The sequence below is a fragment of the Streptococcus atopicus genome (assembly GCF_049166725.1).
Taxonomy (GTDB): Bacteria; Bacillota; Bacilli; order Lactobacillales; family Streptococcaceae; genus Streptococcus; species Streptococcus hominis.
On record NZ_JBMHFC010000001.1, the window covers coordinates 230,443 to 284,112 of the forward strand.

Here is a 53,670-nt window from a genome sequence, read left to right on the forward strand (position 1 = left end):
ACGAGTTATAAATATGTTGTGCAAGGTTCAGGACAAATTAGGGAGTAAAAACATGAAAATTGGATTTATCGGCTTAGGAAATATGGGTGGCGGTTTAGCACGTGTAGTGGCTAGGCAAAAAAAACATCAAATCCTGCTCGCAAATCGAAGCTCAGAAAAAGCAAAGCAGATTGCGAATGAAGTGGGTGGCGAACCTGTCACGAACGAAGTCATCTTTGAGCAAGCAAATGTTATTTTCTTGGGTGTGAAACCCAATCAATTTGCGGATTTGTTACAAGAATACCAGGTTATTTTGGAAAAGCGCAGCTCTGTTTTACTCATTTCTATGGCTGCCGGCTTGACCTTGCAGCAGTTAGAAGCTCTCGTTCCTACACAACATCGGTTAATCCGGATAATGCCCAATACGCCTGTTGCAGTTGGTGCTGGTGTTATCAGCTATGCTTTATCAGATGAAGCAACAGAGCAGGATGAACACTTGTTGTGTGAACTATTGGATCTTGCCGGTTTGTTGGTTCATTTAAAGGAGCAGCAGTTAGATGCGGCAACTGCTGTGGCTGGATGTGGTCCTGCGTTTGTTTATCTCTTTTTGGAAGCACTGGCTGATGCAGGGGTACAAACTGGCTTACCACGAGATTTGGCTTTGCAATTAGCGAATCAAACCCTTTTAGGTTCAGCGGTATTAGTCAAAGAAAGTGGCCAACATCCTGCGGTTCTCAAAGATCAGGTTTGTAGCCCAGCAGGCTCAACGATTGCGGGAGTAGCGAGTCTTGAAGCAGATGCTTTCAGAGGAAACATTATCAAAGCCGTTGCTGCATCTTATAAACGCACTCAGAAACTAGGCAAATGACATAGATGGTTTCCAATGCTTGAAGTATTTTGTGACATTAGAAAAATCTATAAGAGAAAATCAAATGATTCTTTATCTTTGTAAAAATCTCTAACTGCAAAGTGTATGGTGCAATTAATCAACAACATAGCAGTTGATTGCTCAAGGTATTAGCAGATAGAAGTGAAGGACGTTAAATCTTGTAATTTTTATTAAGTATTAAGCCAAAAAGTCTTTTAAAAATTATTCATTTTATCTCATTTGTCAAATTTTTTATTTTATAGTAAAATGGAAAAGCATGATAAATTCTAGGTGTGATGTCTAGAGATTAGTGAAGGAGAAGTATGAATCAATTACCAAATTGTCCAAAATGCAACTCAGAATATGTTTACGAAGACGGTTTGCTGTTAGTTTGCCCTGAATGTGCATACGAATGGAATCCGGCAGAAGTCGTTGAAGAAGATGATCGTATCAGAGCAATTGATGTAAATGGGAATCAGCTTGCGGACGGAGATACCGTCACTCTCATCAAAGATTTAAAGGTCAAAGGTGCTCCAAAGGATTTGAAACAAGGGACGCGCGTGAAAAATATTCGGATTGTAGAAGGAGACCACAATATTGACTGCAAGATTGATGGTTTTGGTGCGATGAAGCTCAAATCAGAGTTTGTCAAGAAAATCTGAGGTTGATGATGAAGCGAAATGTGATTTTTTATAGCCGCATGATATTGTTTATGTTAGGGTTTATAGGAGTCTACCTTGAAATCACAAAGCATGGTGGCTTAGGAATGCTGATGTACTACACAGTTTTATCTAACATGATTGTCACAGTTTTTACGGCCTATTTGCTCTATCTAATGGCGCGTTCTGAACATCGTTGGCAAACGCAGTCGCTGTTTCGGCTAAAAGGCGGAGTGACCATGTGTATTATGATTACATGCGTCATTTATCATTTTATGTTGGCACCGCTCGCAACTGATTTTTATCGACTTGAAAATTTCCTTTGTCATTACATTGTGCCACTATGGTTTTTAGCAGATACCTTGTTGTTTGATAAACGCTCACAATATCGTTGGTTTGACCCGATTGCTTGGACGAGTGTGCCTTTGATTTATTTGGCTTTTGCTCTATTTAATGGCCTAATTATCAAATGGTCTATTCCAGGTGCAAAAGATAGTCCTTTTGCTTATTTTTTCTTAAATATTCCAAAATACGGTTGGCCGTATGTACTGCAATGGTCACTTAAAATTTTTATCGGCTATTTGTTAGCAGGTTTCTTATTTTATGGGGTTATGTCCCTATCCTCGCGTAGGAAATTGTCTTCTTAATACTTGAAAATAGATTCTGTTTGAAGAAAACCATTCTTTTTGAATAATTTTCTTCAGACTTTTTTCTTTCCGAAAAATAAATTGCTTGAAACTAAGCTAAAAATATGATATTTATAATAAATACAAGATTTTAGTAAATGAAAAGTTTCATAATTTTTAAATTTAAAAGCAAATATTTTGACATCATTAAATTTATAATGACAAGATAATTAGAAATAAAAACGTTTTCAAATAAGAAATAATTTTATTCTTTAGCTTCACCAGCTTTGTTTATTAAACTACAAAAGCTCAAGGAGTACAGAACAATGCCTTTAGAAATGATTACTAAAGAAATATTTAAACAACATTATCAAAAGGTAAAATGGAAATCCTTTATTCCATCCGTAGAAATGTCTATTCTATTGAAAAAAGAGGGTATAATGTTGAGTTCATTGGCTTCTTTACTAACAATCAATTACAAGTATCAGCCTTATTATTTAGTACAAAGATGGCGGGTGGTTTATACCTAGAAATCAACTCTGGACCTGTTGTTACTAATTATGAGTTCTTACCTAAATTTTATGAAGAATTAAAAATCTATGCAAGAAAGTTAAAGGCTATGGAGCTGGTTGTAAAACCTTATGATATTTATCAAGTCTTCAATAGTAAAGGTGAGCCTATTAGTACAGAAAAGAAGGAACTTGTATCTATGCTCACCAACCTGAATTACCAATTTGATGGCTTACAAAAGGACTATCCTGGAGGTGAAGGTGATTGGCATTTTGTAAAAGACCTAAATGACTTAACAGAAGAAACGTTGTTAAAATCTTTTACTAAACAAAGAAAATCATTAGTAAAAAAGCTAAAACATTTGGTATAGAACTGCATAAACTTAAACGTAATGAGCTTTATAAATTTAAGCAGATTACTTCATCAACTTCTGAACGTCGCAACTATAATGATAAGACTTTAGATTATTATGAAAAATTTTATGATAGCTTTGGAAACAATGCAGAATTTATCATAGCTAGCATAAATTTCAAAAATTATTTGGAGCGTCTGCAAAGTAATCAGGATGAATTATCCAAAAAGATTAAATTACTACAAGATTATCTTGAAGAAAACAACCATTCCTCTGAAAAAAACTGAATCAAATTCGAGAACTATCTAGTCAATTTGAAACGTTTGAAATACGAAAAAACGAAGCATACCAACTATTAAAAAAGCATGGAGACGAAAGTACAATATTAGCTAGCAGTCTTTTTATATACACTCCCCAAGAAACGGTCTATCTCTTTTCTGGATCCTATCCTGAATTTAACAAATTCTACGCACCTGCTCTTTTGCAAGATTATGTAATGCGAGAATCAATCAAGCGAGGTATTCCCTGTTACAACCTTTTGGGTATTACTGGTCATTTTGATGGTTCTGACAGTGTACTTCGTTTTAAACAAAATTTCAATGGTTATGTCCTAAGAAAAATGGGAACTTTTAGATATTATCCTTCCCCGTTTAAACATAAAACTATTCAAATAATTAAAAAAATTTTAAATAGGTAAAACCTGAGATATATTCTCATAATTCTATCATCATCACTCTCATAAAAATGCAAACTGAGAATATAATATATAGAAAGGTTCTCAAATTAAAAATCAGAAGTTCTACTAATGTGTACTTCTTTTTTTGGCTTTACATCAACTTTTTATTATATTTTAGTCAATTATTCATCATAAGAAACAATCTTGTGTCAAATTTGCCCCCACACTTTCCTATGAAGTTATAGCACTTGTAATCCCAATAGATCTTTATCTGTATAAAAACGACTCTCACATTAACTTTTCGTTTTAGAGCTGAAAGAATAGGCTTTATTTGAACTTTTCTCAATTTGAGTGTTATTTTTCTGCTAAAATTGAGAAAATTAGGACTTGAGATTCAAAACCTGACGATTACTAGCATATTGTGAAAAATTTTGTTAAGATAGAAAGCAATTAGGAGGAAATCATGGATTTAGTAGAAATTAGAAAAGAAATTGATCAAATAGATGCAGATTTGATTGCCTTACTAGAAAAAAGAATGGCTTTGGTGAGTCAAGTTGCTCTCTATAAACGTCAGACTGGAAAAGCTGTATTAGACACTCAGCGAGAACAAGTAATTTTAGAGAAAGTTGCAAATAGTGTACATGAAAAACAGTACGAAGAAAGCATTGTTCAGACTTTTTCTGATATTTTGAAACATTCGCGTGCTTATCAAGACCAACACATCAAATAACAAAGGAAATTCAAATGAAAAATGCACGTGACATAGAGCTGATCAATAGTGGAAAGCGAGTGGTAGCTATTACCATATTGTCCATTCTGATAGGATTAGTGATCGGAGTTACTGATACGATATTTGGACGAACTCTCATATTTTTAAGCGAAGTTCGGTCAATGCATCCTTTTTACTTGATTCCTTTTTTAGCTTTAGCAGGATTAGCGATTGTATTTCTTTATCAAAAATACGGCGGAAAAAGTAGTAAAGGGATGACCTTGATTTTTGATGTAGGACATGGTGTAGAGAATCATATCCCAAAGCGCCTGATCCCTTTGGTTATATTGACAACTTGGATGACGCACCTTTTTGGTGGCTCAGCTGGTCGAGAAGGAGTAGCAGTACAATTAGGAGCAACAGTTTCTCATTGGTTTGGCAAGAAATTTTCTATCCCCAACACTTCAAAAATCTTTTTAGTCACAGGGATGGCTGCTGGTTTTGCTGGACTGTTTCAAACACCGCTGGCGGCAATTTTGTTTGCAATGGAAGTCTTGGTTGTAGGAACCATGCAACTGACGGCTCTGTATCCTGCAATGATTGCTTCTTTCGTTGCTTCTTGGACATCGCATGCGTTAGGGCTTGAGAAGTTTGTACAGCCAATTTCTGTGCATCTGGTATTGTCACCGACGCTTCTTATCAAATTAGTGTTTCTTGGAGTTCTATTTGGACTTTGCGGCAATGTATTTGCTTATGCTCTCTCATGGAGCAAAAAGAAAGCAGCAATTACTTTTCCAAATCCCTACAAACGGATTGTCGTTATGGGAATATTTTTAAGTATCGTCTTTCTGCTGTTAGATAAAGGTCGCTACTCAGGGCTTGGAACAAATTTGATTGCAGCTAGTTTTGCTGGTCAGCCCGTCTATGTATATGATTGGCTCTTCAAGTTACTTCTAACAGTTTTGACTTTGGCAGCTGGCTTTCAAGGTGGAGAAGTGACACCGCTTTTTGCAATTGGTACAAGCTTAGGTGTGTTGCTAGCAGGTCTATTTGGACTTCCAGTTGGTTTGGTTGCTGCACTAGGTTATGCTGCTGTTTTTGGAAGTGCGACCTCTACTTTCTTAGGCCCGATTTTAATTGGCTGTGAAGTATTTGGCTTTACTAATTTCCCCTATTTTTTCATAGTGTGTGTGGTGGCATTTTCTCTACATCGTCAGCATTCGATTTATGGAGCTCAAAAAATTCGATATTGAAGCATGTTTTCTCCTGCGAGGTTTTAACTTGTAGGAGATTTTTATTTTGTGTTATACTAGAAAAAGCAATATTAGAAAAGGGAAATCATGACAAAAGCAGATACTATTTTTAAAGAAAATATTCGAAAAATTTTAGATGAAGGTGTTTTTTCTGAAAATGCACGCCCTCGTTATAAAAACGGGAAAGTGGCTAACTCTAAGTATATTACAGGTTCTTTTGCTGAATACGACTTGAGCAAGGGAGAATTTCCTATTACAACGCTTCGGCCGATTGCTATTAAGTCAGCTATCAAAGAGGTGCTCTGGATTTACCAAGACCAATCCAATAGCTTAGATATTTTAGAAGAAAAGTACAATGTTCATTATTGGAATGATTGGGAAGTAGGAGATACTCGAACGATTGGCTTGCGCTATGGCGCTGTTGTTAAGAAACATGATATTATCAATAAAATCTTGAAACAGCTAGAAATCAATCCTTGGAATCGACGAAATATTATCTCGCTTTGGGATTATGAAGCATTTGAAGAAACAGAAGGTCTACTACCGTGTGCTTTTCAGACCATGTTTGATGTACGCCGTGTAGACGGTGACATTTATCTGGATGCAACTCTGACACAACGCTCAAATGATATGCTAGTAGCTCATCACATCAATGCCATGCAGTATGTAGCATTGCAAATGATGATTGCTAAGCATTTTGACTGGAAAGTTGGTAAATTCTTTTATTTTGTCAATAATTTGCACATTTATGATAATCAATTTGAACAGGCTAAAGAATTACTTCGACGTGAACCAACTAACTGTACGCCACGCTTGGTTTTAAATGTTCCAGACGGAACCAACTTTTTTGATATTAAAGCAGACGATTTTGAATTGATCAATTATGACCCTGTTAAGCCGCAGTTGAAATTTGATTTAGCGATTTGAGAATGAAGTAATTTTCAGATTTTCAAAATCTAAAAAATAAAGGGCTGTATCTAACTATTTTCACTAGACATCATAAAAGAATGGATTTCTTGTGCGATATAAATTAGTGTTGATTTGATAGTTAAAGTCAGCCTTTTTTTGTGAAATTTGATAAAATAGAAATATCAATTCAAAGGATGAGGAAATGATAAAGAAAATTGTAGCTATTTGGGCGCAAGATGAGAATGGCTTGATTGGGCGAAACAACACATTGCCCTGGCATTTACCAGCTGATCTCAAGCATTTTAAAGAAATGACAACTGGGCAGGCTATTTTAATGGGGCGAGTGACTTTTGATGGGATGAACCGCAGGGTATTGCCCAATCGCACGACAATTATTTTGACGAGAGACAAATCCTATCAGGCAGAGAATGAGCGAGTTCTGGTGTTTCATGATGTTGACTCGGTTATGAAATGGTATGAGACTCAGGAAAAAACTCTTTATATTATCGGCGGTGGTCAGATTTTTTCTGCGTTCGAGCCCTTAATAGATGAATTAGTTATTACCCATATTCATGCTCGTTTACAAGGTGATACTTATTTTCCGAAAGATTTTGATATGACGAAATTTCAGGAGTTGTCTCATCAGTTTCATGCCAAAGATGAAAAGAATGAGTATGACTTTACTGTCACAACCTTTCAGAGAAAGGAGTCGTAATGGAACGTAGTATTTTCGGATTTTTTACGGCTCTTTTATGTATCGTTTGTGTTATGGCGGCAACGCAAGCTTTTCGTAAAAAACGGTATGGATTGTCAGTGCTCTTTTGGCTGAATGCTTTTACAAATTTAGTGAATAGTATTCATGCTTTTTATATGACCTTATTTAAATGAGAAAAAAGAATAAACAACGAATAGAATTGGAGTGAAAAATGCCTACAAATCGTACGAACGAAATGATGGTTTATTGTTCTTTTTGTGGTAAAAGCCAAGAAGAAGTGCAAAAGATCATCGCAGGAAATAATGCCTTTATTTGTAATGAATGTGTGGAATTAGCACAAGAAATCATCAGAGAGGAACTAGCAGAAGAAGTGCTAGCAGACTTGTCAGAAGTGCCAAAACCACAAGAACTACTCAATATTTTGAATCACTATGTGATTGGACAAGACCGTGCTAAGCGTGCTTTGGCTGTGGCTGTCTACAATCACTATAAACGCATCAATTTTCATGATAATCGTGAAGATGAGGAAGATGTCGAATTGCAGAAATCCAATATCCTTATGATTGGTCCAACTGGTTCTGGCAAGACCTTCCTCGCTCAAACTTTAGCAAAAAGTCTGAATGTTCCTTTTGCGATTGCAGATGCGACAGCTTTGACAGAAGCTGGGTATGTCGGAGAAGATGTTGAAAATATTCTCTTGAAACTCTTGCAAGCAGCAGATTTCAATATTGAGCGTGCTGAACGTGGTATCATCTATGTAGATGAGATTGATAAAATTGCGAAGAAAAGCGAAAATGTCTCTATTACTCGTGATGTGTCTGGTGAAGGTGTTCAGCAAGCGCTCCTCAAAATTATTGAAGGAACTGTAGCCAGCGTACCTCCGCAAGGCGGCCGCAAGCACCCTCAACAAGAGATGATTCAAGTAGATACGAAAAATATTCTCTTTATCGTTGGTGGTGCATTTGACGGTATTGAAGAAATTGTCAAACAACGTCTAGGCGAAAAAATTATCGGTTTTGGTCAAAACAACAAGGCCATTGATGAAACTGGTTCTTATATGCAAGAAATCATCTCTGAAGATATTCAAAAATTTGGCTTGATTCCTGAATTGATTGGTCGTTTACCTGTGTTTGCAGCGCTTGAGCCTTTAACAGTTGATGATTTGGTGCGAATCCTTCGCGAACCAAAGAATGCTTTAGTGAAGCAATATCAGACTCTTCTTTCTTATGATGATGTCAAATTGGAGTTTGATGATGATGCTCTCCAAGAGATTGCCAACAAAGCCATTGAACGTAAGACAGGTGCGCGCGGATTACGTTCAATCATCGAGGAAACTATGATAGATGTCATGTTTGAAGTTCCAAGTCAAGAAAATGTGAAGCTGGTAAGGATTACCAAGGAAGCAGTTGACGGAACGGATAAGCCGATTTTAGAAACAGCATAAAGAGGTGTGCAATGGAAATTAACACACACAATGCAGAAATTTTGCTAAGTGCAGCAAATAAATCTCATTATCCGCAAGACGAGATTCCTGATATTGCCCTTGCTGGACGATCAAATGTTGGTAAATCTTCCTTTATCAATACATTGTTAAATCGAAAAAATCTAGCTCGAACTTCTGGCAAGCCAGGAAAAACGCAATTACTGAATTTCTTCAATATTGATGACAAACTTCGTTTTGTGGATGTCCCAGGATATGGCTATGCTAAAGTTTCTAAGACAGAACGAGCGAAGTGGGGCAAGATGATCGAGGAATATCTGACGAGCAGGGAAAATCTCAGAGCAGTTGTCAGTCTAGTGGATTTTCGGCATGAGCCAAGTGCAGACGATGTACAAATGTACGAATTTCTCAAATATTATGAAATACCAGTCATTGTCGTAGCCACGAAAGCTGACAAAATTCCACGCGGTAAATGGAACAAGCATGAATCAATCATTAAGAAAAAGTTAGATTTTGATAAAAATGATGATTTTATTGTTTTTTCATCTGTCAATAAAGATGGTTTAGATGCAGCTTGGGATGCGATTTTGGAAAAAATTTAGAGTTGAAGAAAGACTGAGAATCATTTTCTCGGTTTTTTATAATGAATCTGTCACCAAATTGTAACTAAGAGCTGGGAATTTTATGTTATAATCAAAATATATTATACTGGAGAATAAGCTATGAGAAAGAAAAAATTGAAAAAAAGAATTTTAACAGTTCTAGCTTTGGCGGTCGCCGCTTTATTGGTTAGTGCAGTTTTGTCCAAGCAAGTTCACCCAGCTAGTGCCAATGATGAGACTTACCAACGTCCGTTAACTCAAACAGAGGTGTTCATTTCACAAATTGGTGAAACGGCTCGTCAATTAGGACAAGAGAATGATTTGTATGCTTCGGTTATGATTGCACAAGCAATTCTGGAAAGCAATTCTGGACGTTCTGCTTTATCAGCCGCTCCTCATCATAATTTGTTTGGCATCAAAGGACAGTATGCTGGTCAGTCAGCCACAATGCCTACACTAGAAGATGATGGACAAGGAAATAGTTATAATGTCAATGCAGAATTTAGATCCTATCCAAGTTATGTTGAATCTTTACAAGACTATGTGGCGATTTTAAAACATAGCCGCTACACTTATGCTTGGAAGAGTAATACGACTAGCTATATGAATGCGACTGCTGCTTTAACAGGTATCTATGCAACGGATACAAGCTATAATGTTAAGTTGAATAATTTGATTCAACAATATAATTTGACACAATACGATGTACCAAATGTGCAAGCAACCAATGTTGCAACAACTAACAAAGTCTACAATCCTTATCGCCAACAATACACAACACAGGAAGTGTTAGATTTGGATGTCGCTTGGGCAAATCGTCATCAATAATATTTTATTTGAAAGAAATTTAGTAGGAGAGAGCGACATCGTTCTTCTCCTTTTTATCTGGAATTCATCTAACAAAAATTCTCCTATAAAAATAATTGTATCCGCTAACAAATCACAGAGAAGGCTAGATTATGATAAAATAGAACTAGTTTTGTGTAGGAAAAGAGATTTCATGAAAGATTTATTGAAATATTTTAAAGGTTATATCAAGGAATCCTTGTTAGGACCGCTTTTTAAATTGTTAGAAGCTAGTTTTGAGCTATTGGTGCCAATTTTGATTGCAACAATTGTTGACCAAACAATCCCTAAAAAAGATAGTGCGCATCTTTATACCATGGTCTTTTTGTTGGTTGTCCTAGCATCATTTGGTGTTGTTGTGGCGGTTATTGCTCAATATTATTCTTCAAAAGCAGCGGTAGGATTTACACGTCAATTAACCAAAGATTTATATCAAAAGATTATGCGTTTGCCAAAAGCTAGTCGAGATAACTTGACGACATCTAGTCTGGTCACTCGTTTGACAAGTGATACTTATCAAATTCAGACTGGTATCAATCAATTTCTTCGTCTTTTTTTGCGCGCGCCGATTATTGTTTTTGGCTCAATAATCATGGCATTTTTGATTAGTCCAAGTATTACACTGTGGTTCTTACTCATGGTTGTCATCCTAACGGGCATTATCTATATCATGTCACGCTTGGTGAATCCGCTTTACGCTAAAATTCGGCAGATTACAGATAAAATTGTCAATATGACACGCCAGCAACTGCAAGGTATGCGTGTTATCCGTGCCTTTGGGCAAACAAATAAAGAAATTCATGAGTTTAGAGATACCAATGAAATTTATAAGACCTGGCAGATAAAAACAGGAGTTTGGTCTAGCTTGATTAGCCCGTTGACTTTTTTAGTGGTAAATAGTACGTTGGTCATGGTTATTTGGCATGGGAATCTAGCTATTGGACAGGATTTGCTGACGCAAGGGGAATTAGTCGCTTTAGTCAATTACCTTTTGCAAATTTTGATAGAACTGTTGAAATTAGCTATGCTCGTCACTTCTTTGAACCAAAGTTACATCAGCGCTGGACGAATCCAAGAGGTTTTTGAACAGGAAGAGGAAGATGTACTAGCAGAACTGTCAATACGGCATTCTGTTGGTGCTCAATCTATTTCTGCCGAAAATGTTACCTTTACCTATCCACAAGCTGCTAGTCCAGCTTTGGAAAATATTTCGTTTGACGTACTATCTGGTCAGACTTTGGGAGTGATTGGTGGAACAGGCTCAGGAAAATCAACCTTGGTGCAGCTCTTAGCGCATTTGTATACGATTGATACTGGTCAGTTGGCTATTTTCAAAAATGGTCGAAGCCCTCGAAATCTTAAAGAATGGCGCACTTGGATGAGTTTGGTGCCACAAAAAGCAGAATTGTTCCGCGGAACGATTCGCTCAAATTTATTGCTGGGTTTGGAAGACAAGGTGACGGATGAACAACTTTGGTGGGCTCTTGATATTGCGCAGGCTAGTGACTTTGTACAGGAAAAAGAAGGTCAGCTAGATGCAGTAGTAGAAGCTTTTGGTCGGAATTTTTCCGGTGGTCAACGCCAACGGTTGACGATTGCGCGCGCTATTTTACAAAAAGCACCTTTTCTGGTGCTGGATGATTCCACTTCGGCACTTGATTATTTAACAGAAGCTAAACTATTGCAAGCGATTAAAGAGCAGTTAAAGAACACAAGTTTGATTTTAATTTCACAGCGAACCAATAGCTTGCGTGCAGCTGATCAGATACTTGTCTTGGACAAGGGTCGGCAGGTCGCTCTTGGCAAACATGAAGATTTGCTTCAAACGAGCGCTATTTATCGAGAAATTCATCTCTCACAACATAGTAAGGAGGAAAAGCATGAAAACGAGGTATTCTAAAAGTGGTCTGAAACGCCTTGCAAGTGATTTGTTGCAACAGCGCTGGCTTTTCCTACTAGCTACAATTGGAACAATTGTTCAGGTTGCTTTGACCATTTATTTGCCAATTTTGATTGGGAATGCAGTTGATAGTGTTTTACTTCCTGATGCAAGTCAGCATTTGCTTCCAATTCTCTCGAAAATGGGTATGGTGATTGTTGCCAATACAGCGATTCAATGGCTCAATCCTTTAATCTATAATCAGTTGATTTATAGTTATAGTCAGAAACTTCGGGATGCAGTCATTCAAAAAATTCATCGACTTCCCTTGGCTTATCTTGATCGTCAAGGGAGTGGTGATTTAGTGAGTCGATTGACGACGGATGTGGAGCAGTTAAATAATGGTCTGCTCATGGTCTTCAATCAGTTTTTTGTAGGCGTGTTGACTATTTTTGTAACGATTGTGACAATGGCAAGGATTGACTTTTTCATGATGATATTAGTCTTGCTTTTAACTCCCTTATCTATGCTGATTGCGCGTTTTATTGCCCGTAAAAGTTACAAGCTGTTTCAAAAACAAACAACAGCTCGGGGGCTGCAGACGCAGCTCATTGAAGAAAGTTTGTCTCAAGAAAGTTTGATTCACAGTTTCAATGCCCAAGAGCAATTCATTACGGATTTTACAAAGGGCAATGAGAGCTATGCGGACTATTCTCAGGATGCTATTTTTTATTCCTCTACTGTCAATCCAGCGACTCGCTTCGTGAATGCTCTTATTTATGCCATTGTTGTTGGATTTGGTGCAGTTCGTATCATCAATGGCTCTAGTTTCACAGTTGGCCAATTAGTGACATTCTTAAATTATGTCAACCAATACACCAAGCCATTCAACGATATTTCGTCTGTTATGGCTGAATTACAAAGTGCCCTTGCTTGTGCAGAGCGCTTGTACATGATTTTAGATGAAAAAAAAGTTGTAGAAACTGGAAAAGAAGAACTCACGAGTGAAGCAGTACGGGGTGCGATTCATTTTGAGCACGTCCGTTTTGGTTATGAAAAAGATAAACCTTTGATTCACGATTTAAACATGACCGTTCCAGCAGGAAGCAAAGTTGCTATTGTCGGACCAACTGGTGCTGGGAAATCGACTTTAATCAATCTCCTCATGCGTTTTTATAATGTAGATGCGGGTAAGATTAAGTTAGACGACAGAGATATTACAGATTACACCAGAGTTTCATTTCGCCAGCAGTTTGGTATGGTTTTACAAGAAACATGGCTGAAGACGGGGACAATTCATGAAAATATTGCTTTTGGGCGACCAGAGGCTAGCCGAGAAGAAGTAATTGCAGCAGCTAAAGCTGCTAATGCTCATTTCTTTATTCAGCAATTGCCACATGGCTACGATACTTATCTAGCAGATGCAGGAGATTCTTTGTCACAAGGACAACGGCAGTTATTGACCATTGCGCGTGTTTTTCTAGCGATTCCTAAAATCCTGATTTTGGATGAGGCAACATCCTCTATTGATACGCGGACTGAAGTGCTCATTCAAGAGGCTTTAAATAAGCTCATGGTAGGAAGAACCAGTTTTATCATTGCTCATCGCTTGTCTACCATTCAGAATGCAGATATCATTTTAGTGTTGGTTGACGGAGATATTGTGGAACATGGCAGTCATCAAGAGCTGATGCAAGCACAAGGCGTTTATTACCAAATGCAGACAGCTCAAGGGAACTTGGCTGTTTAAGATCGACTAGGAGAACAAACTTATAGCTGTTCTTTGCGGACTGGCTCTAGTCCTGTTTCAGTCAAGCGATAGATTTTCTGACAAACTTTTTTGAGAAAGGTGCGGTCATGTGAAACGGTAATGATAGCGCCGTTATAGTCTGTAAAAAGTTTTCGTACTTGTGGCTGAGAAGTGGGAGAAAAGTTGCGTGTCGGCTCATCTAGCAACAAGACATTTGCTTGATCTAATACCATTTTTAGAAGCAGTAATTTAGCTTTTTGTCCACCAGATAGCTGGGAAATAGAATGTTGCACTTCATTGCGCGTGAATTGCAGACTGGCTAGGTGGGTGAGGATTTTTTCTCGCTCAATACCCTCTCTTGTGGATGTTAGAAAATCTATTGGAGAATCGACTTCGTTTAAACTATCAGGATAGATTTGAGGCATATACCCTAGCGTAATGCCTTTTTTCTTTTGCAATAGATTTCGTAGTTCTTTGAGAAAAGTAGATTTTCCGGCACCATTTTCACCAATAATCCCAATCTTTTTCTGCCCTAAGAGTTCAAAATTTATATTTTGGGCTAAAGTGCGTTCTCCTACCTTCAAACACATTTGCTCGAGAGTGACTACTCTTTTTGTAGATGGCAGAGGAGTGATAGCAGGAGATTTCAGATTGATAGCATCTGCCTGTGTTGGCAATTCTGTCAGTTCAGCCGCTTCTCTTTCAAATCGTTTGCCTTGTGAGAGGACATTTTTCATTTTTTTAGCCACTAATCTCCCAGCCGTGCTATCATGAGTGTTGCGCAGCACGTGCTCCACACTTTGTTTGACGCGGCGATGTTTTTCCATTGTTTTTTGATATTCTTCTCGTTCTTTTTTTGCATCTTTAGTTTGCTTTTCAAATGCGGTCTGTCTTTGCTGGCTGTAATTTTCATAATCAAGATTCCTCACAGTTGTTTTAGCTTCTTGCTTTTTCTTAACCAATTCCAAATGCACGATTTTTGTTGCTGCATGACTTAAAAGACTTTCATCATGTGAAACAAACATGACTGTTTGAGGTGTATTTTGCAAAAAGTTCTCCAGCCAAATCATAGTATCGATGTCTAAATCATTAGAAGGTTCATCTAAAAAGAGAATGTCCCAATTTGTAGAGAGGATTTTTAAAAGCTGCACTTTTAATGTTTCGCCACCGGATAAAGTGGCTATTGTTTGCTGACTAGTAAAACGTTCGCTATCAAAATGTAATTCTTGAGCAAAGCGGTAAAGTTTGCTGTAATCTAAGTCTACGTCCAAATCGCCAAAGAAGTAATCGTTGAGGGAGAGCCTTCTTTCATTTTTAGGTAAACTTTGCGGCAAATAAGCATAATGACTATAGCTTTTCTGAATCTTTCCCCTATAACTAACATAGTCTGAAACAAGTGTGTCATTCATAAGCAGCTTGAGAAGAGTAGATTTTCCATTCCCTTCTTCTCCGATAATGCCGACTTTATCGCCTGCATTGACAGTAAGCGATAAATCGCTAACTAAATCTTTCAAATCTTTTAAATGGGTAATAGTTAAATGTCGAATTTGTAGCATACAAGTCTCCTTTTGATGTTCATTGTCATTTTAGAGCTAAGAAAAACAGCCCTATTTATCTAGTAGAGCTGTTCTTGTTTTTGGATTGCCAACAAACATTGCAAAACGGAGTAGTTTGCAACGAATATATTTATCATTGAGAAGTTTGAAAAAATTTTCTTTTATGAAAAATAGGCAGGAGCATAACAAAAAATCTACTAGATAAAGTTTCCTTTAAGCAATAGATTTCTTGTACATAAGCTCCTTACCTCCGAATTTTATTGATTTTAATATAACAAAAAAGTGATTTAATGTCAAAAGAGACCTGAGTTAAGTTTTTAATCGGGAGTAAATTAAATACGAATATAAAAAATCCCGAAATAATTTTCGGGATGGAGTGTTATTACACATTCAAGACTTTGTCCAAGAAGTCTTTGAGGCGTGGGTGCTGTGGATTGTCAAAGATTTGGTCGGGTTTGCCGTCTTCTAAGAATTCTCCGTCAGCTGTAAAGATGACACGGTTGGCTACTTGACGAGCAAATCCCATTTCATGAGTCACGATAATCATGGTCATGCCTTGCTTGGCCAATTCTTTCATAACATTGAGAACATCTCCAACCATTTCGGGATCAAGAGCAGAAGTAGGTTCGTCAAAGAGCATAATATCAGGATTCATAGCAAGTCCACGTGCAATCGCCACACGTTGTTTTTGTCCACCTGAGAGACTGTCTGGCATGGCATCAGCTTTATCAGAGAGACCGACTTTTTCTAATAATTCCATACCAAGTTTATCTGCTTCAGCTTGTGTCATCCGTTTATGCTCGACAGGAGCAAAGGTGATATTTTCCAAAACTGTCATGTGAGGGAAGAGATTGAAGTGTTGGAAAACCATGCCGATATTTTCACGAACCAAGTCGACATCTGTTTTTTTGTCAGTTAGGTCGAAACCGTCCACGGTAATAGAGCCGCTTGTAACTTCTTCAAGCAGGTTTAGGCTACGTAGAAAAGTTGATTTTCCAGAGCCAGAGGGGCCGATGATGCAGACCACATCTCCTTCATAGAATTTTGTTGTGATTCCTTTTAGGACTTCATTTTCCCCATAGTATTTATGCAAATCATTGACATCAATTTTTAATTTAGCCATTATTTAATCCTCTTTTCTAAGCGTTTGGCAAGTCTCGTTAAAAGAGTGATGATAATCAAGTAAAAGACTGCTAGGATAGCATACATTTTGAAGCTTTGATAGTTACGAGCAATGATGATTTTACCTGTTTGGAAAAGTTCAACAAGACCGATAGCAGAGACGATTGTAGTATCTTTCAAAGCGATAACAAACTGATTGACGAAGTTTGGTAACATGATTTTTGTTGCTTGTGGCAGAATAATCTTTCTCATTGTCTTGGAATAAGAAATACCAAGACTGCGACTGGCTTCCATTTGTCCAGCTGGAACAGCTTGAATCCCACCACGGACAATTTCTGCAATATAAGCACCTGCATTGAGAGAAAGAGCAATTGTACCAGCTACAAAATCGTTAATCGGACTTTGATGCCCTGTCATTGATTCAATGAGATTTGGAATGCCCCAGAAGATAAAGGCTGCGAGAATCATAAGTGGGATTCCACGGATGACATCCACGAAGATTTCTGAGATGACGCGGAGGGCTTTGACGGGACTCACGCTAAACATTCCAAAGATGATGCCGATGACCATAGCAATAGCAAATGACAGAAGCGCAAGAGCAATGGTGATACCAAGTCCGCTTAACAATTGTTTATAGTTGTTTTGGAGAAGCCCCCAAATGGTTGTTTCATCAACTGTACTGTCTGAAGAGCTAGAAGCAGAGCTGGTCTTTTTCAAATATTTATCAAGAATTTTTTGATATTGACCGTTCTTTTTAATATTTGCCAAACCATTGTTAAACATTTGGATCAATTCAGGATTACTACCTTTTTTCACTGCAAAAGCAGTATCTCCGATAGGGGTTCCCTTGATTGGAGTTTTTAGTTTTTGACCTTGACTAATGGAATATTTGACAACAGGTTCATCGTCCATAACGGCGTCCACAGAGCCAGAGTTTAAACTGTCATACATAGAAGAAGCGTCAGCGAATGTCTTGATTTTATAGCCATACTTGTTTTGATTTTCTGTTAAGAAGGTTTGCGAAGCAGTACCATTTTTTACGCCGACTGTTTTGCCTTTCAAGTCTTTATATGAAGCAATTGTGCTAGATTCTTTAACAGCAAGGATTGCATTTGCAGTATAATATGGTTCTGAGAAATCAAAGGTCTCTTTACGAGCATCTGTCACAGACATTCCTGCAATCATTCCATCAGCTTGTCCAGATTGTACAGCATTTAAAGCGGCATCAAATCCGGGATTTGTAATTTCAATCTTGAAACCTTGATCTTTGGCAATGGCTTTTATCAAATCCATGTCAATCCCAGTATATTTATTGTTGCTGTCTTGGAAGACGAATGGTGCAAAGGAAGAGTCACTCGCAATGGTATATGTTGATTTTACAGGAGTAGCTTTTTGACCAGCGGGAGTAGTGGTTTCTGGAGTAGAACTAGTTGTTTTCGTAGTTGTAGAACTTGTCCATTTTGTGATGATTTTGTCAAGAGAACCATCTTTTTTCATTTGAGCAAGTGCTTCGTTAAATTCTGTTATCAGATATTCATACTTGCTTCCCTTTTTGACACCAAAAGCAAAACTACCAACAGCTTCTCCTTTTATAGAGATTTTTAAATTTTGACCTTGTTTAATAGCATACTCAATGACTGGTTGGTCGTCCATCATGGCATCAATCGAACCAGAATTCAAGCTGTTGTAAGTCAAATCAGTTGTGTCAAATGTTTTGATAGTAAATTTGTATTTGTTTTTGATTTTTTCTAGAAAGCGTTGAGAGGCAGTTCCGTTTTTAACCCCAACAGTTTTCCCTTTTAATTGGGAATAACTGCTGATTGTATTGGCTTTAGTCGTTGCAATGACAACTTTTGTATCATAATAAGTATCAGACATAGTGAAGACTTTTTCACGGTCTTTAGTTTTTGTCATTCCAGCCATGATAGCATCTGCCTGACCAGATTGAACAGCATTGACCGCTGCATCAAATCCAGGGAAAGTCATATTGATGTCCCAACCTTTTAGTTCAGCAACTTTATTGATGATATCTACATCAATACCTTTATAAGTTTGATCGGAATCTTTAAATTCAAAAGGTGCGTAAGCTGTATCAGATACCACTTTGATTGTATCGGCATGAATGGCTGTTACTGCAAAGAGTGGTAGTAAAGCTAACAAAAAAGTTATAATTTTTTTCTTCATGAGTCTCTCCTTTAAAGAATATTTTTAAATTATACCAAAAATATCTTTAAAATACAAATATTTTGTATTTTTATGTTAGATTTTATAACATATACGAAAATTTCTTTTTTGATTTGCATAAAATAAATATGATATAATAATCAAAAAAGGAAAGGAGATTTTATGTTTCAATTTCGTATGCTTGATAATGTGAAACAGTCCCGTTACATTCCACCTATTTGGTTGGCAGTTATTCTCTCGATTGTTTTTGTTTATGGAGGTGAAATTGTCGGCGGGCTTGCATTGGTTCCAATTTCGATACTGCTGGGTCTTGTGTTTGGCCTTGTTCATTCTGGGGCAGGCTTTGTAATGATACAAGAACTGATATCGCATTATATGATTTTCATTCAACTCTTCCTCTTTTTCTTTATTTCTTTGGCTCTCTTTCTTTGGGTGAAATGCGTTGAAAAAAGACCTTTTTCAAGTCTTGGTTTTTTTAAGGAAAATTGGTTTAAAGAATTAGGAAAAGGTTTTTTGATTGGAGCGGCACAGTTTTCTCTCATAGTTGTCTTACTTTTGATGACAGGTGTAGGTAGGTTAGAACTCAACCATCTTAGTTTGGAGCCATTTCTCTTTATCATCGCCCTGATTCCGTTTTGGATGTTACAAGGAGGAACAGAAGAACTGGTGACGCGTGGTTGGCTATTTCCGACAGTTACTGCTAAGTCAAATATTTTGGTCGGTATTTTAATCTCTGCTAGCCTATTTGGTGCTCTCCATTTACTAAATCCTGGTGTGACGCTTCTTTCGATTGTCAATATTATTCTCGATGGTGCTTTTGCTTGTTTTTACATGCTAAAAACTGACAATATGTGGGGGCTGGCTGGTATTCACGGTGCTTGGAATTTTGTTCAAGGTAACATTTATGGTATTCAGGTCAGTGGTCAGGGAGCAGAAACTTCCGTCTTTTCTTACAATACGAAATCCAACGTAGATTGGCTTTCGGGTGGGGCTTTTGGAGCAGAAGGATCTATTTTCACCAGTCTGGTGTTAATTCTCAGCATTTTCTATCTGTATTGGTCTCTTAAAAAAGAAGATAAATTACCAGCAGCATTACAATTTAGAAAATCAAATCTCACTTAGTTTTACTAGGTGGGCTTCTTATTATCCTAAGTCAGTGATATTTTTAGAAATATGATAAAATAAGAGAAGATTGTATAGAGGAAAAGAATAATGATAAATAGAATTACGGACAATAAATTTAAACTGGTTTCTAAGTATGAGCCCTCAGGAGATCAACCACAGGCGATTGAGCAATTAGTGGATAATATAGAGGGTGGTGAGAAAGCTCAGATTCTCATGGGAGCGACAGGAACTGGGAAGACCTATACTATGAGTCAGGTTATTCAAAAGGTTAATAAATCGACCTTAGTCATCGCTCATAATAAAACTCTGGCAGGTCAGCTTTATGGGGAATTTAAGGAATTTTTCCCTGACAATGCGGTCGAATACTTTGTGTCTTACTATGATTACTATCAACCGGAAGCCTATGTGCCTTCCAGTGATACCTATATTGAGAAGGACAGCTCTGTCAATGATGAGATTGACAAGCTTCGTCACTCAGCAACCTCGGCTCTCTTGGAACGCAACGATGTGATTGTAGTGGCGTCAGTCAGCTGCATTTATGGTCTGGGTTCACCTAAGGAATACTCCGATAGCGTGGTCAGTCTGCGACCTGGTTTGGAGATTTCACGGGATAAACTTCTCAATGATTTGGTGGATATCCAGTTTGAGCGTAATGATATTGATTTTCAGCGGGGAAAATTCCGTGTGCGTGGTGATGTAGTAGAAATTTTTCCGGCTTCTCGCGATGAACATGCCTTTCGGGTGGAATTTTTTGGAGATGAAATTGACCGTATTCGAGAAGTAGAAGCGTTGACGGGACAAGTTTTGGGTGAAGTGGATCATTTAGCCATTTTTCCTGCTACTCACTTTATGACAAATGACGAAAATATGGAGATTGCCATTGCCAAGATTCAAGCGGAATTAGAAGAACAACTAGCCTTTTTTGAAAAGGAAGGGAAACTTTTAGAAGCTCAGCGGCTGAAACAAAGAACTGACTATGATATTGAAATGCTGCGCGAAATGGGCTACACGAATGGCGTAGAGAATTATTCTCGCCATATGGACGGACGGAGCGAAGGTGAGCCACCTTACACTTTACTAGATTTCTTCCCTGATGATTTTTTAATCATGGTGGACGAAAGTCATATGACGATGGGGCAAATCAAGGGTATGTATAATGGTGACCGCTCACGGAAGGAAATGTTGGTTAATTATGGATTTCGCTTGCCTTCTGCCTTGGATAACCGCCCGCTGCGTCGGGAGGAGTTTGAAAGTCATGTTCATCAGATTGTCTATGTATCTGCGACACCGGGCGACTATGAGCGGGAGCAGACGGATACAGTGATTGAGCAGATTATTCGACCAACTGGTCTGCTGGATCCAGAAGTAGAAGTGCGTCCGACTATGGGACAAATAGATGATCTTTTAGGCGAAATCAATGCGCGTGCAGAGAAGAATGAGCGGACCTTTATCACGACGTTGACTAAAAAGATGGCAGAAGATCTGACGGATTACTTTAAAGAAATGGGTGTTAAGGTCAAATACATGCACTCAGATATCAAGACCTTAGAGCGGACAGAAATTATCCGCGACCTGCGGTTAGGTGTCTTTGATGTTTTAGTCGGAATTAACCTGTTGCGTGAGGGAATTGATGTGCCAGAGGTTAGTCTGGTTGCCATTCTTGATGCAGACAAGGAAGGTTTCTTACGTAATGAGCGTGGTTTGATCCAAACTATTGGTCGGGCTGCCCGCAACAGTGAGGGTCATGTCATCATGTATGCGGACACGGTGACTGACTCCATGCAGAAGGCTATGGACGAGACCGCTCGCCGTCGTCAAATTCAGATGGCTTATAATGAAGAACATGGTATTGTACCGCAAACAATCCAGAAAGAAATTCGTGACCTAATCAGTGTAACCAAATCTGTCCTGCCAGACAAAGAAGAAATTGTCGAAATCGAAAGCCTCAACAAGCAAGAGCGCAAGGATATGATCAAGAAACTAGAAGGTCAGATGCAAGAAGCTGCAGGACTTCTCGACTTCGAACTGGCTGCACAGATTCGCGATATGATTTTAGATATAAAGGCAGTGGATTAGAAAGACAAACAAAGCAAGAAGGGAAGAAGAATGCGTTATATTCTCTTACTTCGCGGCATCAATGTCGGTGGAAAAAAACAAGGTTATCATGTCTGATTTGAAGGCCGATTTGGCGGAGCTGGGCTTTGAGAACCCTATCTCCTACATCAACAGCGGCAATCTCTTTTTTGACAGTCAGGAGCACGAGAAAAAGATTAGGACGATTTTGACGGCTTATTTCAGTCAATCCTATGACTTTCCAATCCCTTTTGTCCTGCTCAGCTCTGCTATTCTCTAAGAAGAAGTGGCAAAACTGCCTGCTTGGTGGCAGGATGAGGCAGCTTATCGGCGCGATGTCCTCTTTTTCCTGCCAGAGGCTAATCGCGAGCAGATAGAGGTAGAAGCGGGGAGCTGGGCAAATGACAGGGTTCTGCTGCATTTCGGTCAGACAGCCTTCTTTTACAGAAATAGCGACCAGACTGACTATCTCAAGTCCAACTACCACAAGAAGCTACTCAAATCTAACTTTTACAAGTCTTTGACTATTCGTAATGGGAAAACCTTTCAGAAAATTTTGGAGTTGGCAGATACTAGTTAAAGAGGCATTATTTTGTTTTTTTGGAAAACTAATAATAAATTGTTAATGAATATATATGTTTGAATAAAGAGAAAGAATTTTTACTTTTATTTCTATCATGCTGAAAACATTCAATAGATAGGAGAATTTATGATTGAATTTAAGGATGTTACAAAAGTGTACGATGACAAGATAGCGTTGAATCATCTGAATTTAACGCTTCAGAGTGGAGAAATTGTAGGATTAATTGGACACAATGGTGCTGGAAAATCAACAACGATTAAATCATTGGTTAGTGTGATTAATCCAACGCATGGTCAGATTTTTGTGGATGGCAAGGAATTAGCAGCTAATCGGTTGGAAATCAAGAAGAAAATTGGTTATGTAGCTGATTCGCCAGATTTGTTTTTACGTCTGACAGCAAATGAATTCTGGGAATTGGTTGGAACTTCTTATGATATGAGTCCTTCAGATTATGAGAAACGTTTAACAGAGCTACTGGAATTATTTGATTTTACAGCTCATCGCTATGAAGTTATTGAATCGTTTTCACATGGAATGCGACAAAAAGTGTTTGTCATTGGTGCTCTTTTGTCTGATCCAGATATCTGGGTGTTGGATGAGCCTTTAACTGGTTTGGATCCGCAGGCGGCTTTTGACCTCAAACAAATGATGCGAGAGCATGCAGATAAAGGAAATACTGTTTTGTTCTCAACCCATGTTTTAGAAGTGGCAGAGCAATTGTGTGACCGTATTGCCATTCTCAAAAAGGGAGAATTGTTGTTTTATGGTACGATTGAGGAATTGAAAGGTCAACATCCTGAAAAATCCTTAGAAAGTATTTACCTCAGTTTGGCAGGTCGTAGAGAAGAGGTGAGTCCTGATGCGTCTTAAAGCGATTCGCTCCCTCATTCATGCAAATATCATTTATACGACACAATCAACTAGGCTTTCTAGTTATCGTAAAAAACAGCAAAAAAATCCAAATAAAAAAGGAAATGTTGCTAGAAATCTAGTGATGAACTATCTCTATGCTGGAATTTTGTATGCTTGTATATTTGGTGTACAAGGGGCTTTTTTACCACTTGCTCAGAATCCAGGGCTGTTTTCGAATTTTGTCAGCGTCTTTTATTTATTCATCTTTGCACAGGGATTTCTTTCCTTTTACAATGTTTTTTATGAAAGTAAAGACTTGCAAGCTTACCGACCTTATGCCTTTAGTGAGAGCGAAATTATGGTTGGGAAAGGATTTTCTGTTCTTTTAACTACTTTAATGGGAGTGTTTCCGATTGTTATTTACTTTATTAGTTTGCAAATGCAATCAGGTCAACCAATCTGGCTTGCAATCCCTATTCTGCTTATTTCGTTAGGAGTACTGTTTTCGACACTTATTTTCCTTCTTTTGGTTGGTGTTCATTTTATTACGAAAACAACTATTTTTAGGAAATATAAAAAGCTTGCCTCTAATATTTTACTGGCTCTTGCTACAATAATGGCTTTTGGTGCGATTTTATTGGTGAATTTGCAAAATAACTCTAACGTTAAAAACGCAATATTGCAAGATCAACCTGCTTATTTTCCGCCAATGACTATTTTTCATGCTTTCAGTATGCAACCTTTTGCTTTGAATTCGTTGCTTGGAATGGGAACATGGATAGTCGTAGCTGTTATATTATTTATAATTGTTAAGCGAAAGGTTTTACCAGAATTTTATGAAGCTGCAATGACCACAACAGCAACGGTCAATAGACAAAAACGAACGAAAATTTTCAAGATGAATGGACTTAGGAACTTTCCGCAGTTTGTGTTGCGCTATCAATTAGACCTAATCAGTGATGGCTCCGTCTTATTACAAACTCTTTTGATGCCTAGTGTGTTACCTTATTTTATTTTAATTCCGTTAATGGCTAGTTTTATGCAGTATCGTGAAATGATTTCTCCTTATTTGACAACAAGATTTGCTTTTCCATTGATGTTAATAGCAACATTTGTAGCAAGTTTAAATACAGGTGGAGCAAATTTAACAGGAATTGGCATTTCACTTGAACGTGAAAATTATGATTATTTGAAAGTATTACCTTTTGATATGGCACGTTATCTTAAACTTAAGTTTTGGAATTTATTTGTCATTCAATCCATTTTACCATTCATTTTATTGACAATTTTTTCCTTTGTTGTCGGCGTGCAACCAGTTGCTATTGTCTTGATGATTGTAGCTTGGACATTGACCTGTTTAGCATGGAGTGCATGGGGATATCATCGTGATAAACGCCTACAAGTGACCAATTGGTCAAATGTGACGGAATTATTTAATCGTGAAAATAATTCACTAAAGATGATTTTAGGAATTGTTGCTATGATTATTTACATAACCATTATTGCAATAAGCGCTTATTTCATTCTTGTATCACCAGATTTAGTGGGCTATTTGTTAGCAGGTACTTTTCTGATTGCTCTTGCAATGATGGCATTTTTACTGACAAATTATTATTTGAAAAAAGTTCAAACTGAAGTAGAAAATTAAGCTGAAAATTTTTGAATATTTACTATGTTTTTATTGCTTAGCAAGAATATATTGATAAGAGTCTATAAATTTTTATGTGTGCTTTGAAACATCTATATACTAAATTTATGCTATAATAAATACTATGTACACCAAACCAACTTCTGCCTATGTACACATTCCGTTTTGTACTCAAATTTGTTATTATTGTGACTTTTCTAAGGTCTTTATCAAAAATCAGCCAGTTGACGCCTATTTAGAGCACTTGCTTCAAGAATATACTTCTTATGATATAAAGCATTTACAGACGCTTTATATCGGTGGTGGGACACCGACAGCTCTTTCAGCGAAGCAGCTGGAGTTTTTATTGGCAGAGCTGACGAAAAAGCTGGATTTGTCATTGTTAGAGGAACTGACTGTTGAAGCCAATCCAGGAGATTTGGATCCGGATAAGATTGCTGTTTTAAAGGTTTCGCCTGTGAACAGGATATCTTTAGGTGTTCAGACTTTTGACGATCGCATGCTCAAGCAAATTGGGCGTAGCCATTTAGAGAAAGATATTTATGAAAATATCACTAATCTGAAGTTGGCTGGTTTTGATAATATCTCTATTGATTTGATCTATGCACTGCCCAAGCAGACCATGGACAACGTGCGGGAAAATGTGGCCAAGGCCATTGCAATAGACATCCCTCACATGAGTCTTTATAGCTTAATTCTAGAAAATCACACGGTTTTTATGAACCGGATGCGGCGTGGAAAGCTGCCTTTACCGAAGGAGGACTTGGAAGCAGAGATGTTTGAGTATATCATTGAGGAGTTGGAAAAAGCTGGGTTTGAACACTATGAGATTTCTAACTTTTCTAAACCAGGTTTTGAGAGTCAACACAATCTCATGTACTGGGATAATGCGGAATATTTTGGTATTGGGGCAGGGGCTTCTGGTTATGTCAATGGGGTTCGCTACAAGAATCATGGTCCGATTCGTCATTACTTAGAGGCAGTTGAAAAAGGCAATGCGCGTGTGAATGAAGAACATCTGAGTAAGCAAGAGATGATGGAAGAAGAAATGTTTCTGGGCTTGCGCAAAAAGTCAGGTGTTTCTAAAAAGCGTTTTGAAGAAAAATTTGGCATTTCTTTTGAGCAGCAGTACGGTCATGTAGTAACAGAACTGGTTGAGCAAGGACTCTTAGTACCTGACAAAGAAATCGTTCGTATGACTAAAAAGGGTCTATTTTTGGGTGATACGGTCGCAGAGAAATTTATATTGGAGTAAATTATGGGTTTAACTTATCAAATGAAAATGAAAATTCCGTTTGACATGGCGGATATGAATGGTCATATCAAGTTGCCTGATGTCATTTTGCTGTCCTTACAGGTATCAGGTTTGCAGTCCATTGATTTGGGGATTAGTGACAAGGATATGCTGGAGAAATACAATCTGGTCTGGATTATTACTGACTATGATATCGATGTGGTACGGCTGCCTAAATTTGGTGAAGAAATGACGATTGAAACAGAAGCGCTTTCCTATAATCGTCTCTTTTGTTATCGTCGTTTTACCGTTTTTGATGAAAATGATGTTGCCGTGATTGAAATGATGGCTACCTTTGTTCTTATGGACAGAGACAGTCGAAAAGTGCATGCTGTAGAGCCAAAGATTGTCGCACCTTATGAAGCAGAATTTTCTAAAAAGTTGATTCGTGGTCCAAAATATCCAGAACTGAAAGATTCGACCAGTAAAGATTATCATGTTCGGTTTTATGATTTAGACATGAATGGTCATGTCAACAACAGCAAGTATTTGGACTGGATTTTTGAAGTTATGGGAGCTGATTTTCTCATGAAACACGTTCCCAAAAAAGTTCACCTCAAGTATGTTAAGGAAGTCCGACCTGGCGGACAGATTACCTCTAGTTATGATTTGAATGGATTAGAGAGCAATCATCAGATTTCCAGCGATGGTGATACCAATGCACAAGCTATGGTAACTTGGCAAGAAATTTCATAAGAGAAACAATAGAAAGAGAAGTATGACCTACAAAGGATATTTAATTGATTTAGACGGAACGATTTATAAAGGAAAAGACCGTATTCCCACGGGTGAAGCTTTTGTCCATGAATTACAACGACGCAACATTCCATATTTATTTGTGACGAACAATACAACACGTACTCCTGAGACTGTTCAAACAATGCTAACGGAACAATTCAATGTTGAAACGCCGATTGAAACGATTTATACAGCGACTTTAGCAACGGTTGACTACTTAAATGATAAAAATCTAGGCAAGAAAGTCTATGTTATCGGTGATGTCGGACTTAAGCAAGCCATTGCAGAAGCTGGCTATGTCGAAGATACTGATAACCCAGATTATGTAGTTGTTGGATTGGACTGGGAAGTGGACTATGAAAAATTGTCAATTGCTACTTTAGCTATTCAAAAGGGAGCTCATTTCGTAGGAACCAATCCAGATCTTAATATTCCGACAGAGCGCGGTCTCATGCCTGGAGCAGGATCGATTATTACTCTCATTGAAGTAGCAACTCGTGTGAAACCTGTTTATATCGGGAAGCCAAATGCAATTATCATGGAAAAGGCTGTTGAGCATCTAGGACTACCACGCGAGGAAGTGATAATGGTTGGGGATAATTACCTGACGGACATTCGGGCTGGGATTGACAATGGTATCCCTACGCTTCTGGTGACAACTGGCTTTACGAAACCAGAAGAAGTGCCAGGCTTGCCAATCCAACCAGATTATGTACTTTCTAGCCTAGCGGAGTGGGATTTTGATGCGCACTAAACTGACCTTTTGGCTGAGTATGCTCTGCTTTTTAGCAACAGCTATTTTGTTGACCATTTATCTGACTTGGCTGTTTTATCCTTTGGAAATTTCTTGGTTGCATTTAGAAAATCAAGTTTACCTCAAATCTGCAACCATTCAGCACAATTTCAATATTTTGATGAATTACCTAACCAATCCATTTCAGCAAAAGCTCTCCATGCCTGATTTTCGCTCATCAGCAGCAGGTCTGCACCATTTTCAAGTCGTGAAATATCTTTTTCATCTGGCGCAAGTTGCTTTTCTAGCAACCTTACCAGTGGTTTGTTTGTTTGTAAAAAACATTATAAAAAAAAGATATCTGTTTGTCTTTTCAAAGGCGATTTTAGCTATTATCTGGTTGCCTATTGTAATTGCTGGTGTGGCGCTGGGAATTGGCTTTGATGCGTTTTTCACTCTCTTTCATCAGATTTTATTTGCTGGGGATAATACTTGGTTATTTGACCCTGCTAAAGATCCTGTTATTTGGATATTGCCAGAAGAATTTTTCCTCCACGCCTTTCTTTTGTTTTTTGTTCTTTATGAAGGTTTTGCTGTGGGGCTATACCTGTGGAGTCGAAAAAGCTATTTGAAGAAGGAGGGAAACTGATGCTAGTCAATCAGCAAGTACGAAAAGATGTTAGTTTATTTTCTGCTTTGTGTCTGCTTTATGTCTTCGTCATGACAATGATTAGCTTGATTTATCAAACGATTGTAACCTTGTTTCAAGCGATTCGTTATCCCGGAAACCTTGAGAAAATCCAAAAAGTAACGGAAAGCTTTATGTCACGCGATGGTAGTTATTATCTAATTGCTGTCTGTGCAGGAGTTTTTATCTTTTGGTTGTATCGGGATGGTAAATTATTTAAGTCTGATTTACGAACGCAGAAAAGAGTCATGACTCCAAAAACGTTCGGACTAGTCTTATCATTCTTACTTCTGGGTCAATTAGGTTTTGTACTCTTTAATCAAATATTTGAAGTAGTGTTGAATATCTTTGGATTTAGCTTATTTAAAGCTATTGAATCAGCTTCCGCAGGCTCAGATAGTGTAACGATGTTTTTGTATGCAGGTTTTTTCGGTCCTGTTTCAGAAGAGTTGATTTTTCGCGGGGCGGGCTTACGGACATTTGAAAAATATGGAAAAGTCTTTGCGATTCTGATGTCTTCCCTCATATTTGGTTTATTTCATGGGAATATCCCGCAGTTCTTTTTTGCAGCTTTTGTTGGAATTGTCTTCTCTTATGTGACCTTGGAATATTCAATTCTCTGGGCAATGGTTTTCCACGTTTTTAATAACTTGGTCATCGGAGATGGTTTAACTTATTTGTATTCGTTTTTGCCGGACGATATAGGTGGTCTCTTACACTTATTTATCCTGCTAGTCGGTGCAAGTGTCGCAGTAATTTTCCTGATTAAAAACAAAGCAGACATAAAAATGTATGTACAAGAAAATCGTTCATTTCCAGGGGCCTATAGGCAAGCTTTTCGTTCTGTTTGGTTCTGGATTTTTACAATCTTCATGTTTTTAACATCTTTGACCTTGATAAGTCATTTGTGAAAGAAGATTTTTGAAAGGACTTTCAACTTTCTTTCATTTATGATAAAATAAAGGTAACAAAAGAGGAGCGTGTCAATCATGGAACAAACATTTTTTATTATAAAACCAGACGGCGTAAAACGTGGCTTGGTTGGAGAAGTACTGAAGCGCGTAGAACAACGTGGTTACAAAATCGAACGTTTGGAAATGAGAACCAATGTTTCAAATGAGTTAATTGATCAGCATTATGAAGCCCTATTAACGAAAGATTTTTATCCTTCAATCCGTGATTATATGACAAGCGGGCCTGTGATTATCGGTGTTTTATCGGGAAGCCAAGTGATTTCAGGTTGGCGTCACATGATGGGCGCTACTCGTCCGGAAGAAGCTCTACCGGGAACTATTCGCGGAGATTTTGCACAAGCAGCTGAAGCTGGTGAAACGATTCGAAATGTTGTTCATGGTTCAGATTCTGAAGAGTCTGCCAAACGGGAAATTGCGCTTTGGTTTGGTAATCATTAAAACATAGTAGTATAAATTCGAGAGAGTACAGATAGCCATTGCTTTTGTTCTCTCTTTTTTACTATCCGAATTGTACTGGGTGTGTTATAATAAAAAGGAATTGGAAATGTTTTAATATACTGAAAATTAATTGTTTTATCAAGGAGGAGATATGTCAGACAAACAAATTCATTTGGTTATCGTGACGGGAATGAGTGGAGCGGGAAAGACCGTAGCCATCCAGTCTTTTGAAGATTTGGGCTATTTTACGATTGATAATATGCCCCCCACGCTGGTTCCTAAATTTTTGCAGTTAATCGAAACAACGCAAGACAACGACAAGATTGCTATGGTTGTAGATATGCGTAGTCGTTCCTTCTTTTCTGAGATTCAGAAAGTTCTAGATGAGATTGAAAGTAACGCTGGACTTGATTTTAAGATTTTGTTTTTAGATGCGGCAGATACAGAATTAGTTGCACGTTACAAGGAAACGCGGCGTAGCCACCCCTTAGCAGCAGACGGTCGTATTTTAGACGGTATCAAGCTAGAACGTGAGTTACTAGCACCGTTGAAAAATATGAGTCAAAACGTGGTAGATACGACCGAATTAACACCGCGTGGATTGCGTAAAACCATTTCTGAGCATTTTTCAGATCAGACAAAACTCCAATCGTTTCGCATTGAAGTGGTGAGTTTTGGCTTTAAATATGGTCTTCCGCTAGATGCCGACCTTGTCTTTGATGTGCGTTTTTTACCAAATCCATATTACCAACCAGAACTTCGCAATCAAACAGGACTTGATAAACCAGTTTATGATTATGTGATGAATCATACGGAGTCAGAAGAATTTTATCAGCACTTAGTGGCTCTTATCAAACCGATTTTACCGGGCTACAAAAAAGAGGGGAAATCTGTTTTAACAATTGCGGTTGGTTGTACAGGCGGTCAACACAGAAGCGTAGCTTTTGCACAACGTCTAGCAGATGATTTGGCGAGCGAATGGACCGTTCATTCATCACATCGAGACAAAGACCGCAGAAAGGAAACGGTGAATCGTTCATGAGGAGACCAAAGATAGCCATTATCGGTGGTGGTACAGGGATTTCAGTCATTTTGAACAGTTTGCGTAAGAAAGATGTAGACATTGCTGCTATTGTGACGGTCGCTGATGACGGTGGAAGTTCGGGGGAATTGCGAAAAAACATTCAACAATTGACACCGCCTGGTGATTTGCGAAATGTTTTGGTGGCTTTATCGGACATGCCGCGCTTTTATGAAAAAGTTTTTCAATATCGCTTTGCAGATGAAGACGGTGCTTTAGCTGGACATCCACTTGGGAACTTGATTATTGCAGGTATTTCAGAAATGCAAGGGTCGACTTACAACGCTATGCAGCTACTGACTAAGTTTTTCCACACAACTGGCAAAATTTATCCGTCTTGTGATATACCTTTAACGCTTCATGCTGTATTTACTGATGGAAGCGAAGTCGCTGGAGAAAGTCATCTCGCAGAACACCAAGGTATGATTGAACGAGTTTATGTCACCAATACCTATAATGACCAGAAGCCGGTGGCTAGTCGCAAAGTGGTAGAGACGATTTTAGAAAGTGATATGGTTGTTTTGGGACCAGGGTCATTGTTTACCTCTATCTTACCCAATATGATGATTGAAGAAATTGGACAAGCTCTTTTAGAAACAAAGGCGGAAATCGCTTATGTCTGCAATATTATGACCCAGCGTGGTGAAACCGAGCATTTCACAGATAGTGACCACGTGGCTGTTTTGCATCGACATTTAGGAAAACGATTTATTGATACTGTTTTGGTGAATATTGAGGAAGTTCCTCAAGAGTATATGAATTCTAATAAATTTGATGAGTATTTGGTGCAGGTTGAGCATGATTTTAAAGGTTTGAAAGAGCAAGTACCTCGTGTCATTTCGTCTAATTTTCTTCGCTTGGAAAATGGCGGAGCTTTTCATGATGGTGAATCAGTCGTCGATGAACTTATGCAGATTATACAGGTGCGCAAATGAGTTTTACCATTAAAGTGAAAGAAGAACTGCTTGGTCTAGGCAAAAAAGATAAAATGGAATTATCGGCTATCATTAAGATGTCAGGCAGCTTAGGAATTTCTAGTCAAGGCTTAACATTATCTGTTACGACAGAAAATGCAAAAATCGCTCGTCACATTTATGAATTGTTGGCAGCTTTTTATCAAGTCAAATCGGATATTCGTCATCATCAAAAAGCGAATCTTCGGAAAAACCGTGTTTATACTGTTTTTTTAGACGAAGGTGTGGAACAAATTTTAGCCGATTTACACTTGGCAGACTCCTTTTTTGGGATTGAAGCAGGCATTGACCAAGCTATTTTATCAGATGATGAAGCGAGCCGATCGTATTTACGAGGAGCATTTTTATCCACGGGCAGTATGCGTGATCCAGATTCTGGGAAATATCAACTGGAAATCTTATCGGTCTATTCTGACCATGCGGAAGATTTAGCAGCTTTGATGCGAAAGTTTTTATTGGATGCCAAGACAATTGAGCGCAAAAAAGGCTCAGTGACCTATCTGCAGCGAGCTGAGGACATTATGGACTTTTTGATTGTGATTGGGGCTATGAAAGCAATGACTGAGTTTGAGTCGGTCAAGCTCTTGCGAGAGGCTAGAAATGATCTGAATCGGACGAATAATGCGGAAACGGCGAATATTGCTCGAACGGTGACAGCTAGCATGAAAACCATTCATAACATTAGCAAAATCATTGACACAGTTGGTTTAGAGAGCTTGCCGGTTGATTTGCAAGAGGTAGCTTATCTGCGTGTCAATCATCCGGATTATTCTATCCAGCAGTTGGCAGAAAGTCTTAGTAAGCCTTTGACGAAAAGTGGTGTCAATCATCGCTTGAGGAAAATCAATAAAATCGCAAATGAGTTGTAGAAAATGCAAAGAAATGGGGTTTATATATTATAGGCGGAATCAATTTGAGAATTTCCATTAAAACTTTACGGTTTTCTCTTGAAGATTTTCAAAAAGTGTGATATAGTAATAAAAATTAAATAATCCTTTAAATCTGTCCCGTGAGGCAGACAAGGAGTCAAAGTATAAGATGGTATAGTACAGTGAGGCTGTTAGCAGTTTCTCTATGCTTACCTAGATTTTCTGAAGTCTCCTTGTGAAGGAGACTTTTTCTTTTAACTTTTTATACAGGAGGTTTTCCATGAAAACAAAAGAAGTTGTTGATGGTTTGACAATGAAACGTGCCATTACACGGATCACTTATGAAATCATTGAGCGCAACAAAGAGCTAGACAAGATTGTCTTGATTGGTATAAAAACACGGGGTGTTTACATTGCACAGCGGATTCAAGAACGATTAGCGCAACTTGAAAAGATCAATGTACCTATCGGTGAGTTGGATACCAAACCATTCCGCGATGATTTTAAAGTGGAAGAAGATACAACACATGTTCCTGTTGATATTACAGACCGCGAAGTCATCTTGGTAGATGATGTCCTCTATACAGGACGCACCATTCGTGCTGCTATTGATAATCTAGTTAGCTTGGGACGTCCATCACGCGTGAGCTTGGCTGTTTTAGTAGACCGTGGGCATCGTGAGTTGCCGATTCGAGCAGATTATGTGGGCAAAAACATTCCAACTAGTCGAACAGAAGAAATTATTGTGGAAATGATAGAACAGGATGGTCAAGACCGTGTCTTGATTGCGGAGGAGTTATAAGAAAATGAGTCAAGATGTGAAATATGATGTACACGATATGCCAAAACCTGGTTTGCTTGTAGGATTGTCCTTTCAGCATTTGTTTGCCATGTTTGGAGCAACGGTTCTTGTTCCAATTCTGGTTGGAATCGACCCAGCAGTTGCCTTGTTTTCAAGCGGTCTAGGAACCTTGGCACACTTAACAGTTACCAAGTACAAAGTGCCAGCTTATATGGGGTCTAGTTTCGCTTATATTGCAGCTATGCAAATGTTGATGAAAACAGACGGTATCGCAGCAGTCGCTCAAGGTGCCATTACAGGTGGTTTGGTTTACTTCATTGTAGCTCTTATTGTGAAGTTCGCTGGGAATGCTTGGATTGATAAGATTTTGCCGCCAGTTGTGGTAGGACCAATCATTATGGTCATCGGACTAAGCCTAGCAAGCACAGCTGTAAATGATGTCATGCTAAAAGACGGTAAATACAATTTAACTTATTTCATCATTGGAATTGTCACTCTCTTTGCAGTCATCCTCTTTAATATCTATGGTAAAAAGATTGTTGGAATTATTCCAGTGCTGTTAGGCTTGATTGTCGGATATGTCTTCGCGCTCATTCTTGGAGTGGTAACAGGAGAAGAAATTATTTCCTTTGCAAAAGTCTCTCAAGCTTCATGGTTCCATGTCCCACCTATGCACCTTCCTTTCTTAGACTATAATGTAAAATTTTATCCAAGTGCGATTTTAACAATGGCTCCAATTGCATTTGTAACTATGACAGAGCACTTTGGTCATGTTATGGTATTGAATAGCTTGACCGGAAAAGATTTCTTTAAAGACCCAGGATTGGATAAAACTCTTGCCGGAGATGGTCTTGCACAAGTTATCGCTGGGATTTTCGGTGCGCCACCAGTAACGAGTTACGGTGAAAATATCGGTGTGATGGCTCTCAATAAAATCTATAGCGTTTATGTTATTGCAGGTGCAGCAGTACTTGCGATTGTGATGAGTTTTGTCGGAAAAGTATCGGCACTCTTACAATCCATTCCAACTCCAGTTCTAGGCGGTATTTCTATTGCGCTCTTTGGAGTCATCGCTTCTAGTGGTTTGAAAATTTTAATTGAAAAGCAAACGGACTTTGACAATAAGAAAAATCTGTTGATTGCTAGTGTGATCTTAGTCGCTGGGATTGGAGGATTAACGCTTCAACTTTCAGGTCTGCAAATTTCAGGGGTCGCCTTGTCAACGGTTCTTGGAATTGTGCTCTATCTTATCTTGCCAGAACCTAAAAATTAGTTTGAATTCTTAACTTTATTGAAAGAAACACCGTATCTAATAAAAGGAGAAATACACCATGTTATCTAATCAAATAGCTCTTAAAAATGTTGTCTCTATGGAAACTCTTACCAATGAGGAAGTCTTAAGTTTAATCAAACGTGGCATTGAATTTAAAAATGGAGCGAAAGCTCATTATGATGAACAGCATATTATCGCTAATCTTTTCTTTGAGCCCTCTACGCGAACACATAAAGCCTTTGAAGTAGCGGAATTAAAGCTAGGTTGTGACCTGTTGGATTTTGATTCAAAGACCAGCTCTATCAACAAAGGAGAGACCTTATATGATACGATTTTAACCATGTCAGCGCTCGGAGTGGATGTCTGTGTCATTCGTCATCCAGAAGTGGACTATTACAAGGAATTAGTCGAAAGTCCAACGATTACAACTTCAATTGTGAATGGTGGTGATGGTTCTGGCCAGCATCCTAGCCAAAGTTTGCTAGATTTGATGACCATTTATCAAGAGTTTGGGCATTTTGATGGCTTGAAGATTGCCATTGCAGGCGACTTAGATCATTCGCGTGTGGCGAAGTCAAATATGCAAATCTTGAAGCGTCTGGGTGCAGAACTTTATTTTGCAGGTCCAGAAGTATGGAGAAGTGAAGAATTTGCTGATTATGGACAATTTGTCACACTTGATGAAGTCGTTGACCAAGTAGACGTCTTAATGCTTCTGCGCGTGCAGCACGAGCGCCATGATGATGATTCACTCTTTTCAAAAGAAAATTACCATAAAATGCATGGTTTAACACAGGAACGATATGATAAGCTGAAAGATACAGCCATCATCATGCATCCGGCTCCAGTAAATCGTGATGTGGAAATTGCAGACCACTTAGTGGAAGCTCCAAAATCTCGTATTGTAGAACAAATGACAAATGGTGTATTTGTTCGGATGGCAATTATCGAGTCTGTCCTAAATGGACGAAAAAAATAATAAGCATTAATACGTTGTTGCAATAACAAACGGAGGGGAAAATGGAAAAACGCTTGTTAATTCTGGAAGACGGGACAGTATTTGAGGGAGAGGCGTTCGGTGCTGATATGGATGTGACCGGAGAAATCGTCTTTAATACAGGCATGACTGGCTACCAAGAATCCATTACGGATCAGTCTTACAATGGGCAAATCTTGACTTTCACTTATCCGTTAATCGGAAATTATGGAATCAACCGCGACGACTATGAAACGATCACTCCCACTTGCAAGGGAGTGGTCGTTTATGAGTGGGCACGAAGGGCAAGCAATTGGCGTAATCAGATGATTTTGGACGAGTTTTTAAAAGTCAAGAAAATTCCAGGAATTGCTGGTATTGATACACGGGCATTGACGAAAATCATTCGACAGCATGGAACGATGAAAGCAACAATAGCCAATGTAGGCGACCAAATGGTGCATCTGCAAGATCAGTTGAAGGCGACCGTTTTGCCGACCGATAATATCAAACAAGTTTCAACAAAGACACCGTATCCAGCACCGGGTTCAGGTCCTAGTATTGTGTTAGTTGATTTTGGATTGAAACATTCGATTCTTCGTGAATTAGCGGCACGCAATTGTAATGTGACAGTTGTTCCCTATGATACAAGTGCAGCAGATATTCTTCACCTTCACCCTGACGGTGTCATGTTATCCAACGGTCCAGGTAATCCAGATGATGTACCGCAAGTGCTAGACATGATTCGAGGGATTCAAGGTAAAATTCCTCTTTTTGGTATCTGCATGGGACATCAACTTTTTAGTAAGGCAAATGGAGCTCAGACTTATAAAATGAAATTCGGTCACCGTGGTTTTAATCATGCTGTCAGAGAGATTGCGACAGGGCGAATTGATTTTACCAGCCAAAATCATGGTTATGCTGTTAGTCGGGAAAATTTTCCGAGCGAGTTGCTGATTACGCATGAGGAAATCAATGACAAGTCTATTGAAGGTGTGCGACATCGGTTTTTCCCTGCTTTTTCAGTGCAGTTTCATCCTGATGCTGCACCAGGACCACATGATGCCAGTTATCTCTTTGATGAGTTTATGGAAATGATTGATGCTTTTAAACAACAGCATAGTTCATTGCAATCAATGGATTAGGAATAGGAGAAAAACATGCCAAAACGTACAGATATTCAGAAAATTATGGTGATTGGCTCTGGTCCCATTGTCATTGGACAGGCTGCTGAGTTTGATTATGCAGGAACGCAGGCTTGCTTGTCTTTGAAAGAAGAAGGCTACACAGTCGTTTTAGTTAATTCCAATCCTGCAACGATTATGACAGACAAGGAAATTGCTGACAAGGTTTATATTGAGCCAATTACGCTGGAATTTGTCACTAGAATCTTACGGAAAGAGCGACCAGATGCACTTCTGCCGACATTGGGTGGGCAAACAGGACTCAATATGGCAATGGAATTATCCAAAAAAGGTATCTTGGATGAGCTAGGTGTCGAACTTTTAGGAACTAAGCTGTCGGCTATTGACCAAGCTGAGGATCGTGATTTGTTTAAGCAGCTCATGGAAGAGCTGGAACAGCCTATTCCAGAATCTGAAATTGTAAATACAGTCGAAGAAGCGGTAGACTTTGCAGCGAAAATAGGCTACCCAGTCATTGTTCGCCCAGCCTTTACCTTAGGGGGAACTGGCGGCGGAATGTGTGCCAATGAGGAAGAATTGCGAGAGATTGCTGAAAATGGTCTGAAATTATCTCCGGTGACTCAGTGTTTGATTGAGCGCTCTATTGCTGGTTTCAAGGAAATTGAGTACGAAGTTATGCGTGATGCAGCTGACAATGCTTTGGTGGTCTGCAATATGGAAAATTTTGATCCAGTAGGTGTACACACAGGCGATTCCATTGTCTTTGCACCAACGCAAACTATTTCGGATTATGAAAATCAAATGTTGCGGGATGCTAGCTTGAAAATTATCCGTGCTCTAAAAATCGAAGGAGGCTGTAATGTGCAGTTGGCATTGGATCCACATAGCTTTAATTACTATGTCATTGAAGTCAATCCGCGCGTGTCTCGTTCGTCTGCCTTAGCTTCTAAAGCTACAGGCTACCCTATTGCTAAATTGGCTGCAAAAATCGCCGTTGGCTTAACACTAGATGAAGTTATTAATCCGGTCACAGGTACAACTTATGCCATGTTTGAACCGGCTCTGGACTATGTGGTAGCGAAGATTCCACGTTTTCCTTTTGATAAATTTGAACATGGAGAACGTCATCTGGGAACGCAAATGAAAGCTACCGGTGAGGTCATGGCTATTGGGCGTAATATCGAAGAAAGCTTGCTCAAAGCCTGTCGTTCTCTGGAAATTGGTGTTGATCATAATGAAATGCCAGAACTAAATCAAGTGGCAGATGATGATTTACTAGAAAAAGTCGTCAAAGCGCAAGATGATCGTCTTTTTTATATATCTGAAGCCATTCGCCGTGGCTATGATATTGAAGAAATTGCAAAGTTAACCAAGATTGATTTGTTCTTTCTGGATAAATTGCTTCACATTCATGAATTAGAGCAGGAGTTGATCACTCATGTCGGAGATGCAAATCTGCTTAGACAGGCTAAGCAAAACGGCTTTGCAGATACTAAGTTAGCTCGGCTTTGGGAAATGACGGCAGAAGAAGTGCGTCAATTTCGTAAAGAAGAGCGGATTCTTCCAATTTATAAAATGGTTGATACCTGTGCAGCCGAGTTTGAATCAAGCACGCCATATTTTTATTCTACTTATGCTTTTGAAAATGAATCAATCAAGTCAGAAAAAGAGTCTGTTCTAGTGTTGGGCTCTGGACCTATTCGGATTGGTCAAGGAGTAGAATTTGACTATGCTACTGTGCACTCGGTCAAGGCTATTCAAGCAACTGGCTATGAAGCAATCATTATGAATAGTAATCCTGAAACGGTCTCAACAGATTTTTCGATTTCTGATAAGCTTTACTTTGAACCCTTGACTTTTGAAGATGTCATGAATGTCATTGAACTGGAGCAGCCAAAGGGAGTCATCGTCCAATTTGGTGGACAAACCGCTATCAATCTAGCTGAGCCATTGTCAAAAGCTGGCGTGAAAATTTTAGGTACTCAGGTAGCTGACCTTGACCGTGCAGAAGACCGTGATTTGTTTGAACAGGCTCTTAAGGATTTGAATATTCCGCAGCCACCAGGTCAGACAGCGACGAATGAAGAAGAAGCGGTGGCAGCAGCCAGCAAGATTGGCTTCCCAGTCTTGGTGCGTCCTTCTTATGTTCTGGGCGGTCGTGCTATGGAGATTGTAGAGAACGAAGCAGACCTTCGCTCCTATATGCGGACTGCTGTCAAGGCTAGTCCCGATCATCCGGTGTTGATAGACTCTTACATTGTTGGCAAGGAATGTGAGGTAGATGCCATTTCGGACGGTCATCAGGTCTTAATTCCAGGTATTATGGAACATATTGAACGGGCTGGAGTTCACTCAGGTGATTCTATGGCTGTTTATCCTCCGCAAACCTTATCTGCTCAAGTTCAGCGGACTATCGCCGATTATACTAAGAAATTGGCTATCGGACTTCACTGTATCGGTATGATGAACATTCAGTTTGTCATCAAAGATGAGAAGGTTTATGTCATTGAGGTCAATCCTCGTGCTAGCCGGACGGTGCCATTCTTGTCTAAAGTGACGGATATCCCTATGGCACAGGTGGCAACTCGGTTGATTCTCGGTCAAACTTTAGCGGAGCTAGGGTATGAAGATGGTCTTTATCCAGAAGGTCAAAATGTACATGTTAAAGCACCAGTCTTTTCCTTCACTAAGTTGGCCAAGGTAGATAGCCTTCTTGGTCCTGAAATGAAATCGACGGGTGAGGTTATGGGAACAGATGCAACTCTTGAAAAAGCTTTATACAAGGCTTTTGAAGCCTCTTATCTACATCTTCCAAACTTTGGCAATGTTGTCTTTACGATTGCGGATGAAAATAAGAAAGAAGCCCTCGCATTAGCGAAACGTTTTGCAGCGATTGGATACAGTATTTTAGCAACACAAGGTACAGCGAAATTCTTTGAAGAAAATGGTGTTTCGACGCAATTGGTTGAAAAAATTGGTACAGCCGATAACAATGACATTCCTGCCTTTGTTCGCAAAGGCAAGGTTCAGGCGATTATCAATACAGTCGGAACGAAACGAACAGCAGATGAACACGGTCAGGCTATTCGCCGTTCTGCTATCGAACATGGAATTACACTTTTTACAGCGCTTGATACAGCTGATGCCATACTAAAGGTCTTAGAAAGTCGTAGCTTTATGACAGAAGCAATTTAGAGCAGTATTCTTTTTGTCATGATATTAAGTTCTTTTTTTAAAATCTCTTGACAAATCTATTTATCTATCTTATACTTAATACAATTAAATACAACTTTAATCATGTCCCGTGAGGCATAAAAGTAATCGTTAAAATGGATTAGTGCGCTAATCTACTATTTTACTGTAAACTTTTGGCTCAGGACTTCCTGAGCTTTTTGATTTTTAGGCTGTATTCAATTAATAAATGTAGTCTGTGAGCTACGATTAAGGAGAATGTGCATGTCTTTAGACAAAAATAATAAGCGAGCATTAGTTGCTGCAATTGTTGCATCAGGAACAGACGACTTAAATGTCATGTTCTTAGCTTTTTCGATGTCGTCTATCATTTCAGAATTGGGCGTTACAGGAGCCCAAGGGGGCTGGATTGCGACGATTACCAATTTAGGAATGTTGGTTGGTGGTTTGCTCTTTGGTATACTGGCTGACCGTTATCACAAGTTCAAAGTCTTTAAATGGACGATTGTTATTTTTTCATTGGCGACAGGACTGATTTACTTTACACAAAATATTTATTATCTCTATCTCATGCGTTTTATTGCTGGGATAGGCGTTGGCGGCGAGTATGGAGTTGCCATTGCGATTATGGCAGGGATTGTCCCTGTTGGAAAAATGGGACGCATTTCCTCTCTGAACGGAATTGCAGGTCAGATTGGTTCTATCACTTCAGCGCTGTTAGCAGGTTGGCTGGCACCGGCACTTGGCTGGAAAGGCCTTTTCCTCTTTGGACTTGCGCCTATTGCCTTGGTTTTGTGGATGATATTAGCGATTGACGATGACCATATTCGAGATAATGGCAATGTGAAATCAACAGCAAAAGAACGCCAGTCCGTTAAAATGAGTGAATTGTTTAAAACACCAGCTTTAACAGCTCAGACGGTAGCACTGATGGTTATGACGACGGTACAAATTGCTGGGTATTTTGGGATGATGAACTGGCTTCCAACCATTATCCAAACAAGCCTGCATATTTCTGTAAAAGATTCCTCACTTTGGATGGTCTCAACGATTTTGGGAATGTGTCTGGGAATGCTCACCTTCGGTCAAATCCTCGATAAATGGGGACCAAGATTTGTTTATTCAATCTTTCTTTTAGCTTCTTCTATGTGTGTTTACCTCTTCCAATTTGCCAATTCAATGCCAGCCATGATTGTCGGTGGTGCGATTGTCGGATTCTTTGTAAACGGTATGTTTGCTGGTTATGGCGCGATGATTACGAGATTGTATCCAGCTCACATTCGCTCCACGGCTAATAATGTCATCTTAAATGTCGGACGAGCAATTGGAGGCTTCTCATCTGTAATTATTGGGAAAATTTTAGATGTTTCAAGTGTCTCAATGGTCATGATTTTCCTAGCAAGCCTTTATTTGATTAGCTTTGCTGCCTTGTGGACGATTAGGAACTTAAAAGCAGAACGTTACTCACAATTAGGAGAAGAATTAGTCGCAAAAGAAGCGTAGTATATTAAGTTTTAATGAAAGTCTGTTCATTTGAATGACAGGCTTTTTGTATTTCATGATATAATGAAATCAGGCAAGTATAGGAGAAAATGGGATGAATTTTAAACAGCTGTCGTATTTTCAGGATATTGTTCGTACAGGGAGTTTTACAGAAGCAGTAGAAGAAAATTTTATTTCGCAATCAGCCATGTCCCAACAGATGAAATCGCTGGAAGAGGAGCTTGGTGTGACCCTTTTTGAACGAAAAAATCGCGGATTTCATTTAACGAGAGCTGGGAAATTTTTTTATCAAAAAAGTCAACGGTTGCTAGAAGATTATAATGGTTTGGTAGCTGATACACAAGTTTTGACAGGAACACAGACAGTTTCCATGCGGATAGGTCTATTGTGGGGAATGACAGAAAGCGTACTGCCCCAGATTTTAGCTGAATTCAAAGAGCGTTTTCCAAGTGTTCAGTTGGAAATCATGGTAGGAAGTCACGAAGAAATTGGTACAGCACTGCGCCAGCAAAAGTTGGATATGACCATTAGCGACCAGTGAAAAGCATTTTCTGGTAATTATGCGAATATTTGCTTAACTTCTTTCCCGCTTTATATCAGAATTGGGCAAACTCACCCCTTATCCCAATCAAAATCTGTTCAGATGAAAGACTTGCAGGCTTATTCAGCTTTGTTATTAGCCGTGAAAGGCCAGGAAAAGATAGAATCTGATTATTATCGAGACAATCTTGGCTTTCAGTCGGAATTTAATTTTGCTTATTCTCCAGAAGAAGTAGCATTGCAACTCATGGTTTCTACTGCTTATTTTCCATTTGAAAAAATGACTACTAAAGCAACTTCAAACCTTTATCACGAATTTCCTCTTTTGCAGAATCAGCAACCGATAGAGCGAGACTATTTTCTTTTTTATCATTTGGAGCATGCTCATCCTTACACAGAAGATTTTTTAGAAATTGCTAAACGTTATTTCAGATAAGTTTTTCTTATCTGATTTTTCTTATAATTCAAATTGATTTGTCAAAAGCAAAGCGATACAATACTAAATATAAAGAAGAAAGTGAGGAAATGTCATGGATATTGATAATAAAGTCTCTTTTCCGGATTTGCTAGGCTTATCTGAAACGGATCTAGAATTTGTTGCACTCTTTAAACAATTCGCTTTTCAGGAAGTGCCGAAAGACCTCCCCTTCTCATTAGATGAAAGAAGATATTACCTAGCCACTTTAGCTGTTTTAGTTGGCAGTCAAGGGCTTGAAGCTTATAAAGAGATTCTTCCCGTTGCTTTGGATAATGGGGTGAAAGCCGTGGAAGTCAAAGAATTGCTGTATCAAGCAGTTGCTTATCTAGGTCTTAGTCGTGTTTATGCCTTTTTCGTACCGACGAATACGATTTTTACCAATCAAGGAATTTCTCTTCCTTTGGCTAGTCAAAAAAATACGAAAAATCAAACTCGCTTAGAAGCTGGAGAAGAAGCTCAGATTGCAATTTTTGGCGAGCAGATGAAAGGTTTTGCGACAAAGGGAGAGCCGGATGTACGCCATATTAACAAATGGTTGGTAGATAATTGTTTTGGTGATTATTATACTCGCTCTAGCCTTGATTATGCTGAGCGTGAATTGCTGACATTTTGCTATCTTTATTCTCAAGGGGGCTGTGAACCGCAGCTAAAAGGGCACATTGCAGCCAATCTTCGCTTAGGAAATGATAAAACGTTGTTAATTGCAGTCATCTCTGCTTGTATCCCTTATATCGGTTATCCGCGTACTCTAAATGCACTTAGTTGTATCAACGAAGTTGTAAATGCACAACAGTAAATTTATCATAAAGGAAGTAGAAAAATGAAATATCAAACAAAAGAAGCCTTTGATAAGGCAAATCATTTCGGACTTGGTGCATCAAATGATGCTTATGCTCAATACTTTATCGGTCAATCGTATTTAAATTCCCTCGGTGCAACAAAAGATGGTGTAATCGCCCTTCATAATGTCACTTTTGAGCCTGGTTGTCGAAATAATTGGCATATTCACCACGCTAGCAAGGGCGGTGGACAAATTCTGATTTGTACGGCTGGTGAAGGTTGGTATCAAGAAGAAGGTAAAGAAGCAGTCAGCTTATCTGAAGGTTCTGTAGTGATTATCCCTGCGAATGTAAAGCACTGGCACGGTGCGAAAAAAGATTCTTGGTTCAGCCATATAGCGTTTGGTGTTCCTGGGGAAGATTTGTCAAACGAATGGTGTGAAGCTGTTTCAGACGAGGAATATAATCAATTAAAAGATTAGAAGAAACAATCATCTCAAGAGCAAGTATTGCGGATTTGATTGTTTGTATCATAAAAGAACCGTCTTTATACAACTATGCTAGTCTAGGTATTTCAAAGTCAGGAACAGACGGCGACAGACCTATGTATTAAAGAAAACAGCACAAACCTATGGTAAGAAAGTTTGTGCTGTTTTTAATTGCGTAATTTTATTCTATTTTAAATGATAGGATAACAGTTTCTCGCTACACATAAAAATGAAAATGCTAGAAAAAACTCCCAACGCGATACAATAAAGGTGTTCAAGCCTATTGTAAAGCGATAGGAGAAAATATAGCATAAAAATTTCGTTGTTTATCACACATAAGATGATTATGGTTTACTTATCAAATTGAACTTCTTCTAACAAGTATTCAATGAATTTATCACCCATTTTAGACAAGCTAGCTTTTTCATGTTTAATATAAACCAGCTCAATAGGGTCATCAATATCTAGCGGAATGGAAACAATATTGTCACCGTTGAGGTTGCTGTTGAGAATACCAGTTGCGATAGTGTAACCGTCAAGACCAATCAAAAGATTGAAAAGGGTTGCTCGGTCACTGACAACGATCGATTTTTTATGGTGTTCTTGGGATAGGATTTCTTCTGAAAAGTAAAAGGAATTGTGGGTTCCTTGATCGTAGCTGAGGTAAGGAAAATCCTCTAAATCTGATAATTGAACCAGTTTCTTCTTGGCTAGAGGATTGCTCTTGCTGACAAAGATATGGGGCTGTGCGGTAAAGAGATGAGTGGCAAGCAAGTGATTGTCATCTAGCATTTTGGAGAGGACATCGCGGTTATAGCTGTTGAGAAACAAAACACCAATTTCACTACGGAAATTTTTGACGTCATCAATGATTTCCCAAGTTCGGGTTTCCCGCAGGAAGAGCTCGTACTTTTCCATGTCACTCTTTTTGAGCAGAGATACGAAAGCATTGACTACAAAGGCGTAGTGTTGGGAGGAAACGCTGAAAAGTTCTCGGTTAGCAACGGGATTTTTATAACGTTCTTCCAGCAGCTGGGTTTGCTCCACCACCTGACGAGCGTAGGAGAGGAATTCCATCCCGTCCTTGGTCAGGGTAATGCCCTTGGGGTTGCGGATGAAAATTTCGATGCCCATCTCATTTTCCAGGTCACGGACGGCATTGGACAGGCTGGGCTGTGTGATAAAGAGCTGTTTGGAAGCCTCGTTCATACTGCCAGTTTCGACGATTTTAATAATATAATGTAATTGCTGAATTCTCATGAATCTATTTTATCACATTAGCATTGACAAAACACTTGTTAAGTTGTAAAATATATTAAATTTAACCTTTAAGAAAGTCCAGCGAGGCTTCCAAGGTTTCAGGTGAAAGAAGAGTGAGAAAATCTGCTCTCCATTTTCGTGAAGCCTTGCGTGTATATGCAGGGCCTTTTTTAATAAAGAAATGAGGTAGAAATGGTAAATAGCTCGTGTAAGGCAAGATTTGGAAAAATCATGTTGGAGAAGATGAGCATTGTGCATCAAGAGGAAATTGCTCCGCGAATTTTTTCTATGGATTTACAAGGGCAAATGGTTAGCCAGATGAAGGCTGGTCAGTTTCTACATATTCGAGTCCCAGATGATACGAAGCTTCTACGGCGACCTATTTCAATTTCAGAGATTGACAGAGAACAGAAAATCTGTCGGATTATTTACAGGATAGAAGGAGCGGGCACGGAGATTTTCTCTCAGCTGCAAAATGGTTTTCAGTTGGATGTCATGGGTCCTCAAGGAAATGGGTTTGATTTATCTGGTTTGGGCATTGAGGATACAGCCTTAATCATAGGAGGCGGTATTGGTGTTCCGCCCTTGCTGCAAGTAGCAAAAGAATTACATATCAAAGGGGTCAAGGTCACTTCAGTTCTTGGATTTGCAACAAAAGCCACCGTTATTTTGGAAGAAGAGATGAAAAAATACGGTCGTGTCATCGTAACAACAGATGACGGTTCTTATGGTCGCAAAGGCTACGTTTCTTCTGTTGTGAATGAATTGCCAGAAAGTTTTACAGCGGTTTATGCTTGCGGAGCTCCCGACATGCTCAAATATGTTGATGAAACATTTCGTAGTCATCCGCGAGCTTACATTTCTATGGAGTCACGAATGGCTTGTGGAATGGGGGCTTGCTATGCTTGCGTACTTCATGTGGCTGATGAGGATCAATCAGTCAATAAGCGTGTCTGTGAAGACGGTCCCGTTTTTGAGACTGGTTCAGTTTTGGTGTAGGAGGTGAGCATGTCGAAAAATCGTTTAGCAGTTTCTCTTCCGGGATTGGAACTGAAAAATCCAATTATTCCAGCTTCGGGTTGTTTTGGTTTTGGTCAGGAATATGCCAAATATTATGATCTGGATGTGCTTGGCTCAATCATGATTAAAGCAAGCACGCAGAATCCTCGTTTTGGCAATCCGACACCGCGTGTGGCGGAAACACCAGCTGGTATGCTCAATGCTATTGGTTTACAAAATCCTGGTGTAGATGTGGTGTTAGCAGAAAAGCTTCCTTGGCTGAATCAACATTATCCTAATCTACCGATTATTGCTAATGTTGCTGGATTTTCCAATGAAGAATATGCTTTTGTCGCAGGAAAAATTTCTCAAGCACCAAACGTTAAAGCAATTGAACTCAATATTTCCTGTCCTAATGTGGATCATGGCAATGGAGGATTATTGATTGGGCAGGTGCCAGATTTGGCTTACAATGCCACGAAAGCAGCAGTTGAAGCTTCTAGTGTGCCGGTATATGTCAAATTAACGCCAAGTGTAGCAGACATTACCGAAATTTCTAAAGCTGTAGAAGCTGCAGGAGCAACAGGATTTACCATGATTAACACCTTAGTTGGTATGCGATTTGATTTGAAAAGTAGAAAATCAATTCTCGCAAATGGAACGGGCGGTATGTCAGGCCCTGCTGTTTTTCCCGTTGCCTTGAAGTTAATTCGTCAGGTAGCCCAATCCAGCAGTTTGCCAATCATTGGTATGGGTGGAGTAGATTCAGCAGAAGCAGCCATTGAAATGTTTATTGCAGGAGCATCAGCTATTGGTGTTGGTACGGCAAATTTCACAGACCCTCATGCTTGTCCTAATATCATTGAGAACCTACCTAAAGTTATGGATAAGTATGGCATTGAAAGTTTGGAAAGTCTGCGAGCAGAAGTCAAGGAAAATTTGCTTGCTTAATTGATATTTTACTTGACAAGAGATAAAGTAAATTATAAAATAATTGAAATAAAACCTTTAAAGAAGTCCAGAGAGGCTCCAAGGTACATACGGTTTAAAATGGCAATACAATGCTGATTTTCGTGTAACCTTGCTCTCAGGCAAGGTTTTTCTTTATGATTATTACCAGTAAAAATAAGGAGATTATCCCCCATGCGTGAAGAACGTCCTATTATTGCCCTTGATTTTCCGTCATTTGATAATGTCAAGGAGTTTTTGGAGCATTTTCCAGAAGACGAAAAGTTATATGTCAAAATTGGTATGGAATTTTTCTATGCCATTGGTCCGGAAATTGTGCATTATCTGAAAGGTTTGGGACACAGCATTTTCCTAGATTTGAAATTGCACGACATTCCAAATACAGTGCGCTCTGCCATGTCAGTTTTGAGAACCTTTGGGATTGATATGGTGACGGTTCATGCGGCAGGTGGTGTGGAAATGATGCGAGAAGCCAAGAAGGTTTTAGGTGATCAGGCAAAGCTTGTAGCAGTGACCCAGCTGACTTCTACCAGTGAGGAAGATATGCGGGATTGCCAAAATATCCAAACAACTGTTTCAGAATCTGTTGTCAACTATGCCTGCAAAGCTAAGGAAGCTGGACTGGACGGAGTTGTTTGTTCGGCTCAGGAGGTTAAGCTGATTAAAGCCGCAACATCAGAAGATTTTCTGTGCGTCACTCCAGGTATTCGACCAGCTGGTTCTGAAATCGGGGATCAAAAACGGGTTATGACGCCGCAAGAAGCTCATCAAATTGGTAGTGATTACATTGTGGTTGGGCGTCCCATCACACGAGCAACTGATCCAGTAGCTGCTTACCGAGCTATAAAGGCGGAATGGGTGAATGGCTAGAAAAATTTATCGAGCAATCATTGATAGACCCATCGGTTATCAAGATAGTTTTGGAAATCGTTATCCTATCAACTATGGTCATATTCCGGATTTATTTGCTGGAGACGGCGAAGAACAAGATGTTTATATCATTTCGGAAAAAATACGAGAACCTTTGGAATCTTTTGAAGGAGAATTGATTGCTGTTATTCACCGACAAGATGATGTGGAGGATAAGTGGGTACTGACCTCTACAAATGAGAATATTACCATAGAAGATATTAAAGAAAAGACATATTTTTTGGAACAATATTTTGTTTCCACTATTGAATTATTGTAAAGGAGAAATCATGACTTTAGCAAAAGATATTGCCCGTGACTTACTGAAAATTGAGGCTGTTTACTTGAAACCGGAAGAACCTTTCACTTGGGCAAGCGGTATCAAGTCTCCAATTTATACAGACAATCGTGTGACCTTAGCCTATCCAGAAACGCGGACCTTGATTGAAAATGGTTTTGTAGAGAAAATCAAGACTGAATTTCCAGAAGTAGAAGTCATTGCTGGAACAGCGACAGCAGGTATTCCTCACGGTGCAATTATTGCAGATAAGATGAACTTACCGTTTGCCTATATCCGTAGCAAACCAAAAGACCACGGTGCTGGAAATCAGATTGAAGGTCGGGTAAAATCAGGTCAAAAAATGGTCGTGGTTGAGGATTTAATTTCAACTGGTGGTTCTGTTTTGGATGCCGTTGCAGCAGCGAAGCGAGAAGGTGCAGACGTCATTGGAGTAGTGGCTATTTTCACTTACGAATTGCCTATAGCAGAAAAGAATTTTTCAGATGCAGGTGTGAAATTAGTAACCTTATCTAACTATACTGAATTGATCAATCTGGCAGAACAAGAAGGCTATGTTTCAGCAGAAGGATTGGCACTACTTGAGAAATTTAAGCATGATCAAGAAAATTGGCAGGGATAAGAAAGATGAATCTAATAGAACTAAGTAGGAAGTATCCTCAGGCAGAAGTTTGGGCACATCCAGATGAATTTAATGAAGAAAACGGATGTAGCAAGTAATTAGACGTTAAGCAGCAATCTGACGATTGTTGTTTTTTTAAATAGCGAAACACTGTAGATTTTGTTATAATATCCCTATGCTAAAAATGCACTCTTTTTTCTTTGGAATCTTGCAAAAAATCATGTTAATTGTGGGCTTGCATTGGTTTTTTACTGCGATTATTCATCTAGGGACAATTTCTAGTCTGGCTTTGATTGGAGTGACGATACTAGCATTTCTGGCTTATCCTTATTTAGAAAATGTTAAAAAATGCTACCGCTACCTGATGAAGCACAAAGTTGCTATTATGATAGCGGTGATTATATTTCAGTTAGCAATGCTCTTGTCTGCTCAGTTGTTGATTCGGCGAGATGCAGCAGTTGTTTTTAACGGCGCTTTTAAGTACTTAAAAGAATCTTCTATTTCCAGTTATTTGACACGCAATCCGAATAATCTGTTTCTCTTTTTGTATGAGCGCTTTTTTTATAATATCTTTGGAAGTTCAGCTTTATGGATTTTGCAAGGGTTAAATATATTTTATGCCGATATAACGGCTCTCATTTTGTACAAGGGAATGAAAAAACATGTGAGCAAGTCTGCTGCTGATGTGACATTTAGTTTGTATATCTTGCTAGTTGGTTTTTCACCTTATTTTTATTCGATGTACACGGATATATGGCCTCTTCCGCTCATCGCTTTACAAATATTCTTACTTTTTGATTTATTTGGGCTTCAATGGCAGGATAATAGGGTACTCTTCATAAAGACAATCGGATTAGGTTTGATAAGTGGGCTTGCAGTGCTGATACGACCAACTGTGTTGATTATTATTATGGCAGGTTTTATGGTGCTGTTGTTCAAAAAGGAATGGAAGAAATTTATCCTAATCTTTTTCACCTTTCTCCTATCGTTTGGCGTAACTTCTATCGGCGGAAACTATCTGAAAGCGACACAAACAGAAGTGACATTGATACAAGAGAAAGGATTGTCTAAAAGTCCTCTGCTCTTTATTGACTTAGGGTTGACTTTTATTGGACACGATCAAGAAGACATGAAAGAGGGTTTGCTTCAATACATTGATGTGGATCAGAGAGAACAGTATAATAATGGAATGTTTAAGCAAGAAAATGTAAAAAAAGAAATCAAACGACGTTTAAAAGAGTATTCGTTTTTTGGATTTCTCAATCATCTTTACTATAAGCATTCATTAACCGTTTCAGAAGGAACTCTAGGCTGGTTGTATCGAGATGTGGAATGTGAAAAAACGCCTTATATCTCCCCTCTTTATCCTTATACAAAAAAGAATCTTGTGGCACAGTTTATCAGAACTTATTTTTTGAGTGTTGATAAGAGTGAGTATCGGTATTATGAGATTGTGAAGCAAGTTGTTTGGATTGTGATGAGTCTGGGGCTTGTTTTTGCCTTGTGGAAATATCGTGCAGATGATAAACTCAATATGCTCAGTCTTGCAGTCTTTGGTGGTTTGTTGTTTTTGCTCATTTTTGAAGGTGGAAAGACGCGGTATTTAATACAATTTTTACCGCAAATCATCATATTGTCTGCATTAGGATTGACTAAATATTTACCGGATTGGTTAAAAAGTAAGAAAGGAGAAAAGATAAAATGAGAAAATCGTTTTACACTTGGTTGATGACGGAGCGCAATCCCAAAAGCAAAGCACCGAAGGCGATTTTAGCAGACTTGGTGTTTCATGAAACAAATTTCCCTAAGCACACGGCTGATTTTGATGAAATTAGCCGTTATTTGGAAGAACATGCTGACTTTTCCTTTAATCTTAGCGATTTTGATGCGATTTGGGAAGACTATCAGGCTCATTAGTTCGGAGAAATGATAGAATTTTCCGAGTTACTTTGCTATAATAATAGTAAATAATGTGAAGAAAGAGGTTCTTTATTTGCAAGAACATTCAGTAGAAATTACCTTACAGCATCCGGATGATGCTTTTCATCTTTTTGGTTCCAATGAACGTCACTTGCGTTTAATGGAACAGGAGTTACAGGTAACTATTCATGCAAGGACGGAGGTTGTCCAGATTATCGGTAGCGAAGCAGCTTGTGAGGAGACTCGCCAGGTGCTTCAAGCTCTGCTAGTTTTGGTGAATCGCGGGATGACGATTGGGACACCAGATGTAGTGACGGCTATTACCATGGTCAAAAATGGTGAAATTGATAAGTTTGTGGCTCTGTATGAGGAAGAAATTATCAAAGATTCTTATGGCAAGCCCATTCGTGTCAAGACCTTAGGGCAAAAAATCTATGTTGATAGCATTAAGAATCATGATGTTGTCTTTGGGATTGGACCGGCAGGAACAGGAAAAACCTTCTTAGCGGTGACCTTGGCAGTGACAGCACTCAAACGCGGTCAGGTCAAGCGAATTATTTTGACTCGTCCGGCAGTAGAAGCGGGCGAGAGCCTAGGATTTCTACCAGGGGATTTAAAGGAAAAGGTGGATCCTTATCTGCGACCAGTTTATGATGCATTGTATCAGATTTTAGGTAAGGATCAAACAACGCGTCTTATGGAGCGAGAAATCATTGAGATAGCTCCTTTGGCTTATATGCGTGGACGAACATTGGATGACGCCTTTGTCATCTTAGATGAAGCGCAAAATACAACCATTATGCAGATGAAGATGTTTCTAACACGACTTGGTTTTAATTCCAAGATGATTGTCAATGGAGATATTAGTCAGATTGATTTGCCAAAGAATAGTAAATCGGGTCTCATTGATGCGACAGAGAAATTGAAACATATCAAGCAGATTGATTTTGTGTATTTATCTGCAAAAGATGTTGTGCGTCATCCTGTGGTTGCAGAGATTATCCAAGCTTATGAACATTCTACTGAAATGGCGCATCATCATTTTTCTAAAGAAGACAATTCAAGTTTGACCAATTCCAAAATCGTCGGCGAGCCGGTCAAGGAGTCGGAAGATGATGAAGGAATATCTCTTGACTAATCTGAACAAGTTGCACACGACTAATTTTGGGGAAGTACGCTTGCAAAAGAATCTGCTACGTGACTGATGGCTATCAATGCATCTTCCTATGTCATAATCACAGGGCACAAGAAAGTAGAAATTTGAAAAGATGATTGACCAACTATCTAAGCATTACAGCTGTAGAATACTAACTGAAAAGGATATTCTAAGTATTTTATCTTTATATGAAAGCAATCCTCTATATTTTCAGTATTGTCCACCAAAGCCAAATTTGGCAAGTGTAAAAGAGGACATGCTTCGTCTACCTGAAGGTAAAGCTAAGGCTGATAAGTTTTATGTTGGCTTTTGGGATAGCTCTAACCTTGTAGCTGTTATGGATTTTGTCTATGCCTATCCTGATGAGGAGACTGTTTTTATTGGTTTGTTTATGGTTGATCAAGCCTATCAGGGGAAAGGAATTGGCGGTCAGATTGTGACAGAAGCGCTAGCTTATTTTGCTAACAACTTTCGAAAAGCACGTTTGGCCTATGTCAAGGGGAATCCTCAATCTCAGCATTTTTGGGAAAAGCAGGGCTTTAAACCAATTGGATGCGAGGTTAAGCAAGCACTCTATACAGTTGTTATCGTTGAACAGAGCTTAGGAGATTAGAAATGGCATCAAGTAAGAACTATTTGGAATTTGTTTTGGAGCAATTATCAGGATTAGATGATGTGACTTACCGTTCCATGATGGGGGAGTATATTCTTTACTTCCGTGGCAAGATTATTGGCGACATTTATGACGATCGCTTTTTAGTTAAACCCGTGCAAGCAGTCTTAGATAAGATTGACCAACCTTCTTTTGAGTTTCCATACGAAGGTGCCAAAGAAATGATTTTAGTGGAAGACCTTGATAATAAGATGTTTCTAGAAGATTTAATTTTAGCCATGTATGATCAATTGCCAATGCCCAAACCTAAAAAGAAAAAGCAAATGTGAACAAAGCAACAAAGAAGCCTGCTAAGGGCTTTTTTGTTATGGCTAAAAAAGGTAACCAATTTACCAAATATAGCTCCGAATTTAAATGATAGGCAGCGGAAGATTACCATAGTGGATAAAAAGGGGGAATGCGTTTTTTATCTTATCAAAGTTTCAAAAGCTAAAAACATTTCGCTTGATGACTTTGAAGAGGTTGTTACTAGTCTCTAGCTTAGCGTTGGAGTACGGGAGCTCAAGAACGATGTTAGTATTGTTTTGGCCTTTCAAAAAGTCCATAATCTCCAGTGGACTTACTCGTTGTATGAATTTTATAGCACTTTTATTGTTGTGTTTCGTGAAATAGTCTTAATTACTTTTCTCTTATCATAATAAAAATAAATCAAAGGGTGACAATCTGTCAAGAAAACTTCCTTGAAAGATATGTTTTTTTTAACTGATTTGAAGTATAATAGTAATTGTAGTATAGCATTGATATTCATGCTATTAGCTTATAAAAAATTAGAAAAAGGAGAAATTAATTATGAAGACAAAAAAGTGGATAATTTTCTTTTTATCTTTATTCGCGGTCTTTATTGTTATAGGTTTCTGGAACGTCCAGCGGGTTTCTGCTGCTGACGTTACCAATAAAGCCCATTTCGAGGACTTGGAGATTACTATAGCATCCACAGGAAGCAAGACTGAAGGAATTCATGGTTCAAATGATACTTCGATGA

At 38.7% G+C, this 53,670-nt stretch carries 52 protein-coding genes and 2 pseudogenes (1 of these 54 only partly in view); 50 read left to right on the forward strand and 4 right to left on the reverse strand.

Going from position 1 to position 53,670, the window contains the following annotated elements; all coding sequences use genetic code 11:
- The 15 genes and pseudogenes from ACOMA9_RS01075 to ACOMA9_RS01145 all read left to right on the forward strand — a co-directional run.
- Positions 1–48, forward strand: partial view of a glutamate-5-semialdehyde dehydrogenase gene (locus ACOMA9_RS01075; protein WP_247905663.1) — the 3' portion only. Its footprint begins 1,215 nt before the window's first position; 48 of the gene's 1,263 nt are visible here — the last part of the coding sequence; its start codon lies off the left edge, out of view; its stop codon occupies positions 46–48.
- A 4-nt stretch (positions 49–52) separates the two neighbouring features.
- Positions 53–847, forward strand: coding sequence for a pyrroline-5-carboxylate reductase (gene proC / locus ACOMA9_RS01080; RefSeq protein ID WP_247905662.1), 795 nt, complete (start codon positions 53–55; stop codon positions 845–847).
- A gap of 323 nt (positions 848–1,170) precedes the next feature.
- Positions 1,171–1,509: a zinc ribbon domain-containing protein YjdM gene (locus ACOMA9_RS01085; RefSeq protein WP_247905660.1), complete on the forward strand. Its 339-nt coding sequence runs from the start codon at positions 1,171–1,173 to the stop codon at positions 1,507–1,509.
- Positions 1,510–1,517: 8 nt separating this feature from the next.
- A complete protein-coding gene (locus ACOMA9_RS01090; protein WP_330945094.1) occupies positions 1,518–2,153 on the forward strand; it encodes a Pr6Pr family membrane protein in 636 nt (211 codons plus the stop codon).
- A 305-nt stretch (positions 2,154–2,458) separates the two neighbouring features.
- Positions 2,459–3,691, forward strand: a pseudogene (locus tag ACOMA9_RS01095) (aminoacyltransferase).
- Between the two features lie 442 nt (positions 3,692–4,133).
- Positions 4,134–4,400 carry a chorismate mutase gene (locus tag ACOMA9_RS01100; protein ID WP_003027973.1) on the forward strand — a complete coding sequence of 89 codons (267 nt, stop codon included), beginning with the start codon at positions 4,134–4,136 and terminating at the stop codon, positions 4,398–4,400.
- Positions 4,401–4,414: 14 nt separating this feature from the next.
- Positions 4,415–5,632, forward strand: a complete 1,218-nt coding sequence (locus ACOMA9_RS01105; RefSeq protein ID WP_247906573.1) for a voltage-gated chloride channel family protein — start codon at positions 4,415–4,417, stop codon at positions 5,630–5,632.
- 87 nt (positions 5,633–5,719) lie between these two features.
- Positions 5,720–6,559 (forward strand): thymidylate synthase, encoded by an 840-nt coding sequence (locus ACOMA9_RS01110; RefSeq protein WP_247905658.1) that lies wholly within the window; start codon positions 5,720–5,722, stop codon positions 6,557–6,559.
- 184 nt (positions 6,560–6,743) lie between these two features.
- Positions 6,744–7,256 (forward strand): dihydrofolate reductase, encoded by a 513-nt coding sequence (locus ACOMA9_RS01115; protein WP_247905657.1) that lies wholly within the window; start codon positions 6,744–6,746, stop codon positions 7,254–7,256.
- Positions 7,256–7,429 carry a hypothetical protein gene (locus ACOMA9_RS01120; RefSeq protein WP_195323165.1) on the forward strand — a complete coding sequence of 58 codons (174 nt, stop codon included), beginning with the start codon at positions 7,256–7,258 and terminating at the stop codon, positions 7,427–7,429. The genes ACOMA9_RS01115 and ACOMA9_RS01120 overlap by 1 nt, the downstream gene beginning before the upstream one ends.
- A 38-nt stretch (positions 7,430–7,467) precedes the next feature.
- The gene (gene clpX / locus ACOMA9_RS01125) at positions 7,468–8,700 is read left to right on the forward strand and encodes an ATP-dependent Clp protease ATP-binding subunit ClpX (RefSeq protein WP_106083669.1); all 1,233 of its coding nucleotides are present in this window, start codon (positions 7,468–7,470) and stop codon (positions 8,698–8,700) included.
- An 11-nt stretch (positions 8,701–8,711) separates the two neighbouring features.
- Positions 8,712–9,299, forward strand: coding sequence for a ribosome biogenesis GTP-binding protein YihA/YsxC (gene yihA / locus ACOMA9_RS01130; RefSeq protein ID WP_421424380.1), 588 nt, complete (start codon positions 8,712–8,714; stop codon positions 9,297–9,299).
- A 120-nt stretch (positions 9,300–9,419) separates the two neighbouring features.
- Entirely contained in the window at positions 9,420–10,127 is a 708-nt protein-coding gene (locus ACOMA9_RS01135; protein WP_330945070.1) for a glucosaminidase domain-containing protein, read from the forward strand.
- Between the two features lie 172 nt (positions 10,128–10,299).
- Positions 10,300–12,045: an ABC transporter ATP-binding protein gene (locus ACOMA9_RS01140; protein ID WP_330945071.1), complete on the forward strand. Its 1,746-nt coding sequence runs from the start codon at positions 10,300–10,302 to the stop codon at positions 12,043–12,045.
- Positions 12,026–13,774 carry an ABC transporter ATP-binding protein gene (locus ACOMA9_RS01145; RefSeq protein WP_421424382.1) on the forward strand — a complete coding sequence of 583 codons (1,749 nt, stop codon included), beginning with the start codon at positions 12,026–12,028 and terminating at the stop codon, positions 13,772–13,774. Before ACOMA9_RS01140 ends, ACOMA9_RS01145 begins: the two co-directional genes overlap by 20 nt.
- Before the next feature lie 20 nt (positions 13,775–13,794).
- Here ACOMA9_RS01145 and ACOMA9_RS01150 read toward each other — a convergent pair whose 3' ends face one another.
- The 3 genes from ACOMA9_RS01150 to ACOMA9_RS01160 form a co-directional block, all read right to left on the reverse strand.
- Positions 13,795–15,330: an ATP-binding cassette domain-containing protein gene (locus ACOMA9_RS01150; protein ID WP_421424384.1), complete on the reverse strand. Its 1,536-nt coding sequence runs from the start codon at positions 15,328–15,330 to the stop codon at positions 13,795–13,797.
- A 382-nt stretch (positions 15,331–15,712) separates the two neighbouring features.
- Positions 15,713–16,453 (reverse strand): amino acid ABC transporter ATP-binding protein, encoded by a 741-nt coding sequence (locus ACOMA9_RS01155; RefSeq protein WP_003024883.1) that lies wholly within the window; start codon positions 16,451–16,453, stop codon positions 15,713–15,715.
- Complete coding sequence (locus ACOMA9_RS01160; protein ID WP_330945073.1) at positions 16,453–18,636, reverse strand: ABC transporter substrate-binding protein/permease; 2,184 nt, start codon at positions 18,634–18,636, stop codon at positions 16,453–16,455. Before ACOMA9_RS01160 ends, ACOMA9_RS01155 begins: the two co-directional genes overlap by 1 nt.
- A 162-nt stretch (positions 18,637–18,798) precedes the next feature.
- On the opposite strand from ACOMA9_RS01160, the gene ACOMA9_RS01165 reads away from it, so the two are divergent.
- From ACOMA9_RS01165 to ACOMA9_RS01280, 24 genes and pseudogenes are all read left to right on the forward strand, one after another.
- Positions 18,799–19,758 carry a CPBP family intramembrane glutamic endopeptidase gene (locus ACOMA9_RS01165; RefSeq protein WP_330945074.1) on the forward strand — a complete coding sequence of 320 codons (960 nt, stop codon included), beginning with the start codon at positions 18,799–18,801 and terminating at the stop codon, positions 19,756–19,758.
- 90 nt (positions 19,759–19,848) lie between these two features.
- Positions 19,849–21,837, forward strand: coding sequence for an excinuclease ABC subunit UvrB (uvrB, locus tag ACOMA9_RS01170; RefSeq protein WP_330945075.1), 1,989 nt, complete (start codon positions 19,849–19,851; stop codon positions 21,835–21,837).
- Between the two features lie 30 nt (positions 21,838–21,867).
- Positions 21,868–22,414: pseudogene (locus tag ACOMA9_RS01175) on the forward strand (DUF1697 domain-containing protein).
- 129 nt (positions 22,415–22,543) lie between these two features.
- Complete coding sequence (locus tag ACOMA9_RS01180) at positions 22,544–23,287, forward strand: ABC transporter ATP-binding protein (protein WP_022525912.1); 744 nt, start codon at positions 22,544–22,546, stop codon at positions 23,285–23,287.
- Complete coding sequence (locus ACOMA9_RS01185; protein ID WP_330945076.1) at positions 23,277–24,917, forward strand: hypothetical protein; 1,641 nt, start codon at positions 23,277–23,279, stop codon at positions 24,915–24,917. Before ACOMA9_RS01180 ends, ACOMA9_RS01185 begins: the two co-directional genes overlap by 11 nt.
- Positions 24,918–25,041: 124 nt before the next feature.
- The gene (gene hemW / locus ACOMA9_RS01190; protein ID WP_330945077.1) at positions 25,042–26,172 is read left to right on the forward strand and encodes a radical SAM family heme chaperone HemW; all 1,131 of its coding nucleotides are present in this window, start codon (positions 25,042–25,044) and stop codon (positions 26,170–26,172) included.
- A gap of 3 nt (positions 26,173–26,175) precedes the next feature.
- Positions 26,176–26,907, forward strand: coding sequence for an acyl-[acyl-carrier-protein] thioesterase (locus ACOMA9_RS01195; protein ID WP_003027992.1), 732 nt, complete (start codon positions 26,176–26,178; stop codon positions 26,905–26,907).
- A gap of 22 nt (positions 26,908–26,929) precedes the next feature.
- Positions 26,930–27,703: a TIGR01457 family HAD-type hydrolase gene (locus ACOMA9_RS01200; protein WP_330945078.1), complete on the forward strand. Its 774-nt coding sequence runs from the start codon at positions 26,930–26,932 to the stop codon at positions 27,701–27,703.
- Entirely contained in the window at positions 27,693–28,331 is a 639-nt protein-coding gene (locus ACOMA9_RS01205) for a TIGR01906 family membrane protein (RefSeq protein ID WP_106083655.1), read from the forward strand. Before ACOMA9_RS01200 ends, ACOMA9_RS01205 begins: the two co-directional genes overlap by 11 nt.
- The gene (locus ACOMA9_RS01210; RefSeq protein ID WP_330945079.1) at positions 28,331–29,281 is read left to right on the forward strand and encodes a CPBP family intramembrane glutamic endopeptidase; all 951 of its coding nucleotides are present in this window, start codon (positions 28,331–28,333) and stop codon (positions 29,279–29,281) included. The genes ACOMA9_RS01205 and ACOMA9_RS01210 overlap by 1 nt, the downstream gene beginning before the upstream one ends.
- A gap of 78 nt (positions 29,282–29,359) precedes the next feature.
- Positions 29,360–29,782 (forward strand): nucleoside-diphosphate kinase, encoded by a 423-nt coding sequence (ndk, locus tag ACOMA9_RS01215; protein ID WP_003024857.1) that lies wholly within the window; start codon positions 29,360–29,362, stop codon positions 29,780–29,782.
- 151 nt (positions 29,783–29,933) lie between these two features.
- Entirely contained in the window at positions 29,934–30,824 is an 891-nt protein-coding gene (gene rapZ / locus ACOMA9_RS01220; RefSeq protein ID WP_003030653.1) for an RNase adapter RapZ, read from the forward strand.
- Positions 30,821–31,798 carry a YvcK family protein gene (locus tag ACOMA9_RS01225; RefSeq protein WP_106083653.1) on the forward strand — a complete coding sequence of 326 codons (978 nt, stop codon included), beginning with the start codon at positions 30,821–30,823 and terminating at the stop codon, positions 31,796–31,798. Before rapZ ends, ACOMA9_RS01225 begins: the two co-directional genes overlap by 4 nt.
- On the forward strand, positions 31,795–32,706 hold the full coding sequence (gene whiA, locus ACOMA9_RS01230; RefSeq protein ID WP_003042317.1) for a DNA-binding protein WhiA: 912 nt from the start codon (positions 31,795–31,797) through the stop codon (positions 32,704–32,706). The genes ACOMA9_RS01225 and whiA overlap by 4 nt, the downstream gene beginning before the upstream one ends.
- A 280-nt stretch (positions 32,707–32,986) precedes the next feature.
- On the forward strand, positions 32,987–33,508 hold the full coding sequence (pyrR, locus tag ACOMA9_RS01235; protein ID WP_003027998.1) for a bifunctional pyr operon transcriptional regulator/uracil phosphoribosyltransferase PyrR: 522 nt from the start codon (positions 32,987–32,989) through the stop codon (positions 33,506–33,508).
- A gap of 4 nt (positions 33,509–33,512) precedes the next feature.
- On the forward strand, positions 33,513–34,781 hold the full coding sequence (locus ACOMA9_RS01240; RefSeq protein WP_049533894.1) for a uracil-xanthine permease family protein: 1,269 nt from the start codon (positions 33,513–33,515) through the stop codon (positions 34,779–34,781).
- A 58-nt stretch (positions 34,782–34,839) separates the two neighbouring features.
- Positions 34,840–35,760, forward strand: a complete 921-nt coding sequence (locus ACOMA9_RS01245) for an aspartate carbamoyltransferase catalytic subunit (protein WP_270206661.1) — start codon at positions 34,840–34,842, stop codon at positions 35,758–35,760.
- A gap of 41 nt (positions 35,761–35,801) precedes the next feature.
- Positions 35,802–36,902: a carbamoyl phosphate synthase small subunit gene (locus tag ACOMA9_RS01250; protein ID WP_421424393.1), complete on the forward strand. Its 1,101-nt coding sequence runs from the start codon at positions 35,802–35,804 to the stop codon at positions 36,900–36,902.
- A gap of 15 nt (positions 36,903–36,917) precedes the next feature.
- Complete coding sequence (carB, locus tag ACOMA9_RS01255; protein WP_330945082.1) at positions 36,918–40,097, forward strand: carbamoyl-phosphate synthase large subunit; 3,180 nt, start codon at positions 36,918–36,920, stop codon at positions 40,095–40,097.
- Between the two features lie 261 nt (positions 40,098–40,358).
- Positions 40,359–41,597, forward strand: a complete 1,239-nt coding sequence (locus ACOMA9_RS01260; protein WP_330945087.1) for an MFS transporter — start codon at positions 40,359–40,361, stop codon at positions 41,595–41,597.
- Positions 41,598–41,691: 94 nt separating this feature from the next.
- Positions 41,692–42,138 carry a LysR family transcriptional regulator gene (locus tag ACOMA9_RS01265; protein ID WP_421424395.1) on the forward strand — a complete coding sequence of 149 codons (447 nt, stop codon included), beginning with the start codon at positions 41,692–41,694 and terminating at the stop codon, positions 42,136–42,138.
- Between the two features lie 102 nt (positions 42,139–42,240).
- Positions 42,241–42,573: a hypothetical protein gene (locus ACOMA9_RS01270; protein ID WP_421424397.1), complete on the forward strand. Its 333-nt coding sequence runs from the start codon at positions 42,241–42,243 to the stop codon at positions 42,571–42,573.
- Between the two features lie 94 nt (positions 42,574–42,667).
- Positions 42,668–43,411 (forward strand): carboxymuconolactone decarboxylase family protein, encoded by a 744-nt coding sequence (locus ACOMA9_RS01275; RefSeq protein ID WP_330945089.1) that lies wholly within the window; start codon positions 42,668–42,670, stop codon positions 43,409–43,411.
- A 24-nt stretch (positions 43,412–43,435) separates the two neighbouring features.
- Positions 43,436–43,876: a cupin domain-containing protein gene (locus ACOMA9_RS01280; RefSeq protein ID WP_003028006.1), complete on the forward strand. Its 441-nt coding sequence runs from the start codon at positions 43,436–43,438 to the stop codon at positions 43,874–43,876.
- A 357-nt stretch (positions 43,877–44,233) separates the two neighbouring features.
- On the opposite strand, the gene ACOMA9_RS01285 is transcribed toward ACOMA9_RS01280, so the two are convergent.
- Positions 44,234–45,142, reverse strand: coding sequence for a LysR family transcriptional regulator (locus tag ACOMA9_RS01285; RefSeq protein WP_106382535.1), 909 nt, complete (start codon positions 45,140–45,142; stop codon positions 44,234–44,236).
- A 192-nt stretch (positions 45,143–45,334) separates the two neighbouring features.
- Between ACOMA9_RS01285 and ACOMA9_RS01290 the strand changes: the two genes are divergently transcribed.
- The 11 genes from ACOMA9_RS01290 to ACOMA9_RS01340 all read left to right on the forward strand — a co-directional run.
- On the forward strand, positions 45,335–46,141 hold the full coding sequence (locus ACOMA9_RS01290; RefSeq protein WP_330945090.1) for a dihydroorotate dehydrogenase electron transfer subunit: 807 nt from the start codon (positions 45,335–45,337) through the stop codon (positions 46,139–46,141).
- Between the two features lie 9 nt (positions 46,142–46,150).
- Positions 46,151–47,092, forward strand: a complete 942-nt coding sequence (locus ACOMA9_RS01295) for a dihydroorotate dehydrogenase (protein ID WP_247936652.1) — start codon at positions 46,151–46,153, stop codon at positions 47,090–47,092.
- A 192-nt stretch (positions 47,093–47,284) separates the two neighbouring features.
- A complete protein-coding gene (gene pyrF / locus ACOMA9_RS01300; RefSeq protein ID WP_421424399.1) occupies positions 47,285–47,980 on the forward strand; it encodes an orotidine-5'-phosphate decarboxylase in 696 nt (231 codons plus the stop codon).
- A complete protein-coding gene (locus ACOMA9_RS01305) occupies positions 47,973–48,299 on the forward strand; it encodes an inorganic diphosphatase (protein ID WP_330945091.1) in 327 nt (108 codons plus the stop codon). The genes pyrF and ACOMA9_RS01305 overlap by 8 nt, the downstream gene beginning before the upstream one ends.
- Positions 48,300–48,309: 10 nt before the next feature.
- Positions 48,310–48,939 carry an orotate phosphoribosyltransferase gene (gene pyrE, locus ACOMA9_RS01310; RefSeq protein WP_330945092.1) on the forward strand — a complete coding sequence of 210 codons (630 nt, stop codon included), beginning with the start codon at positions 48,310–48,312 and terminating at the stop codon, positions 48,937–48,939.
- A gap of 175 nt (positions 48,940–49,114) precedes the next feature.
- Entirely contained in the window at positions 49,115–50,644 is a 1,530-nt protein-coding gene (locus tag ACOMA9_RS01315; protein WP_247905625.1) for a glycosyltransferase family protein, read from the forward strand.
- Positions 50,641–50,856 carry a YozE family protein gene (locus ACOMA9_RS01320; RefSeq protein ID WP_151380112.1) on the forward strand — a complete coding sequence of 72 codons (216 nt, stop codon included), beginning with the start codon at positions 50,641–50,643 and terminating at the stop codon, positions 50,854–50,856. The genes ACOMA9_RS01315 and ACOMA9_RS01320 overlap by 4 nt, the downstream gene beginning before the upstream one ends.
- A gap of 76 nt (positions 50,857–50,932) precedes the next feature.
- Positions 50,933–51,997, forward strand: coding sequence for a PhoH family protein (locus ACOMA9_RS01325; protein WP_151380113.1), 1,065 nt, complete (start codon positions 50,933–50,935; stop codon positions 51,995–51,997).
- Between the two features lie 130 nt (positions 51,998–52,127).
- On the forward strand, positions 52,128–52,628 hold the full coding sequence (locus ACOMA9_RS01330) for a GNAT family N-acetyltransferase (RefSeq protein ID WP_151380114.1): 501 nt from the start codon (positions 52,128–52,130) through the stop codon (positions 52,626–52,628).
- A 2-nt stretch (positions 52,629–52,630) separates the two neighbouring features.
- Positions 52,631–52,957 (forward strand): TfoX/Sxy family protein, encoded by a 327-nt coding sequence (locus ACOMA9_RS01335; RefSeq protein ID WP_151380115.1) that lies wholly within the window; start codon positions 52,631–52,633, stop codon positions 52,955–52,957.
- Positions 52,958–53,477: 520 nt separating this feature from the next.
- Positions 53,478–53,670 (forward strand): hypothetical protein (locus ACOMA9_RS01340; protein ID WP_421424404.1); only part of this gene is annotated, 193 nt, incomplete at its 3' end.

Excerpts from the sequence above, each read along its gene's own strand:
- proC (WP_247905662.1), top strand. The coding sequence starts at position 53 with ATGAAAATTGGATTTATCGGCTTAGGAAATATGGGTGGCGGTTTAGCA.
- ACOMA9_RS01085 (WP_247905660.1), top strand. The coding sequence starts at position 1,171 with ATGAATCAATTACCAAATTGTCCAAAATGCAACTCAGAATATGTTTAC.
- ACOMA9_RS01090 (WP_330945094.1), top strand. The coding sequence starts at position 1,518 with ATGAAGCGAAATGTGATTTTTTATAGCCGCATGATATTGTTTATGTTA.
- ACOMA9_RS01100 (WP_003027973.1), top strand. The coding sequence starts at position 4,134 with ATGGATTTAGTAGAAATTAGAAAAGAAATTGATCAAATAGATGCAGAT.
- ACOMA9_RS01105 (WP_247906573.1), top strand. The coding sequence starts at position 4,415 with ATGAAAAATGCACGTGACATAGAGCTGATCAATAGTGGAAAGCGAGTG.
- ACOMA9_RS01110 (WP_247905658.1), top strand. The coding sequence starts at position 5,720 with ATGACAAAAGCAGATACTATTTTTAAAGAAAATATTCGAAAAATTTTA.
- ACOMA9_RS01115 (WP_247905657.1), top strand. The coding sequence starts at position 6,744 with ATGATAAAGAAAATTGTAGCTATTTGGGCGCAAGATGAGAATGGCTTG.
- ACOMA9_RS01120 (WP_195323165.1), top strand. The coding sequence starts at position 7,256 with ATGGAACGTAGTATTTTCGGATTTTTTACGGCTCTTTTATGTATCGTT.
- clpX (WP_106083669.1), top strand. The coding sequence starts at position 7,468 with ATGCCTACAAATCGTACGAACGAAATGATGGTTTATTGTTCTTTTTGT.
- yihA (WP_421424380.1), top strand. The coding sequence starts at position 8,712 with ATGGAAATTAACACACACAATGCAGAAATTTTGCTAAGTGCAGCAAAT.
- ACOMA9_RS01135 (WP_330945070.1), top strand. The coding sequence starts at position 9,420 with ATGAGAAAGAAAAAATTGAAAAAAAGAATTTTAACAGTTCTAGCTTTG.
- ACOMA9_RS01140 (WP_330945071.1), top strand. The coding sequence starts at position 10,300 with ATGAAAGATTTATTGAAATATTTTAAAGGTTATATCAAGGAATCCTTG.
- ACOMA9_RS01145 (WP_421424382.1), top strand. The coding sequence starts at position 12,026 with ATGAAAACGAGGTATTCTAAAAGTGGTCTGAAACGCCTTGCAAGTGAT.
- ACOMA9_RS01150 (WP_421424384.1), bottom strand. The coding sequence starts at position 15,330 with ATGCTACAAATTCGACATTTAACTATTACCCATTTAAAAGATTTGAAA.
- ACOMA9_RS01155 (WP_003024883.1), bottom strand. The coding sequence starts at position 16,453 with ATGGCTAAATTAAAAATTGATGTCAATGATTTGCATAAATACTATGGG.
- ACOMA9_RS01160 (WP_330945073.1), bottom strand. The coding sequence starts at position 18,636 with ATGAAGAAAAAAATTATAACTTTTTTGTTAGCTTTACTACCACTCTTT.
- ACOMA9_RS01165 (WP_330945074.1), top strand. The coding sequence starts at position 18,799 with ATGTTTCAATTTCGTATGCTTGATAATGTGAAACAGTCCCGTTACATT.
- uvrB (WP_330945075.1), top strand. The coding sequence starts at position 19,849 with ATGATAAATAGAATTACGGACAATAAATTTAAACTGGTTTCTAAGTAT.
- ACOMA9_RS01180 (WP_022525912.1), top strand. The coding sequence starts at position 22,544 with ATGATTGAATTTAAGGATGTTACAAAAGTGTACGATGACAAGATAGCG.
- ACOMA9_RS01185 (WP_330945076.1), top strand. The coding sequence starts at position 23,277 with ATGCGTCTTAAAGCGATTCGCTCCCTCATTCATGCAAATATCATTTAT.
- hemW (WP_330945077.1), top strand. The coding sequence starts at position 25,042 with ATGTACACCAAACCAACTTCTGCCTATGTACACATTCCGTTTTGTACT.
- ACOMA9_RS01195 (WP_003027992.1), top strand. The coding sequence starts at position 26,176 with ATGGGTTTAACTTATCAAATGAAAATGAAAATTCCGTTTGACATGGCG.
- ACOMA9_RS01200 (WP_330945078.1), top strand. The coding sequence starts at position 26,930 with ATGACCTACAAAGGATATTTAATTGATTTAGACGGAACGATTTATAAA.
- ACOMA9_RS01205 (WP_106083655.1), top strand. The coding sequence starts at position 27,693 with ATGCGCACTAAACTGACCTTTTGGCTGAGTATGCTCTGCTTTTTAGCA.
- ACOMA9_RS01210 (WP_330945079.1), top strand. The coding sequence starts at position 28,331 with ATGCTAGTCAATCAGCAAGTACGAAAAGATGTTAGTTTATTTTCTGCT.
- ndk (WP_003024857.1), top strand. The coding sequence starts at position 29,360 with ATGGAACAAACATTTTTTATTATAAAACCAGACGGCGTAAAACGTGGC.
- rapZ (WP_003030653.1), top strand. The coding sequence starts at position 29,934 with ATGTCAGACAAACAAATTCATTTGGTTATCGTGACGGGAATGAGTGGA.
- ACOMA9_RS01225 (WP_106083653.1), top strand. The coding sequence starts at position 30,821 with ATGAGGAGACCAAAGATAGCCATTATCGGTGGTGGTACAGGGATTTCA.
- whiA (WP_003042317.1), top strand. The coding sequence starts at position 31,795 with ATGAGTTTTACCATTAAAGTGAAAGAAGAACTGCTTGGTCTAGGCAAA.
- pyrR (WP_003027998.1), top strand. The coding sequence starts at position 32,987 with ATGAAAACAAAAGAAGTTGTTGATGGTTTGACAATGAAACGTGCCATT.
- ACOMA9_RS01240 (WP_049533894.1), top strand. The coding sequence starts at position 33,513 with ATGAGTCAAGATGTGAAATATGATGTACACGATATGCCAAAACCTGGT.
- ACOMA9_RS01245 (WP_270206661.1), top strand. The coding sequence starts at position 34,840 with ATGTTATCTAATCAAATAGCTCTTAAAAATGTTGTCTCTATGGAAACT.
- ACOMA9_RS01250 (WP_421424393.1), top strand. The coding sequence starts at position 35,802 with ATGGAAAAACGCTTGTTAATTCTGGAAGACGGGACAGTATTTGAGGGA.
- carB (WP_330945082.1), top strand. The coding sequence starts at position 36,918 with ATGCCAAAACGTACAGATATTCAGAAAATTATGGTGATTGGCTCTGGT.
- ACOMA9_RS01260 (WP_330945087.1), top strand. The coding sequence starts at position 40,359 with ATGTCTTTAGACAAAAATAATAAGCGAGCATTAGTTGCTGCAATTGTT.
- ACOMA9_RS01265 (WP_421424395.1), top strand. The coding sequence starts at position 41,692 with ATGAATTTTAAACAGCTGTCGTATTTTCAGGATATTGTTCGTACAGGG.
- ACOMA9_RS01270 (WP_421424397.1), top strand. The coding sequence starts at position 42,241 with ATGAAAGACTTGCAGGCTTATTCAGCTTTGTTATTAGCCGTGAAAGGC.
- ACOMA9_RS01275 (WP_330945089.1), top strand. The coding sequence starts at position 42,668 with ATGGATATTGATAATAAAGTCTCTTTTCCGGATTTGCTAGGCTTATCT.
- ACOMA9_RS01280 (WP_003028006.1), top strand. The coding sequence starts at position 43,436 with ATGAAATATCAAACAAAAGAAGCCTTTGATAAGGCAAATCATTTCGGA.
- ACOMA9_RS01285 (WP_106382535.1), bottom strand. The coding sequence starts at position 45,142 with ATGAGAATTCAGCAATTACATTATATTATTAAAATCGTCGAAACTGGC.
- ACOMA9_RS01290 (WP_330945090.1), top strand. The coding sequence starts at position 45,335 with ATGGTAAATAGCTCGTGTAAGGCAAGATTTGGAAAAATCATGTTGGAG.
- ACOMA9_RS01295 (WP_247936652.1), top strand. The coding sequence starts at position 46,151 with ATGTCGAAAAATCGTTTAGCAGTTTCTCTTCCGGGATTGGAACTGAAA.
- pyrF (WP_421424399.1), top strand. The coding sequence starts at position 47,285 with ATGCGTGAAGAACGTCCTATTATTGCCCTTGATTTTCCGTCATTTGAT.
- ACOMA9_RS01305 (WP_330945091.1), top strand. The coding sequence starts at position 47,973 with ATGGCTAGAAAAATTTATCGAGCAATCATTGATAGACCCATCGGTTAT.
- pyrE (WP_330945092.1), top strand. The coding sequence starts at position 48,310 with ATGACTTTAGCAAAAGATATTGCCCGTGACTTACTGAAAATTGAGGCT.
- ACOMA9_RS01315 (WP_247905625.1), top strand. The coding sequence starts at position 49,115 with ATGCTAAAAATGCACTCTTTTTTCTTTGGAATCTTGCAAAAAATCATG.
- ACOMA9_RS01320 (WP_151380112.1), top strand. The coding sequence starts at position 50,641 with ATGAGAAAATCGTTTTACACTTGGTTGATGACGGAGCGCAATCCCAAA.
- ACOMA9_RS01330 (WP_151380114.1), top strand. The coding sequence starts at position 52,128 with ATGATTGACCAACTATCTAAGCATTACAGCTGTAGAATACTAACTGAA.
- ACOMA9_RS01335 (WP_151380115.1), top strand. The coding sequence starts at position 52,631 with ATGGCATCAAGTAAGAACTATTTGGAATTTGTTTTGGAGCAATTATCA.